This window comes from Streptomyces sp. NPDC052043 (genome assembly GCF_044548235.1).
GTDB lineage: Bacteria > Actinomycetota > Actinomycetes > Streptomycetales > Streptomycetaceae > Streptomyces.
The window spans coordinates 170,300-226,846 of the sequence record NZ_JBIUBT010000012.1 but is presented as its reverse complement, the minus strand read 5'-3'; the positions used below and the strand labels follow the sequence as shown (position 1 = coordinate 226,846).

Below are 56,547 nucleotides of genomic sequence, written 5' to 3'. Positions count from 1 at the left end.
GGCGAGGTGCGGCGGGCGGTCTTCAAGGACATCGCCGAGGAGATCGCGGTGCTGGACCCGGACGCCGCGCTGCCGCCCCAGGTGCGGCGGATCCGGGTGGAGGTCCCGGAGGACAAGAAGCTGCTGTCCCTGTTCACGGACGTCTTCGACTGCTTCTTCCGCTTCCTGGCCGCGGGCCTGGCCACCGAGGGAATCATGGAGGAGGACGACTTCTGGGGGACGGTCGCCGAGGTGGTCCGCGCCTACCAGGAGTCGGTGCCGGAACTCGCCGGGAAGTTCCGGCAGTACGACCTGTTCGCCCCGGAGTTCGCGCTGTCCTGCCTCAACCGGCTCCAGTTGCGCGACAACCGGCAGATGGTGGATCTCGCGGACCCCTCCGGGGCGCTCCAGCTGGTCGGGACCCTGCGCAACCCCCTCGCGGGGCGCTGAGCCCCGACCCGGACGGACGGGCACCCCGGAGTACGGTCCTCCGGGGTGCCCGTCGCCGTGTTCGGCCGTTCGGCCTACCGCGCGGGCCAGGGCACCTGCGGGGAGCGGTAGTACCCGATCCCGAGCGCGTCCCAGCGCGGCGCCTGGGCCGCCAGGCGCGTCCGGTAGGTGTTCCAGTCGTGCGTGGCCGCGGGCGACCAGCCGAGTTCGGCGACGCCGGGCAGTCGGGGGAAGGCCATGGCGTCGATGTCGGCGGAGGTCGACAGGGTCTCCGACCACAACGGGGCCTCGACACCGCGCACCGCGGAGGCGGGCGCGCCCGGCAGGTAGCTGCCCGGGTCCCAGTCGTAGGACCGCTGCACCTCGACGTAGCCGGCCCAGGCCAGTCCGAGCGGGGTGTCCTTGGTGTACTTCATGTCGAGGTACACCCGGTCGGCCGGGGACAGGATCAGCCCGGTGCCGTTCTGCGCCGCCTGGGCGACCTGCGCCTTCTCCGCGGCGCTGGTGGAGTCCAGGCCCCAGTACTGGGCGAGCGCACCCTTGGCCGGGGTGGCGGCGGTCAGCTGGTGCCAGCCGATCACCGTCTTGCCGTACTTGGCGACGATCGGCTGCACCCGGTCCATGAACCGCACGTAGTCGTCGTGGCTCGTGGAGTGCGCCTCGTCGCCGCCGATGTGCAGGTAGCGGCCGGGGGTGAGGGCGGCCAGCTCGCGGACGACGTCGTCCACGAAGGCGTACGTGATGTCCTTGGACACGCACAGGGAGCTGAAGCCGACGTCGGTGCCGGTGTACAGCGGGGGTGCCACGCCGTCGCAGTTCAGCTCCGCGTAGGAGGAGAGGGCCGCGTTGGTGTGGCTGGGCATGTCGATCTCGGGGACGACCTCCAGATGGCGGGAGGCGGCGTAGCGAACGATCTCCTGGTAGTCGGCCTTGGTGTAGTGGCCGCCCGTGCCGCCGCCGACCTGCGTGGAGCCGCCGTGGGTCGCCAGGCGCGGCCAGGAGTCGACGGCGATGCGCCAGCCCTGGTCGTCGCTCAGGTGCAGATGCAGCTTGTTGATCTTGTAGAGGGCGAGTTCGTCGATGTAGCGCTTGACCTGCGTGACGGTGAAGAAGTGCCGGGAGACGTCGAGCATGGCGCCCCGGTAGGCGTAGCGCGGGCTGTCCTGGATGGTGCCGCCGGCGACCAGCCACGGGCCCGGCTGCACGGACTTCCTCTCGACGGAAGGGGGCAGCAGCTGCCGCAGGGTCTGCACGCCGTGGAAGAGGCCGGCCGGCTCCCCCGCGGTGATCGTCACCCCGCTCGCCGCGCTGTCCAGCCGGTAGCCCTCGGCTCCGTACGACCCCTTGGCCAGCCGCAGCTGGATGCCGCCGCGACCCTGGGTGGTCAGCGGCAGGCGGTAGCCGGTGGAGGGCCGCAGGACGTCCGCGAGGTACTCGCCCACCTGGCGCGCCTCGCGGGAGTCGTCGACGCGGATGTGGGTGCCCGCCGTGATGCGATACGGGTTCCCGCCCGCATGGACGGAGGCGGGGGCCGGGACCACCTGGCCGAGCGGCGTCGCGGCCGCCGTGGGCGCCGCACCGCCGGCGGGCGCGGCGCCCACGGCGAAGGCCCCGGCCGCCGCCGCGAGCAGTAGCGCGCCCAGGGCTCGGCTCGTCCTGGGCATCCGGATTCCTCGGGGAGTCGTGCTGTGGTGCCGTCTCACATGCGCTCCCTTCGTTCGGCTCGGGACTCTGGGAGCCCCGACGGTATAGACCACTCTCTCGCAGATGCGGTGAAACAATCTCCCCATGACGGAAATCATCCAGAACGACGGCACGTGGGTGCTGGACGGCGACGCCCTGAGACTGACTCCGGGACGGGACAAGAACGTCGGTCTGCTGCGACGGACCCTGGGTGAGATCCGCGTACCGCTCGCCGCTCTGGCGGGCGTGTCGTTCGAGCAGGGCAAGCGGGCCGGGCGGCTCAGGCTGCGGCTGCGTGACGGCGCCGATCCGCTGCTGCACGCGACCGCGGGCCGGCTGCCCGAGCCGCACGACCCCTATCAGCTGCTGGTCGAGCCCGAGCGCTACGGCGTCGCCGAGTACCTCGTGGACGTGGTCCGTGACGCCCTGCGGCTGGAGCAGGTGCCCTCCAGCCCGGTGACGGAGTACCTGCTGCCCGGTCCCGCGCTGCCCCTGTCGGTGTCGGCCGGGGACGGCACGGCGAGCTTCGACGGCGAGCGGGTACGTCTGGAGTGGAACTGGAAGACGGAGGACGCCAAGGCCGCGGGCGGGGCCCGCACACTGGCGCTCGCCGACATCACCGCGGTGGAGTGGCTGCCCGCCGCCGGGCTGGAGAACGGCTTCCTGCGCCTCACCGTGCGGGGCGCGCCCGCCGACGTCCCGCCCAAGCACGACCCGAACGCCGTGGAGCTGTGGGGTTTCAAGAAGGACCCGCTGATGGCGCTGGTCGCGGCGGCCGTGCAGGCCCGGCTGCCGCATCCGGCCGCGCCCGTGGACGGCGCCGTGCCCGCGGACGGGGCCGTGCCCGGCGGGCCCGCGCCGGTGGAGGCCCCCGCCGACCGGGGTGCGGACGGGACCGAGGAGGACCACGACGTCCTGCTGCGGCGGCTGCGCGAGCTCGGCGAACTGCACCGCGCGGGGGTACTGACGGACGAGGAGTTCACCCTGGCCAAGCAGGCGGTCCTCAGACGCCTGTGAGAACCGTCCGGGCGACACCGCCCCCGCACCCCCGCACTCCGCACCCGGCACCCCTCACCACCTCCGCACCCGGCACCCCCACCACCCCATCGGCGCACCCCTGCCCGAAATCGGGCAGGTTTCTTGCGAAAGCCCGTCCCTTACTCCAGAATCCACCGGGTGCACGACGAACTTGTTGATCACCTGACACGGTCCACGCCCCTGAACCGGGGCGAGGCGCTGCGGGTGGTCCAGGACGTGCTCGCCTACTTCGACGAGACGACCGAGGAGTTCGTCCGTCGCCGCCACCGCGAGCTCCAGGCCCAGGGCCTGGTGAACGCGGAGATCTTCGAACGGATCGGGGCGGACCTGAAGTACCGCGCGGTGGCACCGCCGGAGCTCTCCCTCCGGCAGCTGCGCCGGATCGTCTACGGCTGAGGGATACCTGTACATGTGCGGAATCGTCGGATACATCGGCAAGCGTGACGTCGCCCCGCTGCTCCTGGAAGGCCTTCAGCGCCTGGAGTACCGCGGCTACGACTCGGCGGGCATCGCCGTCACCTCGCCGAAGGCGGCCGGCCTGAAGATGGTCAAGGCCAAGGGCCGGGTCCGCGACCTGGAGGCCAAGGTCCCGGCGCGCTTCAAGGGCACCACCGGCATCGCCCACACCCGCTGGGCCACCCACGGCGCCCCCTCCGACGCGAACGCCCACCCGCACATGTCGGCCGACAACAAGGTCGCCGTCGTGCACAACGGCATCATCGACAACGCCTCCGACCTGCGCCGCAAGCTTCAGGCGGACGGCGTGGAGTTCCTCTCCGAGACCGACACCGAGGTGCTCACCCACCTCATCGCCCGCTCCGAGGCGGAAACGCTGGAGGAGAAGGTCCGCGCCGCCGTCCGCCTGGTCGAGGGCACCTACGGCATCGCCGTCCTGCACGCCGACTTCCCCGACCGCATCGTGGTGGCCCGCAACGGCTCGCCGGTCGTGCTCGGCATCGGCGAGAAGGAGATGTTCGTCGCCTCCGACATCGCCGCGCTGGTCACCCACACCCGGCAGATCGTCACCCTCGACGACGGCGAGATGGCCACCCTCAAGGCCGACGACTTCCGCACGTACACCACCGAGGGCACCCGCACCACCGCCGAGCCGACCACCGTGGAGTGGGAGGCCGCCTCCTACGACATGGGCGGCCACGACACCTACATGCACAAGGAGATCCACGAGCAGGCCGAGGCCGTGGACCGGGTGCTGCGCGGCCGGATCGACGACCGGTTCGCCACCGTGCACCTCGGCGGCATCAACCTCGACGCCCGCGAGGCGCGCGCGGTGCGCCGGGTGAAGATCCTCGGCTGCGGCACCTCCTACCACGCGGGCATGATCGGCGCCCAGATGATCGAGGAGCTGGCCCGCATCCCCGCCGACGCCGAGCCGGCCTCCGAGTTCCGCTACCGCAACGCGGTGGTCGACCCCGACACGCTGTACGTCGCGGTCTCCCAGTCCGGTGAGACGTACGACGTGCTGGCCGCCGTGCAGGAGCTCAAGCGCAAGGGCGCGCGGGTGCTCGGCGTCGTCAACGTGGTGGGCTCCGCCATCGCCCGCGAGGCGGACGGCGGCATCTACGTCCACGCCGGCCCCGAGGTCTGCGTGGTGTCCACCAAGTGCTTCACCAACACCTGCGTCGCCTTCGCGCTGCTCGCCCTGCACCTGGGCCGCATCCGCGACCTGTCGGTGCGCGACGGCAAGCGGATCATCGAGGGCCTGCGCAAGCTGCCGTCCCAGATCTCCGAGATCATGAAGCAGGAGGAGGAGATCGAGCGGCTGGCCCGGGACTACGCCGACGCCCGTTCGATGCTCTTCATCGGCCGGGTCCGGGGCTACCCGGTGGCCCGTGAGGCCTCCCTGAAGCTCAAGGAGGTCTCCTACATCCACGCCGAGGCGTACCCGGCCTCCGAGCTCAAGCACGGTCCGCTGGCCCTGATCGAGCCCGCGCTGCCGACGGTGGCGATCGTGCCGGACGACGACCTGCTGGAGAAGAACCGCGCGGCCATGGAGGAGATCAAGGCCCGCAGCGGCAAGATCCTGGCCGTCGCCCACCAGGAGCAGGAGAAGGCCGACGAGACGATCGTCGTGCCCAAGAACGAGGACGAACTGGACCCGATCCTCATGGGCATCCCCCTCCAACTCCTCTCCTACCACACGGCGTTGACCCTGGGTCGAGACATCGACAAGCCCCGCAACCTGGCCAAGTCGGTAACGGTGGAGTAAGAGCAGGTAGTTAACGGTGCCCTGACAGATCGCCCCGAAGGGGCGCCCCAGGGGCGCGGGGCTGTATCGACATGCGGCTCCGCCGCGTGGGCGCGACCAGCCCCCACGCGCCCGCACGGGCCAACCCGTGAGAAACGGACCCCCACGTGTGCACCCATCACGCGGGGGTCCGTCTCCATCGCCGGGGAGCATCCCACCCCCCAGCCCGCGCAGCTACCCGGTGGCCGTCACCCCCCGGCCGGCAGCGCGTCGCGGAAGTTCCGTGGGCCAGTGGGCGAGCGCCGCCGTGGCCGCGTACCAGGCGACCGCTCCCGCCGCCACGGCGAACCAGCCGCCCACCTTCGCCAGGCCGCCGTTGTCGGCGAAGCGTGCGATGGCGAGCAGCACCAGGGAGACGAAGAACAGCCCGTAGGCGCCCTGGCCGAGCACGTCGCCGCCGGCGAGCGTCAACGTCAGGGCCACGAGGGCGAACAGAAGCAGGAAGAGCCCCGCGCCGTTGCCGGAGACCTGGTTGCCGGCCGAGACCGCCCAGGTGAACCAGAGGGCGCCGAGCGCGCAGTAGGCCGTACCGGTCGCGGTGTCGCGATCGCGGAAGGCCAGCAGTCCGGCGACGAACAGTGCGACGCCGCCCACATAGTGAGCGAGCGTCACCGAGTCGTTCGCCGTCACTCCGTTGATGACTTCGGTGTACCCGAGGCCGAAGGCCAGCAGGGTGACACCGAGGGCGAGTCGGCCGAGGATGGTGGTTGTGGTGCTTCCCGCAGAGACGTCGTTGGCCACGGCAAGCTCCCTTCATGCCTGCGCAGTTGTGCGGTGACCGGTATATGCCCTTCACAAGGGCACAAACACCTCTACGCGCGAGTAGCTTCACGGAAAGTGCGCGACGGGAAAAGGGAGTCGGCCGACGAGGGCCCGTCCAGGGCGCGATCGGCTAGTGCCGCGGCGGGCAACGTTTGCCCGTCAAGGAGCGGCGTCCGGTGCGTGCTCTGGGGGTCCCCCCTGCTCGAAGAGCTTGGGGGAGTGCCGGCCGGAAGTCCTCGTACTGGATGTACTCGGGCTTCCGGCCGGTGCGGCGAGAGGGCGTGCCGGGCGTCGCGACGGGGCAAACGTTGCCTGTCGCGGCACTAGGGGATGACGACGACCGGCCGCCGCGCGCGCTTGGCGAGCCGGCCCGCGACCGAGCCGAACAGGCGCCCCACGAGCCCGTGCGTGGAGCCGACGACGATCGCGTCCGCCTCGTACTCCCTGCCGACCTCTTCGAGTTCGTGGCAGATGTCGCCGCCGCGCTCGACGAGGATCCACGGCACCTCCGCCAGGTACTCCGCGCAGGCGAGTTCGAGGCCGAGGACCTCGGTGCGGTGGTCCGGCACGTCGACGAAGACGGGGGGCTCGCAGCCCGCCCACACCGTGGTGGGCAGCCGGTTGGCGACGTGCACGATGATCAGGCCCGCATGGGTGCGGTGCGCCATGCCGATCGCGTAGGCGAGGGCGCGCTCGCTGGAGGTGGATCCGTCGAAGCCGACGACGACGCCGTGCTTGAACGCCGGATCGCAGGGATGGCGTGGCTCTTCCGCCGCCAGGGGATCGGCCGCCGTGGGGTCGGCGACCGGTCGCTTGCGGTCCGCGGGTTCGAAGAATTCGTGACCGGCCATGGCTGTCTCGGCGTTGTGATCCTTTGTCGGGGACGACAGTCTGTGGCGAAGCTGTGTCCGGGAATGGTCTTCCCGTCCCCATACCCCCAAGGGTACGGCGGCACGCCTCCTTAGCCCAGATCCCGCGCACTCTCCGTGGCGGTTCACCGGAGCATGCACGAGCCACGCCCGTAACGCAATGGTTGCTGCCCCGTACAGGCGGTTTGTGCGGGATTCACTTTCCGCGACGGACGGGATCGCGGTAACAGCGGGGCACCCGGCGCACCGAGCGGCGCGCGGGACGCCGGACGGGACACCGGGCGGCGCGCCTTGGGCGACACCGTCGGCGAGGCGGCGCGTTGGGCCGCCTTCAGTTGCACACTCGTCTCCGCGACCCTGCTCCAGTACGGCACGTCGTTCGCCGGCGCGACCCGCACCGCCCCGGGCCTGGCGGCCGTCCGGCACCCGGGCGGAAGAGCACCGGTCGGTTGACCGGTTTTTACGCACGCAGCCGTAGCTTTTCAGCCAACTTCTCGTATCTGTGCATTCCCCGGCCGAAGTACCCCCCACTCCCCGTTCGACCTGCACGGAAAGGGTCCCCGCTGCCCCGCGCACCCTACGGGGATTGGCCACCGCGACGAGGCGCACTTCCCTGCACGCTCCCCGAGTGCAACGCTTCGTGATCGAATGCTTCACGCCAAGTTGCCATGTCGACAATGTGCCGGGTGACGAACTGGTCAACGCGGCACGGCGGGACGCAGTAGATTCGATCTTGACTGTCTTACGGCGGGGGACTCGTGCAGGACCGAGGGGAAACGTGCAGGAGCGACACAACCGAGGAGCCGCGACCACCGAGGGGGGCTTAGCAGTATGAGCCACGACTCCGCTGCCGCGCCGGAAACCGCGGCCCGGAAGCTTTCCGGGCGACGCCGCAAGGAGATCGTCGCGGTGCTGCTGTTCAGCGGCGGCCCCATCTTCGAGAGTTCCATACCGTTGTCGGTGTTCGGGGTTGACCGCCAGGACGCCGGCGTACCGCGCTACCGACTGCTGGTGTGCGGCGGCGAGGAAGGCCCGCTGCGGACCACCGGGGGCCTGGAACTCACCACACCGCACGGCCTGGAGGCGATCTCCCGCGCGGGCACGGTCGTCGTACCGGCCTGGCGCTCGATCACCTCGCCGCCGCCGGAGGAAGCGCTCGACGCGCTGCGCCGGGCGCACGAGGAGGGCGCCCGCATCGTGGGCCTGTGCACCGGGGCGTTCGTACTCGCCGCGGCCGGCCTGCTGGACGGCCGGCCGGCGACCACGCACTGGATGTACGCGCCGACGCTGGCCAAGCGCTATCCGTCGGTCCACGTGGATCCCAGAGAGCTGTTCGTCGACGACGGCGACGTGCTGACGTCGGCGGGCACGGCGGCCGGGATCGACCTGTGCCTGCACATCGTGCGCTCGGACCACGGCAACGAGGCCGCGGGCGCGCTGGCCCGGCGGCTGGTGGTCCCGCCTCGCAGGAGCGGAGGCCAGGAACGCTACCTGGACCGCTCTTTACCCGAGGAGATCGGCGCCGACCCGCTCGCCGAGGTCGTCGCCTGGGCGCTGGAGCACCTCCACGAGCAGTTCGACGTGGAGACGCTGGCGGCGCGCGCGTACATGAGCCGGCGTACGTTCGACCGCCGCTTCCGCTCCCTGACCGGGAGCGCGCCGCTCCAGTGGCTGATCACCCAGCGGGTGCTCCAGGCCCAGCGGCTGCTCGAGACGTCCGACTACTCCGTCGACGAGGTGGCGGGCCGCTGCGGCTTCCGCTCCCCCGTGGCACTGCGCGGCCACTTCCGGCGGCAGCTGGGCTCGTCCCCGGCGGCGTACCGGGCGGCCTACCGGGCACGGCGGCCGCAGAACGAGCGGCAGGGCGAGGGCGACCTCGGCTCGGGGACGGCCGGCGTGCCGGGCGTCCCGGGACCGCACTCCGCGGCGGCCGCCCAGGCCGGTCCCGCGTCGCCGCTGCCCTCCTTCCCACCGGAGAGCCAGGTGCCCCACCAGGCCCGCCGCACGGCGGCCCTGTCGGTGAGCGTTCCGGGCCAGCGCGGCGGCTCCTGATCCACGGCGGGCGGGCGGACGGGCCTCCTGGCACCGTCCGCCCGCCCGTCCCGGCGTGGGGGCCGCGTCGGCCCTTGCCCGACAAGGCGCCGCACGGTCGGTTCAGCTCGCGGCGGGGCGCCGTAAGGTGAGACACATGAACGATCGCATGGTGTGGATCGACTGCGAGATGACCGGCCTCTCGCTGTCCGACGACGCGCTCATCGAGGTGGCCGCCCTCGTCACCGACTCCGAGCTGAACGTACTCGGCGAGGGAGTCGACATCGTCATCCGGCCGCCGGACTCGGCGCTGGAGACGATGCCGGAGGTGGTGCGTGAGATGCACACCGCGTCCGGTCTGCTCGCCGAGCTGACCGGCGGCACGACGCTCAAGGACGCCGAGGAGCAGGTCCTGGCCTACGTGCGGGAGCACGTCAAGGAGCCCGGCAAGGCCCCGCTGTGCGGGAACTCGGTCGGCACCGACCGCGGCTTCCTGCTGCGCGACATGCCGACGCTGGAGGGCTACCTCCACTACCGGATCGTGGACGTGTCCTCGATCAAGGAGCTGGCCCGGCGCTGGTACCCGCGGGCGTACTTCAACAGCCCGGAGAAGAACGGCAACCACCGCGCCCTGGCCGATATCCGCGAGTCCATCGCGGAGTTGCGCTACTACCGCGAGGCCGTCTTCGTCCCCCAGCCCGGTCCCGACTCCGACACGGCCAGGACGATCGCGGCGAAGCACGTCCTGCCTGCTCAGCAGGTGTAGCGGGGTCCCGCGAAGGGGCGCCGCGAAACCTGTGCGCGAGCACCCCTTCGGACCCTGTAGACTTCTTCTCGGCCGGTCGGGGAAGCCACAGAATCCCTGTGACCGGTCATGGTGGGTGTAGCTCAGCTGGTAGAGCACCTGGTTGTGGTCCAGGATGCCGCGGGTTCGAGTCCCGTCACTCACCCTTCACCGAGAGGCCGGTGACCTGGTACCCAGGTCACCGGCCTCTCGCGTACCCGCCCGACTCCTTCAGGGCCGGTCCGGTGGGTTGCGCAGGGCCCTCGCGATCACGTCGTGGACGAGGTGTTCGCCGGGGCCTCGGTTCTCCTTGAGCCGGGGAAGATCGTGGGTGATCCCGAGCAGCCGCCGCACCGGCGCAGGCGCCGGCCGGTCTCCTCCTCGACTTCGCGGGCGAGGGCTCTGGGCGAAAGCCCGGCCATCACGGTCACGGTCCACGACCACCCTGTACCACTCGTCCGCCATGGCCTCACTGCGGGGCAGGCGCGCTGTCATCCTCCCTGGCGCTGGGGTCAGTTGACGTCCCCGGGGGATAACCGTTAGACATAGCCGCCGGCTGTGGAGGGACGGGGATGCAGGACGCGTTGCTGGCGATGCTGGTCAAGGAGCCGGCCCACGGGTACGCGCTGCGCGCTCGGCTGCGGGCGGCGCTCGGGCCGTTGGGGGCGGCGATGAACCCGGGGCAGGTGTACGTCACCCTGTCGCGGCTGGAGAAGGCGGGGCTGGTGGTGTGCCTCGACGCCGAAGGGGTCGCCGACCGCAAGGTGTACGAGGTGACCTCCGCGGGCCGGGAACGGGCGGCGCGCTGGCTCACGGGGGCGGCGTGGCCGAAGCCCGACCTGGCCGACTTCCATCTGCGGCTGGTCGCGGCCGCCGCCAGTGGACTGGCCGATCCGGTGGATCTGGTGGACCTCCAGCGCCGGGAGCTGATGCGCCGGCTGCGCGACGCCCAGCGGGCGGCACTGGACGAGCCCGGCGTCCCGACCGCCTCGCTGTTGCTGGAAGGCGTGGTGCTGCGGCTGGAGGCGGATCTGCGCTGGCTGGAGGCATGCGAGCGGGCATGGCTCGGAAAGAGGGAGGGTGCGTGACCGGCGTATCGAGCGGCACCGTGCTGCGGGCACACCGGGTGTCCAAGGAGCACGGCGAGGACCAGGGCCTGGTGCGGGCGGTCGACGAGGTCGACCTGGAGGTGCGCGCGGGCCAGAGCGTCGCGGTCATGGGACCGAGCGGCTGCGGCAAGTCCACGTTGCTCCACCTCCTCGGCGGCATGGACCGCCCGACCGGCGGGGAGGTCTGGCTGGCCGGCCACCGCCTGGACGTGCTCGGCGAACGGGCCCTGGCCCGGCTGCGCCGCCGGCACGTCGGCTTCGTCTTCCAGTCGTTCCATCTGATGGAGGAGCTGACGGCCGTGGAGAACGTGGAGTTCCCCGCGCTGCTGGCCGGCTGCGGGCGGCGCCGGGCCCGTCGACGCGCCCTGGAACTGCTGGAGCGGGTCGGACTCGCGGACCGGACGGGCCACCTGCCGTCGGCGCTGTCCGGAGGGCAGCGGCAACGGGTCGCCATCGCACGCGCGTTGGCCAACACGCCCTCGCTCATCCTGGCCGACGAGCCGACCGGCAACCTGGACAGCGCGGCGGCCCGCGAGGTGCTCCGCCTCTTCGAGGATCTGCGCGCCACCGGCCAGACGCTGGTACTGGTCACGCACGATCCGCGGATCGCCGCCACCGCCGACCGGTTGATCACCATGCGGGACGGAGCCTTCGTCGACGACACCGCCTTCCCGGCGGCCCGGGCGGACGTCCACTCCCTGATCGACCTGGAAGGGTGACCGATGGGCCGCCTTGCCCTGACAGCCCGTCTCGCCCTGAGCGGCCTGCGCCGCCACCTGCTCCAGTCGGCGATCCTCGTGCTGGCCGTGACCCTCGCGTGCACGGCCGTGACGCTGGGGACGACACTGCGCGACGCGGCGGGACAGTCCTACGCGCAGACCCGGGCCGCGACCGGCGGACCGGACGTGATGGCCATGCCGATCAGCACCGGTGACGAGGCGCTGCGGGACCTGGCCCCGCTGCTGGACCTGCCGGGGGTCAGCGAGCACGGCGGGCCGTATCCCGTGATCTCCCCGATGGTCCGGGCCCACGGGCTCACCGTGCAGGCCGTCGCGGAGGGGCGCGGCACGACACCGGACGCCCTCGACCACCCGCGGCTGACCCAGGGCGGCTGGGTGCGTCCCGGAGGCGCGGTGGTCGAACACGCCTTCGCCCTCGCGCTGGGTGTCCGCACCGGTGACCGTCTCACCGTCGCCGGGCGGACCTTCACGGTCACCGGCGTCGCGCTGACCGCCGCCCACAAGCCCTACCCCGGCGCCGAGTGGTCGCCGCAAGGAGGAGGCCTCTCGCACAATGCGGGCCTGCTCTGGCTCACCGAAGCCGACGTCCGCGGCCTCGCCACCCCCGAGCTGCCCCTGTCCTACGCCGCCACCCTGAGGCTGGACGACCCCGAAGACGCCCAGGCGTTCGTGGCCTCCCCGGCGGTACGGGCCGTCCAGGCGAACGTCCGCGCCTGGCAGGAGTTCGGCCTGAACGAAAGCCGCGGCCTGCGCACCGCGCACGAGGCCGTCGTCACCGGAGGCTGGCTCCTGGTCGCCCTCGCCCTCGCCGGCGCGAGCAGCCTGGTCGCCGGCCGCCTGGCCGAACAGACCCGCAGGGTCGGCCTGTTCAAGGCGGTCGGCGCCACCCCGGGGCTGGTGGCGGCGGTGCTGCTGGCCGAGTACCTGGCCATGGCGCTGACCGCGGGCACCGCCGGTCTGGCCCTCGGCTGCCTGCTCGCGCCCGCACTCACCGACCCCGGCGGCGGGCTGATCGGCACCGCACTGGCCGTCCCGTCCACCGGCACCGTCACGGCCGTGGCCGTCACCGCCCTGGCGATCTCCTGCGGCGCGGCCGCCGGCCCGGCCTGGCGTGCCGCCCGCACCACCACCGCCCGCGCGCTGGCTGATCCGGCCCGCGCGCCCCGGGAGCGGTCGGCGCTCGTCCGCGATGCCAGGTGGCTGCCCGTCCCCCTCATGCTGGGGCTGCGTCTGGCCGCCCGCCGCCCACGCCGTGCGCTCCTCACCGCGACCAGCACCTTCACGGTCGTCACCGGGCTCTCGGCGGCCCTCACCTACCAGGCCCAGCCGCCGTTCCGGCTCGATCTCGGGGCGTCCAGGCTGCCCGATCCGGGCGACGTGCTGACCAGCCACATCGTCCAGGGTGTCCTCGTCGCCCTCACCGTGTTGGCCGTCGTCAACACCGTCGCCGCCGCCTGGAACGCCGCCCTGGACGCCCAGCGTCCACTGGCCATCGCCCGCACCCTGGGCGCCACGCCCGGCCAGGCCACCGCCGGGCTCGTCCTGGCACAGCTGCTGCCCGCCCTGCCCGCGGCCGCCGTCGGCGTTCCCGCCGGAATCGGCCTGTGCGCGTTCCTCCAGGCCGGCCCCGATTCCCTGGTCGTGCCGTCCGCCGCCCAGACCGCGGGCACGGCCGCCGCGGCGCTGCTCGCCCTCGCGGCCCTGACCACCGCCCCGGCCCGCCTGAGCGCCCGCCACCCCGTCCACAAGGCCCTGCACAGCGAGGTGAGCTGATGTCCGGGCCGGCACCGGCTCCCCTGACCGGCAGCCGCTACCCTCGGCAGCCATGAACCGACGGCAGCGCAGGAAACCCTCCCGGCACCTCGCCGCGACAGCCATGCCGGGTGACCCCGCCGGCGCACAGGCGCTGCCCCGGGCCGGCACCGCCCCGGAGCGGACGATCACCGACGCCCCTGCCGAGCCCGCCGCGCTTCTCGTCACGGCCGGAGCCCCCAAGGTCGCGGGACCGGGGTCCGCCGGGCTGGGATCCACCAGGCCGGGGCCCGCCGTGCCGGGTTCCGCCGGGGCGGGATCCACCAGACCGGGTTCCGCCAGGGCAGGAGGATCCACCGGGACGGGGCTCGCTAGGACAGGGTCCGCCAGACCGTGGTCCACCAGGCCAGGGCCCGCCAGACCGTGGTCCACCGGGCCGGAGCCCGCCAGGACAGGTCCCGCCGGCACGACGTCCGCTAGGACGACGTCCGCACCACCAGTTCCGTAGGCAGCACGAGTTGCTTGCGCTCCAGTTCCCGGGACACCGCCGGGCGGCGGTCGGCGATCTCGTGCAGCAGGAGGTCGATCATCGCGCGGCCCATCTCCTCGATGGGCTGACGGACGCTGGTCAGGGGGGGATCCATGTGGCGGGCTATGGCGGAGTCGTCGTAGCCGACGAGGGCCACGTCGTCGGGGATGCGGAGGCCCGCCTCGCGCAGCACCTGGCGGGCACCGGCCGCCGTGACGTCGGAGGCGGCGAAGACGGCGTCCAGGTCGGGGCGGTGCTCCAGCAGACGCGCCATCGCCCGACGGCCGCCGCCCTCGGTGAAGTCTCCCTGAGCCACGAGGAGTTCGTCCACCTCCTGACCCGCGTCCCGCAGGGCCTCACGGTACCCGTCGACTCGGCGCTGGGCGCCGTAGACGTCCATGTGGCCGGTGATGTGGGCGATGGTGCGGCAGCCATGGGCCATCAGGTGCTCCACCGCGGAGCGGGCGCCGCCGTAGTTGTCGGAGTCCACCGAGGGCAGGGTCTCGCCCGCCGAGCGGGGGCCGCTGATCACCGCCGGGATCTCCAACTGGGCCAGCATGTCCGGCAGCGGGTCGTCGGCGTGCACCGAGACCAGCAGGACGCCGTCCACCCGGTGCGCGGCCAGGTACTGGGCCAGCCGCTGCCGCTTCTGGTCACTGCCGGCGAAGATCAGCAGCAACTGCATCTCCGTGTCCGACAGTCCGGCGCCGACACCCCGCAGCATGTCCGAGAAGTACGGCTCGGCGAAGAAGCGGGTCTCCGGCTCGGGCACGACCAGGGCGATCGCGTCGGTGCGGTTGGCGGCGAGGGCACGGGCGGCCGTGTTGGGGACGTAGCCGAGTTCGGCGACCGCGGCCTCGACGGCGGCCCGGGTGGCGTCGCTGACCCGGGGCGAGCCGTTGATCACCCGCGAGACGGTGCCGCGGCCGACGCCGGCCCGCGCGGCGACCTCTTCGAGGGTCGGCCGACCGCCGCTCCGGCCCCGCGCTCCGTGGCCTGTCATTGGCTCCGCCCTTTCGCCGTCGAAACCGCCTTGGCCTGGAATGTAACAGTCTCCCGAGTGCGGACACCGGGCCCGGGGGCCGCCGTGGCGGCCTGCGGGGACGGAGCGACTCCGCAGGCCCGGGGCGAGAACCTCCCCCCACCCGCGTTAGTTAACAGGCAGATAACCGAACGCATTTGTCCTCGCTCACACCCTTGACACCCCCGCTCGAACCCGCGACCCTTCAACACATCACTGGTGGGAGCGCTCCCACAGTACCTGACACATACACAACCCGCACGTTCCCCGCCCGAGCCGCAGCGAGTAAAAACGGGCCCAACATGCAGTTGGCCGGGGGGTCGGCACGTCAGGGCAACAGGAGGACGCAATGCGAGCACGTTTGCTCCCCCATTCTCGACTTCGTTCGAGCGGGGGGACCCCCATCGCCCGCAAGGCGGTGGTCCTGGCGGCAGCCGCGTCGCTGGGCGCCGGGCTGCTGGCCGGCTGCTCCAGCGACAGCGGAGACAAGTCCGGCTCGTCCGGCGGCGGCAACGGCGGTGGCAAGACCACGATCACGATGGGGCTCTTCGGCACCATGGGCTTCAAGGAGGCCGGCCTCTACACCGAGTACGAGAAGCTGCACCCCAACATCAAGATCCAGGAAAACTCGATCGAGCGGAACGAGAACTACTACCCGGCGCTCATCAACCACCTCACCACCAACAGCGGCCTGATGGACGTCCAGGCCGTCGAGGTCGGCAACATCGCCGAGGTCGTCGCCACCCAGGCGGACAAGTTCGAGGACCTCTCCAAGGCTTCGGGCGTGGACAAGAGCAACTGGCTGGACTGGAAGTGGGCGCAGGCCACGACCCAGGACGGACGGACCATCGGCCTCGGCACCGACATCGGCCCGATGGCGATCTGCTACCGCAAGGACCTCTTCGAGAAGGCCGGCCTGCCCACCGACCGCGACGAGGTCGGCAAGCTGTGGGCGGGCGACTGGAACAAGTTCATCCAGACGGGCGAGACGTTCAAGAAGAAGGCGCCCAGCGGCACCTACTTCATGGACTCCCCGGGTGGCCTGATCAATGCGGTCCTGAGCAGTGAGGAGGACAAGTTCTACGACTCCTCCGGCAAGGTCATCTACAAGACGAACCCTGCCGTCAAGGCCGCCTTCGACCTGACCTCCAAGGCCGCCCAGGAGGGTCTGCTCCAGTCGCAGGTCCAGTTCCAGCCGGGCTGGGACCAGACGATCGCGAACAGCAAGTTCGCCACCATGGCGTGCCCGCCGTGGATGCTCGGCTACATCAAGGGCAAGTCGAAGCCGGACGCGGCCGGCAAGTGGGACGTGGCCGTGCCGCCCAAGGGCGGCAACTGGGGCGGCAGCTTCCTGGGCGTGCCCAAGAGCGGCAAGCACGTGAAGGAGGCGGAGGCGTTCATCGCCTGGCTGACGGCTCCCGAGCAGCAGGCGAAGCTGTTCGGCGTCCAGGGCAGCTTCCCGAGCGCACCGGCCGCCTACACCATGCCGGCGGTGACCGACGCGAAGAACGACATGACCGGTGACGCGCCGATCGGCCCGATCTTCGCCGAGGCGGCCAAGGCCATCCCGACCCAGGTCATCGGCCCGAAGGACCAGATCATCCAGCAGGGTCTGACGGACAACGGCGTCATCCTCGTGACGAAGGGCAAGTCGCCCGCCGACGCCTGGAAGACGGCCACCAAGACCATCGACAACAACCTGGAGAAGTGACCGGTATGGCCACCCGGCACGACACCGCCGCGTCCCCCTCGCAGGAGGGGGGCGCGGCCCCGGGCCGCCCGGTGGGGGCGGAGCCCGCCGACGCGGAGCACCGGCGCCGGGCGCGGCTGTCGCGCCGCTGGCAGCGGGACATGCGATGGAGCCCGTACGCGTTCGTCTCGCCGTTCTTCCTGCTCTTCCTCGCCTTCGGCCTGTTCCCGCTGATCTACACGGCGTGGGCCTCGCTGCACACGGTGGAGCTGACCGCGCCGACCGACATGCAGTGGGCGGGGCTGTACAACTACACCCGGATCTTCGACGACGAGTTCTTCTGGAACGCGGCGAAGAACACCCTGACCATCGGCCTGATCTCCACGATCCCGCAGCTGCTGATGGCGATGGGCGTGGCGCACATCCTGAACTACAAGCTGCGCGCCTCGACCTTCTACCGGGTCGCGATGCTCGCGCCGTACGCCACCTCGATCGCCGCCGCCACGCTGGTCTTCGTGCTGCTCTTCGGCCGCGACTACGGCATGATCAACTGGGCGCTGCACTCGGTCGGCTTCCACCACATCGACTGGCAGAACGACAAGTGGCCCTCCCAGATCGCCGTCTCCACGATCATCATCTGGCGCTGGACGGGCTACAACGCGCTGATCTACCTTGCGGCGATGCAGGCCATCCCACAGGACCTGTACGAGTCGGCGGCACTGGACGGCGCCAACCGGTTCCGGCAGTTCTTCCACGTCACGCTGCCGCAGCTGCGTCCGACGATCCTGTTCACCGCCGTGGTGTCGACCATCGGCGCCAGCCAGGTCTTCGGCGAGCCGCTGATGTTCGACGCCACCAGCGGCGCCTCCGGCGGCGGCGAGCACCAGTTCCAGACCCTCGGCCTGTACCTGTACGAGCAGGGCTGGGTGAACCAGCACCTGGGCCGGGCCTCCGCGATCGCCTGGACGATGTTCCTGATCCTGATCGTGATCGGCATCGTCAACTACGTCATCTCGCGCCGGCTGCGCGCCAGTAGTTAAGGAGTCCGGCCGTGACGACGACCCTGACCGAACCCGAGACGCCGACCACCGGACCGCGCCGGACACGCCTGCCCAAGGCCGCCCGCGCGGGCGGGCAACTGCACGCCGGCCCGGTCGCGTACGTGATCCTGGCCCTGTTCACCATCGGCTCACTGTTCCCGCTGGTGTGGACGGCGATCGCCGCCTCCCGTGACAACAACCGGCTGGCGCAGACCCCGCCGCCCTTCTGGTTCGGCTCGAACCTGATGCACAACCTCCAGGTCGCCTGGACGGACGCCAATCTGGGCAAGGCGCTCGTCAACACCACGATCGTGGCGGGGGTCTCCGCGGCTACCGTCGTGTTCCTGTCCACGATCGCCGGCTTCGCCTTCGCCAAGCTGCGCTTCAAGGGCCGGGGCGCGCTGATGCTGATCGTGGTCGGCACGATGATGGTGCCGCCGCAGCTCAGTGTGATCCCGCTGTACATGATGGTGGCCAAGCTGAACTGGACCGACCAGTTGCAGGCAGTGATCTTTCCGTCGCTGGTCAGCGCGTTCGGCGTGTTCTTCATTCGGCAGTACCTGCTGCAGGCACTGCCGGACGAGATCATCGAGGCCGCCCGGGTGGACGGCGCGAGCAGCTGGCGCGTGGTGTGGCACGTGGTGTTCCCGGCGGCGCGGCCGGCGATGGCCGTGCTGGGGATGCTGATCTTCGTGCAGACCTGGAACGACTTCCTGTGGCCGTTCCTGGTGCTGACCCAGACCGGCAACCCGACCGTGCAGGTCGCCCTCGCGGGCCTGGGCCGCGGCTACAACCCCGACCAGTCCCTGATCATGGCGGGCGCGCTGCTCGGCACGCTGCCGCTGCTGCTGGTCTTCGCGATCTTCGGCAAGCAGATCGTGGGCGGCATCATGCAGGGCGCGGTCAAGGGCTGACGCCCGCACCCCGTCCTCGTCCGCGCGGCGGCCCGGCCGCCGCGCACCCCCCGCCTTTCCGGGGGCCGGATCACCGTGGTCCCGGCCCCTGGTCCACTCTGTCCATCCTCCCCTTTCGAACCGTAGGTCTTTCACGACCATCTATGGGAGCGCTTCCATGCCTGAGTCCGCACAGCCGGTGACCCCGGTGACCTTTCCGCCCGCCTTCCTCTGGGGCGCCGCGACCTCCGCGTACCAGATCGAGGGGGCGGTGCGGGAGGACGGCCGCACGCCCTCGATCTGGGACACCTTCAGCCATACCCCGGGCAAGACCGCCGGTGGCGAAACCGGTGACATCGCCGTCGACCACTACCACCGCTACCGCGACGACGTGGCCCTGATGGCCGACCTGGGCCTGAACGCCTACCGCTTCTCCGTCTCCTGGCCGCGTGTGCAGCCGACCGGCCGGGGTCCCGCCGTCCAGGTGGGCCTGGACTTCTACCGCCGTCTCGTGGACGAGCTGCTGGCCCACGGGATCAAGCCCGCGGTCACCCTCTACCACTGGGACCTGCCGCAGGAACTGGAGGACGCCGGCGGCTGGCCGGAGCGGGAGACCGCGCTGCGCTTCGCGGAGTACGCGCAGATCGTCGGTGAGGCGCTCGGCGACCGCGTGGAGCAGTGGATCACCCTCAACGAGCCGTGGTGCAGCGCCTTCCTCGGCTACGGCTCCGGGGTGCACGCACCGGGCCGCACCGAGCCCGCGGCCACGCTGCGCGCGGCCCACCACCTGAACCTGGCCCACGGTCTGGGCACACAGGCGCTGCGCTCGGTGATGCCGTCCCGCAACTCGGTCGCGGTCAGCCTCAACTCCTCGGTGGTCCGCACGGTCTCGCAGGACCCCGCGGACCTGGCGGCGGCCCGGAAGATCGACGACCTGGCCAACGGGATCTTCCACGGCCCGATGCTGCAGGGGGCGTACCCGGCCACGCTGCTGGAGGCCACCTCCTCGCTCACGGACTGGTCCTTCGTCCTGGACGGCGATCTGGCCACCGCGCACCAGCCGTTGGACGCGCTCGGCCTCAACTACTACACGCCGGCCCTGGTGTCGGCGGCGGACCCGACGCTGGAGAGCCCGCGGGCCGACGGTCACGGGGCGAGCTCGCACTCGCCGTGGCCCGGCGCGGACGACGTGGCGTTCCATCAGACGCCGGGCGACCGCACCGAGATGGGCTGGACGATCGACCCGACCGGCCTGCACGAGCTGATCATGCGCTACTCCCGGGAGGCGCCGGGGCTGGCGCTGTACGTCACCGAGAACGGCGCCGCCTACGACGACAAGGTGGGCCCCGACGGCCGGGTGCACGACCCGGAGCGCATCGCCTACCTGCACTCCCACCTGGCGGCGGTGCGCCGGGCCATCACGGACGGCGCGGACGTCCGCGGGTACTACCTGTGGTCCCTGATGGACAACTTCGAGTGGGCCTACGGGTACGAGAAGCGGTTCGGCGCCGTCTACGTCGACTACAACACCCTCGCCCGGACCCCGAAGTCCAGCGCCCACTGGTACGGAAAGGCGGCCCGCACCGGAGAGCTGCCGTCGCCGGACGCCGCCTGACGGCCTGCCCGGTCCACCGTGCGCCCCGGCCGGTTCGAGCGTGAACCGGCCGGGGCGTTCTGCCCGGCCTGCGGCGGCGCAGATGGAGATCGGCGACCACCGGAGGGATACGCCCGGTTCAGCGGAAGGCGGAGGCCGGCGGGGCCGGTGAGGCGACCGCCGCGGAGTCGGTGACCGGTGCGGCTCCTCCGGTGAAGTCGGTGAGGGCGCGGCCGTGTTCGACGCGGCCGGGGTGCGGGTCGGTGGCGGCCCTTCGGGTCAGCTCGGCGACCGGCAGCGGGAGGTCGGAGGCCACGAGCACGGCGTTGCCGAAGCGCTTGCCGCGCAGCACCGTCGGGTCGGCGACCAGCGCGAGCCGGGCGAACCGGGCGGCCGCGGTGGCGATCTGGGCGCGCAGATGGGCCAGCGGAGGGCCGTCGGCGAGGTTGGCGGCGTAGAGACCGCCCGGCTTGAGGACCCTGCGCACCCCGTCGAGGAACTCCGTCGAGGTGAGGTGGGCGGGCGTGCGGGCGCCGCTGAACACGTCCGCGATGACCAGGTCGGCCCAGCCGTCGGGCACTTTGGCGAGGCCCTCGCGGGCGTCCGCCGACCGCACCCGAAGACGAGCCCCGGAATCCAACGGCAGCTCCCGGCGCACCAGTTGGACGAGGGCCCCGTCGCGCTCGACCACCTGCTGGGTGGAGCGGGGCCGGGTGGCCGCGACGTACCGGGCGAGGGTGAACGCCCCTCCGCCGAGGTGCACGGCGTGGACGGGCCGCCCGGCGGGAGCGGCGAGGTCGATCACGTGCCCGAGCCGCCGCTGGTACTCGAAGGAGAGGTACGCCGGGTCGTCGAGGTCGACGTAGGACTGCGGGGCGCCGTCGATCAGCAGCGTCCAGCCCCGGGCCCGCTCCCGGTCGGGTATGAGCTGCGCGAGTCCGCCGTCGACCTGTTCGGCGACGGCTTCGACGGCTCCTCGCCCGCGGCGGGGACTCCTGGACCTTCCCATGGGCCCATTGTCGCAAGCGGTGCGGTGTGCCACCCACAGGTGGCGGGAGCCGTGGGCGGGCGTTCCGGCAGGCGGGGCGCCGGCGTCAGCAGCAGCCGTCCGCCGCCTTGATCGTCCGGGCCGCCTCCCCCAGCGCCCGCCGCAGCACCGCGGGGTCCGTCGCGAGGTCGGCCTCGTCGGGCGGGACCAGCCAGTCCGAGCCCTCCACGGGCGGCTCCGGGGCCAGCCGCAGGCCCCCTCCGTCGGTCTCGGTGCAGGTGCTCCCGGGCACGTCCCAGGCCGCGGCCGTGCCCGCCGGCACCACGAAGCCGAGCGTGCCGCCCCCGTCGTCGTGCAGTACGGGGCCCACCGCGTCACCCGGCCCGCGGCGCAGGATGTCGACCGCCTCAAGGCCCTGCCGGGCCGGCACGGTGACCACGTCGCACGGGGACTGCGCACGGGGATCGACACTGCGCGGGGTTTCCATCCCGGCCTCCATCACGAAAATCCCTCCTCGTGAACGAGCGGGTCGGGAGTCTGGCGGCTCCCGGTCCACGGGGTTCAACGCGACAGGTGCGTCAACGGCTACGGGCGAAGTCCGCCAGGAAGGGTGGCACTTCATGGCAGATCACGGATGGGATATCCGGTTTGTAGCCAAACACTGCGTACCCGGGCGGACACAGCGGGTACTTTCTTGCTCGCCGGAAACAGGGGCTCACCCGGACGACCGGGGCGACTCGGGCGATTCCCCTGCGTCCGGCATGGTTCGACGGTTCGCACGAGAGGGCCCGGCCATGACGTCGTCGACAGTGACCTCGTCCCAGTTCCCCCACCCACCACGGCCGAATCTCGCCTTCCGGCGGCTGCGCGGACAGCGCTCGCCGGCCGAGTTCGCCGCGGCGGTACGACGGGCCGCCACCGAGGTCGGTGAGCGGGTCAGCTGTGACGCGCGCTACATCGGCCGGGTGGAGGCAGGTGAGATCCGTTGCCCCAACTACGCCTATGAACGTGTGTTCTTGCACATGTTCCCCGGCCGCACGCTGACCGATCTGGGGTTCGCGCCCCGGTCGGCCGTTCGAGGACGCGCCTCCCGTGCCCCGCACGAGGCGCGCGAGGCGGGCGACCCGTACCCCCCGGATCGCCCGTCCCCGGATCACCACTCGCCGGACCCGCAGGACCCTTACGACCCGTACTGCCCCCACGACCCGTACCACCCGCACGATGACCACGAGAACCACGAGGAGAGCGACGTGCTGCGTCGCGCATTCATGACCCGCGGAGGCGCCACGGTGGCCGCCGCCTCGCTGAGCCCCCTGGGCCCCGCCTTCGACGCCGCGGCCGCGGACCGCCCCACGCGCCGCGCCGGCACGGGCGACGCCGGGGCCGTCGAAGAGACCGTCCGCCGGATCCGGTTGCTGGACGACCGGCACGGAGCGGACGGCCTCTACCGCAGGGCGGCCGCACCGCTGCGCGCCGCCTACGCCCTGCTCGACGCCGGCACGACCCGGCAGACGACCGCCGACCGGCTCCACTCGGGCGCCGGTGAACTGGCCATCTCGGTCGGCTGGCTGGCCCACGACTCCGGGCGTTTCGACGACGCGCGCTCGCACTACGCCGAGGCACTGGCCACCGCGCGCATGACCGGGGACCGGCCCCTGGAGACGCACGCCTTCTGCAACACCGCGTTCCTCGCACGGGACGCGGGACGGCCCCGCGAGGCGGTGCGGGCCGCACAGGCCGCGCAGCGCGTGGGGCGCGGACTGGGCTCGGCGCGCCTGATGTCGCTGCTCGCGCTGCGCGAGGCGGGTGGCTGGGCCGGGCTCGCCGACCGCACGGGCTGCGAGCGGGCGCTCGCGCGGGCGCGGGCCCTGTACGAGCGGGGCGCCTCGGACGCCGACCCCGAGTGGATGAGCTTCTACGGCGAGGCCGAGCTGGCGGGGCTCGAGGCGCAGTGCTGGTCCACGCTGGGCGACTGGCCGCGGGCGGCCCGGCACGCGCGGCGCGCGGCGCAGCTCCAGGATCCCCACTTCACGCGGAACATCGCGCTCTACTCGGCCGAGCTGGCCGACGACCTCGCGCGCGGGGGGCTGCCGGACGAGGCGGCCGCCGCCGGAATGCGGGTGCTGGACCTGCTGAACCAGGTCCAGTCGTCCCGGATCCAGGCGATGCTGGCGGGTACGGCACGGGTGCTGCTGCCGCACCGCAGGTCGAGCGAGGTGTCCGCGTTCCTGGAACGGCACGCGAGCGCCCCTCGGCCGGTGTGACGCGCCCCCGGGCCGGCCGGACGCACGGGCGCCCCGTGGGGGTCGGGTTCACCCGGCCCCACCACGGGGTCCCTCCCCCGGCTCCTCCGGGACCTCCGCCGGCCGGGCGGCACAGGTCCGGCGATCACACGAGGTGGCCCACGTCGTTCCAGCTTTCGAGGGCCGGCTCTCCATAGGCCCAGCCCAGTACCGACAGCGACGTGGGGTTGAGGCGGATGCGCGCCGCGAAGTCGAGCGGCAGGCCCAGCCACCGGGCGCCGATCGACCGCAGTACGTGCCCATGCGCGAAGACCAGCACGTCGCGGTCCTCGCCGCGCGCCCAGGCCACCACCTCGTCGGCACGGGAGGTCACCTCGGCGAGCGTCTCCCCGCGCGGGACGCCGTCGCGCCAGATCAGCCAGCCGGGCCGCTCGGCCTGGATCTCCCGCGGCGTCAGGCCCTCGTACGCGCCGTAGTCCCACTCCATCAGCGTGTCCCAGCACATCGCGCGGTCGCCGAACCCGGCGAGCTCGCACGTCTCACGCGCGCGTGCCAGCGGGCTGGTGCGGACCTCGACCCCGGGCAGGCCGTCGAACGGCGCCCGCTGGAGCCGCTCCCCGAGCAGCTTGGCGCCGTGCCGGCCCTCGTCCAGGAGGGGAATGTCGGTCCTGCCGGTGTGCCTGCCGGACAACGACCACTCGGTCTGTCCGTGCCGGGCCAACAGGATGCGCGGTGCCATGGAGAACCTTCCGGAAAAAGTCGGATCTTCGGACGGAATCACTCCATCATCGCGCACGCCGTCCGGTGGCAACCCGGGGGGCGGTGCCCGCGTCTATCAGGGCCGGGGGCACCCCGAGGTGATCGGGTCGGGCACCGTAAAGTGGCACAACTGTCCGGGTACCGCCGGGCGGAGCAGCACGGGGAAACGCCATGACGCGATGAACCGCGATGAATGTGATGAACGGGGAGGGGCATCGGATGCCGCAGACCGAGGCACCGGCACGGCGCACCGAGACGGCCCCGCGCACCCGGCTGCGCTGGTGGACCGAGCTGCCGCTGATCCTGCTGGTGTACGGCTGCTACTCGGCGGGCCGGCTGCTGGCCCGGGGCGACGTCTCCGCGGCCGTCGACCACGGCCTGGCGCTCCTGCGCGTCGAGAAGCTGCTCCACCTCAACGCGGAGCACCCCCTCAACCGCCTGTTCACCCGGGAGCCGTGGCTGGGCGTCCCCGCCGACTTCTGGTACGCGTCGCTGCACTACCTGGTGACCCCGCTCATCCTGGTGTGGCTGTTCAGGGCGCGCACCACGCACTACCGGATGGCCCGCACCTGGCTGATGACGTCCACGTTCATCGGCCTGATCGGCTTCACCCTGCTGCCCACCTGCCCGCCCCGCCTGCTCTCCCCGGACCACGGCTTCGTGGACACGATGGCCCAGTACAGCTCGTACGGCTGGTGGGGCGGCGAGGCCAGCGCGCCACGGGGGCTGGGCGGTATGACCAACCAGTACGCGGCCATGCCGAGCCTGCACGTGGGCTGGGCCCTGTGGTGCGGAGTGATGCTGTGGCGGCACGGCGGCACGCGCACGGCGAAGGCGGCGGGCGTCGCCTATCCGCTGCTGACCGCGCTGGTCGTGATGGGCACCGCGAACCACTACCTCCTGGACGCGGTCGCGGGCGTGGCCGTCATGGGGCTCGGGATGCTGCTCGCGCCGTTCGTGATGCGGGGCGCGGACCGGGCCAAGGCGCTGCTGGCCCCCCGGGCCACGGCCGTCGCGGGGGACCCGGGCGCCGCGGGTTCCCCGATTGTCAGTGGCGAATGCCAGACTTCGGCGGGTGAGCACATTCCACGGCAGCGCGAAGCAGGGTCCGGCCCCGGAGCCGAACCGGGTGCCGTCCCCGAGGATGCCGGAGACGACGCCCCGGCCTGGGGTCCTGCCCGCCCGAGCGAAGTCGAGAGCCTCGGGAAGGCTCGCTGAGCTGCGCGGGCCCGGCGTACCGGCCCGGGCCCTTGACGCCCGAGCCCTGGCCGCGCTGGCCGCGAACCCCGGCTGCGGACGGCGCGCCGTCCTGGACGGCGCGTGCGTGGACAAGGCGGTGCTGGCCGAGGCGCTGGGCGCGCCCGCCGTGTTCGGGCAGTCGCAGTTCGCCTTCATGCGGGGCAACGCGTTCGAGGCGCGGGTCAAGGCCGACGGCGGCGCCGAGCTGCTGAGGCTCGCGCACACCAGGCTGGACCCGGGCGCCGAGCCGCCGCGGGAGGGCCGGGTGCCCGACCTGAGCGCCGTCGGCCCCGAAGGGCGTACGGCGCGTACGGCGCTGGCGCTGCGCGAGGCGACGCGGGCGGGCGCCTGGACGCTCCTCGACCATCCGATGCTCGCCCTGGAGGTGGCGGGCTCGCCCGCCTATCTGGAGCCGGACGCGGTGGTGGTGCACCCGGACGGCAGCTGGACGGTCGTGGAGATCAAGTCCTTCCCGATGCTGGACGGCTCCGCCGACCCGGCCAAGGTGGGCGCGGCCGCCCGGCAGGCGGCGGTGTACGTGCTGGCGCTGGAGGACGTCGCCGCGCGCCTCGACCCGGTCCCGCGCGTACGGCACCGGGTGCTCCTGGTGTGCCCCAAGGACTTCTCCAACCTGCCGACCGCGTCCGCCGTCGACGTCCGCAAGCAGCGCGCGGTGACCTCCCGCCAGCTGACCCGGCTGACCCGTGTCGAGGACATCGCCGCCGCCCTGCCCGAGGGCGTGTCCTTCTCCCCCGAGCAGTCCCCGCGGGAGCTGACGGCCGCGGTGGAAGCGGTCCCGGCGACGTACGCGCCCGAGTGCCTGGCCACGTGCGAGCTGGCGTTCCACTGCCGTGCGCGGTCCCGCGCACAGGGCGCGGTGACGACGCTGGGCCGCTCGGTCCGCGCCGAACTGGGCGGCCTGTCGACGGTCGAGGACGTGCTGGCGGCCGCCCACGGCGCGGCGGGCGACCCGGACGACCCGGCGGTGGCGGCCCTGCGCCGGGCCGCCGTGCTGCGGGCCGAGGCCCTGGAGCCGGCCGGGCGGGAGGCGCTGTGTCGCTGATCGCCACCCTGGGCCGTCTGGAGGCCGTGCGGACCGGGCGGGCCCAGCCCGCCGCGACCGTCCGGCACCGACGTCTGTCCACGCGGCCGCTGGTGTTCGTGCCGCTCACCACCGCCGGTGAGGCGGGCGCCCCGCTCGGCGCGCTGGTCGGCACGGACCGTGACGCGCCGCGGCTGCTGGCCGTGCCGCAGCCCCGCGACCGCGACCTGCGGTTCGCGTTCCTCGCCGAACTGGCCGACGTGATCCTGCCGTACATCGACTCCTGCGCCGACGCCGTCGAGGCCGCCGAGCGCAGCGAGACCGACCCGGAGAGCGGCAAGCGGGTCAAGGTCGAGGTGGAGCTGTGCGCGGACGCGCCCCAGCTGATCGTGCCGAGCCGCGCGGGCATCGACTTCGTACGGCTGCTCGGGCGCTCCATGCGTTTCCGGCGCACCGCGGAGCAGGACCCGCAGACGCCGCACCCGGCGCCGCCCAGGGTGCCGTTGCTGGGGCGGTGGCTGACCCACTTCGGGGAGCGGGCCCGGGTGCCCGGCTCCTCGCTGCTGCCGGCGATGACCGACCTGCTGGCCCGGCACTGGACGACCGGCCAGTCCAGCCTGGAGGACCAGCACCTGGCGGCGCTGCTCGCGTGGATCGACCCGCCGGACGGCGGGTCGGGCGCCGAGGCCGCGCTGCGGGCCGAGCTGGCGCGCACCGCCGACGGCCAGCTGGAGTGCCCGCCCGCGGGCCCCGCCACCGATCCGGCCTTCGACAACAAGCTGCTGGCACCCGCGATCGAGCGCTACGACCGCGCCCGGACCGCCCTCGCCGCCGCCGAGGACGGCCTTCAGGCCGACGCGCGGCTGGGCGCCCTCACCGCGGCCGAGCAGGGGATCCGCGACCTGGTCGCGCGGTGCGCCCTGCCCACCTGGGAGAACGTCTGGCGCGGCCTGGACCTGCTGCGGGCGCTGCCCGAGGGCGCGCACGTCGAGGAGCGCTGGACGCGCGACCGCTGGTCGTTCACCGGCCATCGCGACCGCGTCCGGGCCGGCGAGCCGCCGCAGCCGCGCCGCGACGACGCGGTCACCGCGGCGAACAAGCTGGCCACGCGCGAGCGCGAGCAGGCCCGCCTGGAAGCCCAGGAGGCGCTGGACGACCCGCTGGTCATGGCGGGGCGGCGGCTGGCGGGGGAGGCGTTCGCGGGCGAGGTCACGGACGTCGTCGCGGCGTACAGCGAGGGGAAGCGGCCCAGTCCGCGCCCGCTGGTCACCGTGCGCACCGACGACCGGCCGCACCTGGGCGAGCGGGCCAGGGCGTACCGCTCGCTGGACGGCAAGCCGCAGTCGGCGGAGGTCGTCGCCGTCGAGGAGGACGACGCCCAGGGCGCGCTGGTTGTCCTGCGAATCCTGGACCGGATGGGCCGCGGCAGGGAACCCGCGGCCGGTTCCGTGCCGGAGAAGGGTGACCGCCTGTGCTTCACCCTCTTCGAACACGAGCAGCGCGGCGGCGCGAAGCTGCCCGACCCGGAGCAGACCCCGTGGACGCACGGTGGCCCGCCGGGCGAGGAGAGCACGCCTCAGGCCCCGGACCCGGTGACCGAGGAGGATCTGCTGTGACCGCCCCCGCCCAGGACCCCGCGGTCGGCCCCGCCGGCCTCCGGACGCCTTTCGACCCCGGGGCGGCGGCCGCCCGCGCGACCGACGCGATCCTCCGCGACACCCTGCACGGCGCGCACCGCGGGGTCGTCGTCGACTCCCCGCCCGGCGCCGGGAAGTCGACGCTGGTGGTGCGCGCGGCGCTGGAGCTGGCCGCCGCGGGACGGCCGCTGATGGTGGTCGCGCAGACCAACGCCCAGGTCGACGACCTGGTGCTGCGGCTGGCGGAGAAGAATCCCGACCTGCCCGTGGGCCGGCTGCACAGCAGCGACACCGACCCCTACGACAAGGCGCTCGACGGCCTGCCGAACGTGCGGAAGTCGGCGAAGGCCGCCGACCTCGCCGGACTCGACGTAGTCGTGTCGACCGCCGCGAAGTGGGCGCATGTGAAGGTCGACGAGCCGTGGCGGCACGCGATCGTCGACGAGGCGTACCAGATGCGCTCGGACGCCCTGCTCGCGGTGGCCGGGCTGTTCGAACGGGCGTTGTTCGTGGGCGATCCGGGCCAGCTGGACCCGTTCGCGATCGTCGGCAGCGAGCAGTGGGCGGGCCTGTCCTACGACCCGTCGGCGTCCGCGGTGACGACCCTGCTGGCCCACAACCCGCAGCTGCCCCAGCACCGGCTGCCGGTGTCCTGGCGGCTTCCGGCGTCGGCGGCGCCGCTGGTCTCCGACGCGTTCTACCCGTACACGCCGTTCCGCAGCGGCACGTCGGCCGGGGACCGTCGGCTGACGTTCGCCGTCCCCTCGGACGGCTCGGGTCCCGACCGGGTGCTCGACGAGGCCGCCGAGTCCGGCTGGGGCCTGCTGGAGCTGCCCGCGCGGCACACCCCGCGCACCGATCCGGAGGCGGTGCGGGCGGTGGCGGCGGTCGTACGGCGACTGCTGGAGCGGGGCGGTGCGGCCGTCTCGGAGCGGTCTTCGGACCCGGCGCCGCTGACCGCCGACCGGATCGCGGTCGGCACGGCGCACCGGGACCAGGCGGCCGCCGTGCGCGCGGCGCTGGCGGAACTGGGCGTGACGGATGTCGCCGTGGACACGGCGAATCGGCTCCAGGGCCGTGAGTTCGACGTCACGGTCGTCCTGCACCCGCTCTCCGGCCGCCCCGACGCCACCGCCTTCCACCTGGAGACGGGCCGCCTGTGCGTCCTCGCCTCCCGCCACCGGCACGCCTGCGTCGTGGTGTGCCGCGCGGGGGTGACCGACCTCCTGGACAACCACCCGTCGACGGACCCGGTCCAGCTGGGGGTGACGGTGAAGTTCCCGGACGGCTGGGAAGCCAACCACGCGGTCCTGGCCCACCTGCGGGAACACCGGGTGGCGTGGCGGCCGTGAGGACGCCGCCGGAGGCGGCCGATGGTTACAGCCCCCGACGGCTGGGAAGCCAACCACGCGGTCCTTCCTGGCCCATCTGCGGGAACACCGGGTGGCCTGGCGGCCGTGAGGAGTTGACGGGGGGAAGCCGGCCGCACCCTTGCGTTCGCGGGAGACAATGAAGGGTGGCCCTTTCACAGGGCGGTGTCATCCGAACCGTACGAGGAGGTCCAGACATGGCGGAGCCAACGCCGCGTCGTGACGAACCGCGGCTACGCCCCGCGCCCCTGCTCTTCGAGCCCGCCGAGGCGGCCGCCGACCCCGAGCACTTCTTCGACCTGGAGTCGATCGACGATCCGCGGGCACTGCTCGCACGGGCGACGGAGCTGACGCTCGCGTTCCGCGCGGCGGCCGACCGGGCGGTGGAGTTCCAGGCGATCGCGGCGGCGCAGCTCGCCGACCCGCGGCGGTTCGACCGGCTGACCCCGGCGGCCATCGCCGAGCGGGCGGACTGGACCGAGGACTACGCCAAGAGGATGGTGGAGTTCGGGCGGGATCTGCTCAGCGGAGCCGAGGGCGGCGTGCACGCCAACCCGGCCGACCCCGTCTGATCCCCCGATCCCCTCCCCTGATCCCCGATCCCGTCCCCCACTCCTCCCGCTTCCCCCGGCTCTGGCATATGCCGAGCGCGCAAGATACCCCGATCCCCACCTTGTCGTCCCGGTTTCCCGCAACCCTGTGGAATCACCTGCTCACAACAGGTAGATATATCCGCCATGAGCCGCACCGGGAACGAACCCTTCGTCGCCCACCTCGACCCGTGGGCAGCACAGCGCTCCAACGCCTCGGGCGTCACCGCGGACGGCGCCGCCTGGCTGGCCTCGGCGGGCGCGTATCCCCGCAGCACGCTCGCCCTCTGGCGGGAACGGCCGGACGCGCCGGTCGTCCTGCCCTGCGGCACCGCCTTCGACGTCGTAAACGTGCCCGCGATCTTCGGCCGCCGGATGCTGGACCGGCTGTGGGACGAGGGCCCGGGGTCGGGCCCGGTCGCCGTCCACCGGGGCCGGATGCTGCTCTTCGCCGCGCCGGGCACCGCGCACCGGCTGCCCTCGCTGCTGGAGTGGGAGGAGTGGGGGTCCCGGGGCCGGGAGGCCGGCCGCGGGGAGGGCATCCCGCCCCTGCTGTGCCACGGCAACGGCGACGCGGTGACCCTCCCCGCCCCGTCCGGCGACGCCCTGTCCGACGACACCCTCGCCGCACGGCCGGCCTCCCGCTGGCTCGTCGCCCCGGACACCCGTCACCCCTGGCTGCCGGGCCCGGAGATCATGCTCTGGGCGGCCGTACGGGCCGCCCGCGCGGCGGTGCGGATATCGATTTTTCCTCCCAGCGACCAGGATGCTAAGGTCTACGACGTCAGCAGGCGCCGCTAGCTCAGTTGGTTAGAGCAGCTGACTCTTAATCAGCGGGTCCGGGGTTCGAGTCCCTGGCGGCGCACGACGACGATGGCGAGACAGGGTCGCGGACAGCGAACCGGTCTCGCCATCGCTGTGTCGTCTTCACCGCGCCGCTTTCACCGTGCCGTCATCGCCACGTGTGCGACAGATGCTCCCCCTGTGCACGCCAGGCGTCACACCGAGCTGATCTTGACGGTGTACGCACCGGACGCCGTACGGTTCTCCACCTCCACCCGGACCCCATCGCCCGGCACGGTGAAGCTCTCCCCCACGTCGATCGGGGCGTCGGCGAGCGCGGGCTGGACCGAGGTCTCCTCGCAGGCCCCGGTGTGCGGATGGGCGTCGATCACCTCGATCGGGCCGCCACCGGACTCCGCCCCGCTGCGCACCCGGTACACCAGCACCCCCTGCCGGCACCCGCGCACGTCGTTGCCCACCGACGCCCGCGCCTCGATGGCCAGCACACTGTCGCTCCCGGTGCGCACCACCACCAGCTTCGTTCCGCTGCCGAGCCCGAACAGCGGCGATCCGGCGGCGGACGTCCCCGAAGAGCCCGCGCTCGCCGGACCCACCTCCACCGGCTCCAGGGTCACCCGGGTCGGCCCCCTTCCCCACACGCAGGTCACCTGGCGGGGGTCCAGCCACCCGAGCTTCCACTTGTGCCAGGCGAACAGGTCGGGCGAAAGACCGAACTGGCTGCCCATCAGGTCCCAGTCCCCGACGTAGGTGTCCCAGTCGCCCTTGCCGTCGGCGGGCCGGTGGTAAAGGTCGGGCAGGTCGAAGACGTGCCCCGACTCGTGGGCGAGCACCAGCCGGTCCGGCGGATGCCGTTCGAAGACGGTCACCACCTGCCGGAACTCCTTGCCGTCGGCCCGCAGCGGAGTGTCCAGGTTGACGACCTTCGTCGCGTCCGAGTCGACGCCGGGCGCGTCCGGGTCGGCGACGAAGTAGACGATGTCGTAGCGCGAGAAGTCGACCTGGGGGTCGGCCACGGCGAGCGCGTCCCGCAGATACGCCGTGCGGTCCCGGGCGTTCCAGTCACGGCGCACGGCGTACGCGGTGGACGGGCGCGGCATCCGGAGCCAGCGCCGCAGCGGGTGGGCGCGCAGGGTGAACCTGCCGAAGGACGCCTGTTCGTAGTACCGGCTGGTGGCCGGGAAGTGGTCGGCGGCGAGTTCGGCCGGGGTGGTGCGCGGGGTGGAGTCCGGGAACGACAGGAACACCATGACGGCGTCCCGCGTACCGACCGGCTGTACGTAGGAGGGGTTCCAGGTGTCCAGCCCCTCCGAGTGGTGGGCGTCCGTGCGTTGCAGGGCGCAGGGCGCGGTGGAGTACGGCCCGGCGGCCGACGCCCCGCCCAGGATCGAGGTGGCGGCGACCGCCGACATGGTGGTGAACACGGCTGTGGTGCTCCGCAGCCGGGGACGCGCCCCGGCCCGGTTCAGCGCCCCGAGGACGCCACGGCCGAGCGCCTTCGGGGGCAGCTGACACGGCACGGGGACCTCCGGGGCGGTTCGCGGGACACCGAACCCAGCCTGTGCGAGTTTGGAGGGGTACGCCCTGTTTGTCTGCACCGGAAGGGTGAGGGACGCGAGTTCACGGCAGGACGGCCCGGCGTGGGACCGGGGGAACGACATCCCCGAGCTGCTCACGGAACGTCACAAACGGTCAGCGACAAAAGGAACCGATGCGGGTGTGATCGGAAACGATCCGGGCGAGCGGCCGGTCGCCGCGCGGGAGCGGCGCGCGGCTGGAAGGGGTTCGCCGACGGCATCTATGATCGACATACTTTCCCTGCACTTTCCTGCGCGGACACGGGCCGGGCCGCCGTCCTCCAGCCGGCCGGCCACCCCGACCAGACCGATAAGAAGACCGAGTGCACTGTGGGAGCGAGCGGTGAGCGGAACGTCCGAAGGGCCGACGCCCGCGGCAGCCTTCATGCGACCTACTGTCACGGACAGTGACACGACCGGGGCTCCGGGTGCGGACCCGGTCGCGGCCGCCGCCGCCGAGCGGGCCGTCGCTCCGGCCGCGCCCGCGCCCTGCGGCACCGGTCCCGCGGGGTTCCTCCCCGTCCGCGGCCTCACCCCGATGGCGCAACCGGCTCCCGCCATCCATGGATTCACCGTCCTGGCCGAATCCGCGCCCGCGGTCGTGGACCTGCTCGGGTCCACACCCCCACCGGTCCGCACCACCCCGGAACCCATCCCGGAGTCAGCGCCGGAGCCGGCCCCGGAATCCGTCCTTGAACCGGCCCCGGTCTCCGCCCTGGAACCGGTCCCGAACCCCTCCCCCCTGAGCGCCGCCCCGCACGCCGTCCCGGAATCCGGCCCGGCCACCGGGGCGGAGCGCCCCTTCCGGTCCGCCTTCCGCGCGGCGCCGCTGGCGATGGCCGTCGTCGACCACGAGGGCCTGGTCGTCAGCGCCAACGAGACCTTCGGCGCGCTCTTCGGCGCCGGCCCCGACGAACTGGCCGGGCAGCCCGCCGCCGATCTGGTGGACCTGGCCTCCGACACCCGCACCCGGCACGCCTACGCCGAGGTGCTGCGCGGCCGGCAGGCCCGGCTGCGCTGCGCCCGCCGGCTCAAGCACCCCGACGGCCACCCGCTGTGGGTCCAGGTCACGGTCGCGCCCCTGACCCCCAATTCCCCGGGCGTGCTGCTGTCCGTGGCCGACATCAGCGCCCGGCGCGAACTCCAGGCCCGGCTGCGGCACGTGAAGGGCCACGACCCGGTGACCCTGCTGCCCAACCGCACCCTGTTCTTCGAGCGCCTGTCGGCCGCGCTGGAGTCGGAGTCGTACGAGCGCGGCGGGAGCGGCCGGGTCGGCCTGTGCTACCTGGACCTCGACGGCTTCAAGGCGGTCAACGACACCCTCGGCCACCGCGTCGGCGACCGGCTGCTCGCCGGGGTGGCGGAACGGCTGACCCGGTGCGCGGACGAGGCCGGCCACGGCCGGACGAGCACGCCGCTGGTGGCCAGGCTCGGCGGCGACGAGTTCGCGCTGCTCGTCGAGGACTCGACCGGCACCGAGCAGCTCGCGGAGCTGGCCGAGTCGGTGCTCTCGGCGCTCCAGGAGCCCTTCGAGGTCGCCGGCCGGCGCCTGTCGGTGTCGGCGTCCATCGGCGTGGTCGAGCGGCACGCGGCCGGTTCGTCGGCCACCGCGCTGATGCAGGCCGCCGACACGACGCTGTACTGGGCGAAGGCGGACGGCAGGGCCCGCTGGACCCTGTTCGACCCGGAGCGCAACGCGCACCGCATGACCCGTCAGGCCCTGGTCTCCACGCTGCGCGCGGCCGTCGAACGCGGCGAGTTCGCCCTGGAGTACCAGCCGCTGGTCGGCATGGAGGACGGACGGCTGCGCGGGGTCGAGGCCCTCGTCCGCTGGCGCCACCCGCAGTTCGGCACGCTCACGCCGAATCGGTTCATCGCGCTGGCGGAGGAGGACGGCTCGATCGTGCCGCTCGGCCGCTGGATCCTGGCCACCGCCTGCGGCCAGGCCCGCCGCTGGCAGCTGGACCATCCGGACGAGCCGCCGATCTTCGTCAGCGTCAACGTGGCCGTCCGCCAGGTGTGGGACTCCGACCTGGTCGCGGACGTGGCCGGGGTACTCGCCGAGACCGGTCTGGCGCCGCACCTGCTCCAGCTGGAGCTGACCGAGTCGGCCGTGATGGGCTCGGCCGGCCGGCCGCTCGAAGCGCTGCGGTCCCTGAACGACATGGGCGTGCACATCGCCATCGACGACTTCGGCACCGGGTACTCCAACCTCGCCTATCTCAGCCGCCTGCCGGTGTCGGCGCTGAAGCTGGACGGCTCCTTCGTACGGGGGTTCCAGCACGAGGAGCCGGAGGGCGCGGCGAGCCGGCCGAGCCCCGCGGACGAGGTCATCGTCGAGGCGATGATCCAGCTCGCCCACCGGTTGGGGCTGACCGTCACGGCGGAGTGCGTGGAGACGTCCGACCAGGCGAGCAGGCTGCGCCGGATCGGCTGCGACACCGGGCAGGGGTGGCTGTACTCCCGCCCGGTGCCGCCCGACCGCATCTCCGAGCTGCTGGGCGACCGGGCCTGAGGCTGCTCAGGCGGCCGGCAGTCCGTAGGCGTCCGCGATGAGTTCGTAGCTGCGCAGGCGTACGGCGCCGCTGTGCGCGTTGCTCGTGATCATCAACTCGTCGGCGCCGGTGCGCTTGTGCAGGTCGTCGAGGCCGGAGCGGACCTCGTCGGGGGTGCCGTGGACGACGTTGGCGTTCCAGGACTCGACGAACTCCCGCTCCATCGAGCTGAACGCGTACGCCTCCGCCTCCTCGGGGGTGGGCACGAGGCCGGGGCGGCCGGTGCGCAGCCGGACCATGTTCAGGGCGGCGGCCAGCACCTGGCGGCGTGCCTCGCGCTCGTCCTCGGTGGCGAGGGCCGCGACGCCGATGAGGGCGTACGGGGTGTCGAGCACCGCGCTGGGACGGAACGACTCGCGGTAGAGGTCGAGGGCCGGGACGGTGTTCTGCGCGGAGAAGTGGTGGGCGAAGGCGAACGGGAGGCCGAGGGTGCCGGCCAGGCGGGCGCTGAAGCCGGAGGAGCCGAGCAGCCAGACCGGCGGGCGGTGCCGGGACTGCACGCCACCCGGAGAGGTGGCCTGGACCGGGCCGGGCACGGCGTGGATACGGCGGTAGGGGTGGCCGTCGGGGAAGTCGTCGTCGAGGAAGCGGATCAGCTCGGCGAGCTGCTGGGGGAAGTCGTCGGCGCTCCGATCGATGGGGTCGGTGCGGCGCAGGGCGGCGGCGGTGGCGCCGTCCGTGCCGGGGGCGCGGCCGAGGCCCAGGTCGACACGGCCCGGGGCCATGGCCTCCAGGGTGCCGAACTGCTCCGCGATGACCAGCGGGGCGTGGTTGGGCAGCATGACGCCGCCGGAGCCGAGGCGGATCCGGTCGGTGTGGGCGGCGAGGTGGGCGAGGATCACCGCCGGTGAGGAGGAGGCGACACCCGGCATCGAGTGGTGCTCGGCGACCCAGTAGCGGTGGTAGCCGCGACTTTCCGTGGTTTTCGACAGAGCGACACTGGTGCGCAGCGCGTCGGTGGCGGTGTGCCCCGCGCCCACGGTCACCAGGTCCAGTACGGACAGGGGTACCGGGGCGGTCCCGTGTGCCGTGCCCCTGATCTCGTCTACCGCCACGGGTGCCTCCAGCTGGTTGACCGTTCACTTTCCTGACCGGGGTCAACAGGGCACCGCTGTCGTTTGTTCCTTCGTCCCCCGCCCGCCCACCGGCCCGTCTCGCTTGCACGCGGAGGAACCGCCACGAGGCTCCGCCCCGGACCCCGACGGGTCCAGGGCGGAGGTTCCCTGTGACGGCTCCCTCAGTCCGCGTTCACGCCGCGAGCGCGTGGCCCGGGTGCAGGACCACCTTGGTGTAGCCCTCGATCCGCTTGTCGAACTTCTGGTACGCCTCGGGTGCCTGGTCCAGCGGCAGCTCGTGGGAGACCACGAAGCTGGGCTTGGCGCGCCCGGCCATGATCAGATCGCGCAGCTGGCGGTTGTACTGCTTCACGTTGCACTGACCGGTGCCCATCTGCTGACCCTTCTCGAACATCTTGCCGATGGAGACCAGCAGCTGGCCGTGCTTGGCGTGCTCGTCGGGTCCGCCCGGGTCGGAGGGTACGTAGAGCCCCGGTATGCCGAGCAGGCCGGTGGGCCGTACCGTCTCGACGAGCGTGTTGAGGACGACGGCGGGCTCCTCGTGGCTGACGTCCTTGTGCGACTGGGCCTGGTAGCCGACGGCGTCCACACCCTTGTCGGTGCCCTCGCCGTTGGTCTGCTCCATGATCTGCTCGGTCGGGTCGCCCCTGGTGAAGTCGATGGGGATGGCCCCGATCTCCTCCGCCTTGGCGAGCCGCTCGGGCACCCGGTCGACCGTGAACACCTTCGACGCGCCGCGCAGCAGGGCCGAGTAGGCGGCCATCAGGCCCACCGGTCCGGCGCCGAAGACGGCGACGGACTCACCGGGCGACACCTTGGCGAGTTCGCAGCCGTGGTAGCCGGTCGGGAAGATGTCGGCGAGCAGCACGAAGTCGGTCTCGAACTCGTCGCCCGGCGGCAGCTTCAGGCAGTTGAAGTCGGCGAACGGCACACGCAGCCGCTCGGCCTGGCCGCCGGTGTAGGGGCCCATCGCCACGTATCCGTAGGCGCCTCCGGCGAAGCCGGGGTTCACCGTCAGGCAGAACCCGGTCTTCCCGGCGAGGCAGTTCTTGCAGAACCCGCAGGCCACGTTGAACGGCATCACGACCCGGTCGCCCGGGGACAGCGACGTCACGCCGTCACCGATCTCCTCGACGATGCCGAGGTTCTCGTGGCCGAAGACGATGCCCGCCTCGGCGGCCGTGCGGCCCTCGTACATGTGCAGGTCGGACCCGCAGATCGCGGTGGACGTGACCCGTACGATCACATCGTTGGGGTGCTGGATCTGGGGATCGTCGACGTCCCTCACCATGACGTTGAAGGGCTTTTCGTAGACGACGGCTTTCACCTGGGTCACCTCCGCGTCGAACGCTGGACGACGGCGGCGACCACGGGTCGGTGCCGGGGGACACCCACTGCGAGGATGACACGCGAAGGCGGGGGCGTCGGTCCTCCCGGGCCCCGGGCGTTCTCGCTGCACCGCCGGACACTTCCAGCGTCCGCCCGTGCGACGGGGACCGCAACCGCGCCGGTGTCACACCTGGACGATCGGCTCCCGGGTGAACAGCGCACCCAGAGCGGGCGCGTTGACGCGGCGGTCGGCGAGCCGCAGCGCCTCCCAGACGCTCACCTGGTTCGCCGTGAGGACCGGCTTGCCGAGGTGCTTCTCCAGGGCGGGCAGGTGGGACGCCGTGTGCAGGGCGGTGGCGGGCAGCAGGACCGCGTCCGCCTCGGGGACGTCCGCCTCCCGCGCCAGGGCCAGGATCTCCGCCTCGCCCCAGGTGGCCACCTCGGCCGCGGTGCCGATCCCGGCGCTGCGGGCGGCGGCCACCTCGATCTGCCCGGCGTGCAGGAAGTCCGTGAACAGGGCGGTGACGTCCTTGGGATAGGTGGCCGCGACCGCGACCCGGCGGACGCCGAGCTCGGTTGCCGCGTGCACGAAGGCGAAGGAGGTGGAGGAGGCCGGCATGCCCGCCGTCCGGGCCAGCGCGCGGACCTGTTCGTGCGCGCCCTGCCAGCCGCGTACGAAGCTGCCGCCGGTGCACGCCCACACCACCGTCTCCGCGCCGGACAGCCGCAGCCCCTGCACGCCCCGCGCGAGCCGCTCGGGGGCGCCCGTCTCGTACAGCGCGTCGACCCGGTGCGCGTCCTCACCGATGTCGGTGTGGACCAGGTCCACCCGGATGTCGCTGCCCAGGAGCTGCTCGATGCGCGGATAGTCGTCCTCTGCGGAGTGGCCCGGGTAGAGGAATCCGAGTGCGGTCATGGCCTGCCTTCCTGCTGTTCGTCGGACCGTACGGGCCGGGCGCCGCCGACACCCGGTCGCGGCGCGGGCCGCGCGGGCGGCACACCGGCCGGCAGCGCCCGGTACGGCCCCACGGGCTCGGGTACCCAGCCGGCGCGGCACAGCCCACATCGTGACCTGGTTGGCGGAGATCACCGGGGTGCGCGGTTCCGCCTCCGGCCACGGGACCTGCCTCACGCGGGGGAGACGGGAGGGCGGCACTGACGGCGGGTGAACGACACGGTGGGGCCACGGAGAGCAACCGTCCGTACGGGCGGCCGTGTTGACGAGGGGGGATTCGGGTGCGAGCGTGGTCCATCCGTGCACGTCGGACGGCCGCCCCTTACGAGAAACGGCTCGCCATGAGTGTCCCCGTCCTTCTCGTCCTGCTCGTCCTGGACGCCGATCCGCCGCCACGTCTGGGCCGGCTCACCGGCCGCGCCAGGATCGTGCGCACGGACGCGGCCGGGCTGGCCGCGCGCCTGCCCGGGGCGGATGTGCTGCTCGTGTGGGACTTCACCTCCACCGCGGTGCGGGAGGCCTGGCCGGGCGGGGGACCGCGGCCGCGCTGGGTGCACACGGCGAGCGCGGGCGTGGACCATCTGATGTGCCCCGAGCTGGCGGCGTCCGCCACGGTGGTGACCAACGCGCGGGGCGTGTTCGACGAGCCGATCGCCGAGTACGTCGCCGCGCTCGTCCTCGCCCTGGCCAAGGACCTGCCGCGAACCCTGGAGTTCCAGCGCGAGGGGCGGTGGCGGCACCGCGAGTCGCGGCGGCTGGCCGGTACGCGCGCGTGTGTCGTGGGCTCCGGGCCGATCGGCCGGGCGATCGCCCGCACGCTGGGCGCGCTGGGGGTGCGGGCGGCGGTCGTCGGCCGCGCCGCGCGCACCGGAGTGCACGGCCCCAAGGACCTGGACCGGCTCGTCGCCCGCGCCGACTGGGTGATCGCGGCGGCCCCGCTGACCGAGGAGACCCGCGGCATGTTCGACGCCCGCAGGTTCGGCCTCATGCAGCCCTCGGCGTGCTTCGTCAACGTCGGCCGGGGGCAGCTCGTCGACGAGGAGGCGCTCGTCCGGGCGCTCACGGACGGCTGGATCGCGGGCGCCGCCCTGGACGTCTTCAGGGACGAACCCCTCACCCCCGACAGCCCGTTGTGGCGGGTGCCCGGTCTGGTCGTGTCCCCGCACATGAGCGGTGACACGGTCGGCTGGAGGGACGAGCTGGCGGCCCAGTTCGTCGATCTGTACGGCCGCTGGGAGGCGGGCGAGCCGCTGCCGAACGTCGTCGACAAACGGCGCGGGTACGTACCGGGACACTGACCCCTGTCTGGAGGCGCGATGACCGAGCTCACCGAGCTGACCGCGGGAGAACTGCTCGACGGCTACAGGAAGGGCGAGTTCAGCCCCGTGGAGGCCACCCGGGCGGCGCTGGAACGGGCCGAGCGGATCCAGCCGGAGGTGAACGCGTTCGTCCGGATCACCGCCGAGGACGCCCTGGCGCGGGCCCGCGAGTCGGAGGACCGGTGGCGGCGCGGAAGGCCCGCGGGACGGCTGGACGGGGTGCCGGTCACCGTCAAGGACATCCTGCTGCTGCGCGGCCACCCGACCCTGCGCGGTTCCAGGACCGTGCCGGAGGAGGGGCGTTGGGACGAGGACGCCCCCTCGGTGGCCCGGCTGCGCGAGCACGGCGCGGTCTTCCTCGGCAAGACCACGACGCCCGAGTTCGGCTGGAAGGGCGTCACGGACTCCCCGCTGACCGGCGTCACCCGCAACCCCCACGACCCGGCCCGCACCGCCGGCGGCTCCAGCGGTGGCAGCGCGGCGGCCGTGGCGCTCGGCGCGGGCCCGCTGTCCCTGGGCACGGACGGCGGCGGCAGTGTGCGCATCCCGGCCGCGCTGTGCGGGATCTTCGGGCTGAAGCCGACGTACGGCCGGGTCCCGCTGTATCCGCCGAGCGCCTTCGGCACGCTGTCGCACGTGGGTCCGATGGCCCGGGACGCGGCGGACGCGGCGCTGCTGCTCGACGTGATCGGGGTGCCCGACGCGCGGGACTGGTCGGCGCTGGGCCCGGCCCCCGGCTCGTTCACGGAGGGCCTGGCCGGCGGGGTGCGGGGGCTGCGGGTCGCCTACTCGCCGTCCCTGGGCGGCCAGGTGCCGGTGCGCCCGGCGGTCGCCACGGCGGTGCGCCGGGCGGTGGCGGGTCTTGCGGACCTCGGCGCGTACGTCACCGAGAACGACCCGGACTTCGCCGATCCGGTGGACGCCTTCCACACCCTGTGGTTCAGCGGCGCGGCCCGTGCCGTCCAGCATCTGGGGCCCAGCCGACGGGAGTTGCTCGACCCCGGGCTGCGGGAGATCTGCGCGGCCGGCGCCCGGCTGTCGGCGCTCGACTACCTGGCCGCCGTAAACGTCCGCGCCGAACTCGGCCGCGTCATGGGCCACTTCCACGAGAGCTTCGACCTGCTGGTCACGCCGACCCTGCCGATCACGGCGTTCGAGGCGGGCGCGGAGGTGCCGAAGGGCTCGGGGCACCGGCGCTGGACCGGGTGGACGCCGTTCACGTACCCGTTCAACATGACCCAGCAGCCGGCGGCGTCCGTGCCGGTGGGCGGGGACGAGGACGGGCTGCCGGTCGGCCTCCAGATCGTGGCCGCGCGGCACCGCGACGACCTGGTGCTGCGGGCGGCCCACGCGCTGTACGAAGCAGGGGTGGCGACCCGGCTCACGCCCGCCGGAACGTGAGGATCTCCCCCGCCGCGCCACGCTCGTGGAGCAGGGCGAGGTCCACGACCCGTCGGCCCGGAGGCACCGGAGTTCACACCCGCCCCGCGTCTCGCCGGCCGGACACGGAACGGTCTCCGCCCGGACACCGTTGGATCACATCCCCCAGTCCACCCGCATAGACCACGGAGATCGGGCAGGCGCCACCACTATCCGCGAAGGGCCCGAGCCGACGAGGCTCTCTTGGAGGGTGAGTGTCCATGTCCGAGTTCCCCAACCTGTCCCGCCGGGGCTTTCTGACCAGAGCCGCGACCGTGGGCGGCATGCTCGCCGTCCCCGGGCTGCTGGCCGCGTGCAGCAAGACGGACAGCGGCGACGGCAAGGGCTCGAAGCTGGAACAGCTGAGGAAGCAGGGCTATGTGAAGGTGGCCTACGCCAACGAGGCCCCGTACGGCTTCGAGGAGGGCGGGCAGCTCAAGGGCGAGGCGCCGACGCTGCACCGGGAGATCTTCAAGGCCCTGGGCGTGGACGAGCTGAAGCCGACCTTCTCCGAGTGGGACGGTCTGATCCCCGGGCTCCAGGCCGGCAAGTACGACGTGATCAGCGCGGGCATGGCCATCATCCCGGAGCGCTGCCAGAAGGCTCTGTTCTCCGAGCCGGAGTTCGTCTCGCCCACCGCGATGATGGTGAAGAAGGGCAACCCGAAGAAGCTGACGGACCTCGCCTCCGCCAAGGCGGCCGGGGCCACCGTGGGCGTGATGTCGGGCGCGGTGGAGAAGGGCTACGTCACCGCCGCCGGCATCTCCGAGAGCGGCATCCGCACGCTCCAGAAGCCGCAGGACGGCGCGGACGCGGTCGCCCAGGGCAGGGTCGACGCCTTCGTGCTGACGGGCATCTCACTGCGCTGGCTGGCCAGGACCAACCCGAAGGTGGAGGTCACCGAGTCCTTCGTGCCGGTGGTCGACGGCGTGCGGCAGTACAGCCCGGGCGGCGCCGTCTTCCGCAAGAACGACGAGGAACTCCGGGACGCCTTCAACGAGCAGCTGAAGAAGATCACCTCGGATCCGGACCGGTACGTGCAGCTCGTCGGGGAGTACGGGTTCGGCAAGGACACCATCCCGCCGGCGGACCTGAAGACCGTCGACCTGTGCAAGGGCTGACGGGGACGCCTGTCCATGGGTGACTTCTACACGTACTTCTTCGACCACATCTCCACCGTGTGGTCGGGGCTCCTGGTGACGGTCGAGGCCACGGTCTTCGGCTCGGCCGTCGCGCTCGCCCTGTCCTTCGTGTTCGGCTTCGCGGCGGGCAGCAGGTTCCTGCTCGCGCGCGGCGCCTCACGGGTGGTCGTGGAATTCCTCCGCGGCACCTCGCTGTACGTTCAGCTGTTCTGGCTGTACTACGCCTTCCCGCTGCTGTCCGGGTACGAGCTGTCGCCGCTGTTCTGCGGTGTGGTGGCGTTCGGCATGAACTACGGCGCCTACGGCTCCGAGGTGGTGCGCGGCGCGCTGAACGCCGTGCCCAGGGCGCAGTGGGAGGCCGCCGTCGCGTTGAACATGACGCCCCTGCAACGCATGCGCCGGGTGATACTGCCGCAGGCGTGGGTGCAGATGATCCCCTCGTTCACGAACCTGCTGATCCAGTTGCTGAAGTGCACCCCGCTGCTGTGGCTGATCTCCGCGGCGGACCTGACGACGGTGGTCCAGCAGATGCGTGACCGCACCGGTGCGACCACCTGGGCCTATCTGACCCTGCTGGTGATCTACTTCGTCCTCGCCTACGCGCTGACCCTGCTGATGAACGCCCTGGAGCGGCACGCCAAGTCCCGGCTCGGCCTGCGCACGGACCGCCGCTCGCTGCTGCGCCGCCGCGGATCCGAACCGGCGCGCGAACCCGAGATGGCGGGAGGTGCCTCGTGAGCTACGACTGGGACTGGGGCGCGGTCCGCGACTCGCTGCCGCTGCTGTGGCACGGCTTTCTGACCACGCTGCTGGCCACGGTCCTGGGCACGGCGGTGGCCGCCGTCCTCGGCCTGCTGGTGGCCGTGGCCGGGCGGGTGCCGAGCCGGCTGGTCACCGTGCCGGTGCGGGTGGTCACCGAGTTCGTGCGGTCCACCCCGCTGCTGGTGCAGCTGGTCGGTGCCTACGCGGTCTTCAACACGGTGGACCCGCTGACCATCGGCGTCGCGGTGCTCGGTATCCACTACGCCTCCTACCTGTCGGAGGTGTACCGGGCGGGCATCGACGCCGTGTCGAAGGGCCAGTGGGAGGCCTGCCGGGCGCTGTCCCTGTCGCCGCGCCGCACCTGGCAGGCGGTGATCCTGCCGCAGGCGGTGCGCAAGGTGCTGCCGGCGCTGGGCAACTACGGCGTCTCGATGTTCAAGGAGACCCCGTTCCTGGCCGTCATCACGGTCCAGGAGATGGTCGCCAAGGCCCGCGAGTACGGCGCGGACCACTTCACCTACGCCGAGACGTTCACCCTCGCAGGCCTGTTCTTCCTGGCGGCAAGCTATCCGACCTCGCTTCTGATGAGAAAGCTGGAGAAGCGCCTTGGCCACTGACCCTTTGCAGAAGACGCCGCCGCAGGCGCCCGAGAACGTGACGCCCGACGCGCCGCCCGCGGACCTGGTGCGCTTCGACCGGGTGGTCAAGCGCTTCGGTGATCATGTCGTGCTCGACCAGCTGGACTTCGCCGTCCAGCGCGGGGAGCACGTGACGCTGATCGGACCGAGCGGCTCGGGGAAGACGACCATCCTGCGGCTGCTGATGACGCTGGAGCGCGTCAGCGACGGCGTGATCCACGTGGACGGCGAGCCGCTGTCCCACATGCCAGGACCGGACGGGACCCTGCGCCCGGCGAACGAGAAGCACCTGCGCCGGATCCGCAGGAAGATCGGGATGGTCTTCCAGCAGTTCAACCTGTTCCCGAACATGAAGGTGCTCCAGAACATCACGGAGGCGCCCGTCAACGTGCTCGGGCTCGGCCGCGAGGAGGCGGAGCAGCGGGCACGGGAGCTCCTCGACCTCGTCGGACTCGCGGACAAGATCGACGCCCATCCGTCGCAGCTGTCCGGCGGCCAGCAGCAGCGGGTGGCGATCGCCCGGGCGCTCGCGATGCGGCCGGAGATCCTGCTCCTCGACGAGGTGACCTCGGCCCTGGACCCGGAGCTGGTGGCCGGTGTGCTCGACCTGCTGCGGGAGATCGCGCGCACCACCGACATCACGCTGCTGTGCGTGACCCACGAGATGAGCTTCGCCCGGGACATCTCCGACCAGGTGATGATGTTCGACTCGGGCCGGGTCATCGAGTCCGGACCGCCCCAGAAGCTCTTCGGCGATCCCGACCACGAGCGCACCCGGGAGTTCCTGAGCGCCGTTCTGTAGGGGGCCTCCGGGGGCGCCGGCGGCCTTCCGGGCCACCCCGGCGACCCCGGCCCCACCGGGGTGGTCGAAGCACCCCCGAGGACCGGGTAGTATTTTCTTCGTCGCCGACCGCGGGAAGCGGACGGCGGGAGTCATGCGCCGCTAGCTCAGTTGGTTAGAGCAGCTGACTCTTAATCAGCGGGTCCGGGGTTCGAGTCCCTGGCGGCGCACAGATGAAGGGCCCCTCGTGATCACGAGGGGCCCTTCGGCGTGTTCCGGTGGCTCCGGGGAGGCCCGGAGCCGCGCTCAGAACGTGACGTCGGAGCAGGCGTAGAACGCGTTGCCCGTGTCGGCGACCGTCCAGACCGCGAGGATGACGTGGTGGCCGCTCAGCCCGGTGGGCAGGGTGCCGCTGTGACTGAGGGTGGCCGGCGGCTGCTTTCCGCCGTAGGGCACGGTCAGGAACGGGGTCGTGTTGAGGTCGGAGCGGGTCAGGGCGTGGTTCTCGTTCCAGCCCTGCTTGGTCACGTAGTACGAGAAGTCCGACGTGGCGTGCATGGCCGTGAACTGCCAGCGGAAGGTGTAGCTCTGGCCGCCGACGACCTTGGTGGTCGGCCAGGCGCCGCCCGAGGGGGTCTTGGGGCTGTCGAGCTGGCTGAACCGGGTGTTGTTCCCGGAGCAGAGCCGCCCGTCGGCCGGCCCGGAGGCCGGGAAGCCCTTCGGGCCCTCGACGCTCTGCGGCTCCCACTGGATGTCGCCGCAGTTGGCGACGGTCCCGTTGGCGCAGAGTTTCTGCCGGCTGATGGGCAGGTCGGTGTAGCCGTGGCTGCTCGCGCCGCCGGTGGAGAGCACGAAGGCTCCGGCGGTCGTGAGGCCGAGCACGGCTGCGGAGATCTTTGCCTTGGTGCGCATACTGCCGCTCCTGGAGACGTGGGGGAGATTCAGTGAGCTGTGCAGGTCTAGACCAAGCTCAGGCTAGGGCCGCCACTTGAACATGTCCAGACCAAAGACACGCCCTCCCCCACCCCCCGTCACGGCCCCGGTTCCCGGCCTCCCGCGCAGAAGGCCACCGTCAAGTCCCGTACCAGCAGCTTGCGTTCGTAGTCGTCGAGGTCGACAAGACCCCGCGCGGTCAACCGGGTCACCGTGTCCTCCACCGAGTCCACCACCGAGGTCAGCCGGCTCGCCCGGTGCCGCGCGTCCAGGGCGTCGAGGCTGCGCCGGTGCACGGCGGCGGCGACCTCCGGCGGGTACTCGGCCCGGACCGGCTGGACCGAGAACACCTCGAGACCGACCGGCGCCACCTCCCGCGCCACCAGGCGGGTCAGCGTCTCCGCGGCGGCCGTCGCCCCCTGCGCGTCGTCCGGCGGGTCCACCGGCACCCGGGCCAGCGCCGCCTCGACGCACTCGCGCAGGTACGTCTCGTGGTCGTCGATCCCGAGCGTGGCCCGCGCGACGTCCCGCACCCGCCACACCACCAGCACCACCACCCGCAGCGCGACCCCGCCCGCGTCGGCGGCCGGCATCGGCTCGCTGCGCCAGTGCCGCAGCCTGACGTCGATCCGGCGGCGCGGCATCAGCGGGTTGAGCCACAGCAGCCCGGTGCGCCGGACGGTCCCGCGGTAGCGGCCGAACAGGCCGAGCACCCAGGCCCGCCCGGTCCGGCCGCGGGCCAGCCCGCCGAAGCCGAACAGGGCGAGCGCCCCCGCCCCGGCGTACGCGGCCCACTGCGGCCCGCCGAGTCCGGCGCCCGCGGACGCCGGCAGCCCCAGCAGCCGTGCGGCGAGGTCCGGCAGCGCCCCGGCCCACCACGAGGTGAGCACACAGCCCGCCGTCCCGCAGGCCCCGGCCAGCAGCCCGGCCGCCCCGGGCAGCGCCCGCACCGGGCGCTCCAGCAGGTCGGGGTCCATCTCCGGTACCGGGCCGGCCGGCGCGGGCACCCGGTGACCGCTCACCGGCCCCGGCTGCTCGCCGGCACCTCTCCCGCCACCCTCCACCGCGGGCACCACCGGCAGCGGGATCGTGTCGGGGCCGTCGCGGAACAGCAGATGGACGGGGATCTCGGTGGTGGCCTCGTTCTGGATGAGCCGGGGGACGCTGCGGGCCGCCCGGACGTCCGGGGCGATCACCGCCTCGCGGCCCTCGGATTCGGGTGTGGAAAACGTGGTCGTACTCATACCTGCCTCCAGCCTCCGCGCCAGATGGTTCAGACGTTCGTACGGTGGGTCGGCGGCCCCGGCGGGGCCGCTCTCATGCGAAGAGCCGGCGCCAGGTCTCGGGCCCCGGCAGCCCGTCCGCCGCGCCGCCCCGCCAGCCCTGGGCGCGCTGGAAGGCCTCGACGGCCCGCCGGTCCGCGTCCGACCAGCGCGACCCCGGCCCGTTCGGGTAGAACCGGCCGTACCCCTTCTTCACCAGCTGCCGGCCCAGCTCGGTGACGTACCGGTTGTCGGCGCCGGGCCGGAACATCCCCCGGCCCGGATAGCCGGGCACCCCGTGCGAGGCGGGGGCCGCGGCCTTGATGTCCTTGCCCTTCCCGGTCACCAGGAGCTGCCACGTCCGGGGCCCGGGCAGCCCGTCCGCGGCCGCCCCGGTCCAGCCCTGGGCCCGCTGGAAGGCCTGGGTGGCCCGCCGGTCCGCGTCCGTCCACCGCGGGCCGGGCCCCTTGGCGTAGTAGGAGGCGCCGCCACGGGCGACGAGCATCCGGCCCAGCCGGGTGACATGGGGGTTGTTGGCGCCGGGGCCGAAGTACGTCGCTCCCGGGTACGGCGCGGGCGACGCCGCGAGGGGACCGACCGCGCCCCGGGTCAGGCCCTTGTAGCGGTAGGGGACGTACCGCTTGGAGTTGGTCCAGTAGGCGTACGGAGTGGCCCTGCGGCGGGTGTGCGGCGGTGCCTGCTCGTAGGCGATGTAGGTGGTGTGCCGGTTGTCGGTCCAGCCGCCGAAGAGCACCACGTGCGAGCCCCTCTGAGGGTTGACGGGGTTGTGGAAGAGCAGGATGTCGCCGGGTTGGAGCTGCCCCTTGGTGATCCGCACCGCGTACCGGCCCAGGCTGCCGGTCCACTCGTTGCGCGGCAGGTCCCAGGCCATCGAGACGAAGCCCGAGCAGTCCTGGCGGTATCCGTCGCGCCAGTAGCGGCTCATGCTGTACGGCACCCGGGCGTCCAGCCACTTCTTGGCCCGGCTGACGATCTTCGACCGCGTGGCGGCAACGATCGCGGCGTGCTCCCCCACCTTGGTCGGGCCGCCGTGCCCGAACAGCGCGCCCACGTCGCCCTGCGGCGTCTCGGACTCGCCGACCCGGGGCTGGTCGGCCGGCGCCCCGGGCGGCCGTCCGGCGGTGCGGGTGGCCGCCGCCGCCGGTACCGCCTGACCCGCGCCGAGGACCGCGGCGGTGACGGCCGCCACGACCAGCGCGCGGTGCGCGGCGGCCGCACGGGCCGGGGGGCGGGCGGCCGGGGAGCAGGACGGGCCACACCCGCGCACGCACCCGGGGCAGTCGCAGTCGCTCGCGGGATCGATTTCCTCGAACACCGGAGACTCCATGCGATCTTCCTCACACTTGATAGTACATATCCGGATCTGTGCACGTTGATCATTGCCACAACTGTCCACCCGACGCGAATATTGACGGTCCGAATGATGTACGGGACGCCTCCACCGCCCCCGCGCCCACGCACGGTGGGCCGGGAGAGCCCCGGAGATCATGTAAAGTGAGCGATGTCAGTAGGCGCCGCTAGCTCAGTTGGTTAGAGCAGCTGACTCTTAATCAGCGGGTCCGGGGTTCGAGTCCCTGGCGGCGCACCACGACGAAGGCGAGCCCGGTCCACAGGACCGGGCTCGCCTTCTTTGTTCGGGGGTTTCCTCCCGCCCCGACTGAACACCCCCGCCGCCCCGGCCGTACAGAAGAGCAGGGCGGCGCACCCCTTGGGCGCCCATTTCCGCAATACGCACACATGACCGGTAAACTCCGGCTTTCGCGTCTTGCGATCATGCTGGACGCCGTAGAACCCTGGAGGCCAAACTGCCGCCCTTTGGCGGCACTTGGGGGGAGTAGGGGATCTTGGGGGGTGTTGGGGGGTTGTAGCAGCCGGTTGCCCGGCCGCGCGGGGAGTCGCAGATCCCCCGCGTCGACGGCCGCCACGGGGGGCAGCCATGCAACCGGCGGGCCGCGATGCCATGTCTTCGAGGTGGGACCGACCTGGAGGCGCGCGGCCGGCACGCAGACGTCTGCGCAGGGGCCGAGGGGGCCTCGAACAGACGAAGGAACCGACGAACGCGCGCTCGCATGCGTGTGGGGGGGATGAGTCATGACGTCGACGCCGACGGGCGCCCGGCACGAATCCGATCCTTCTGAGACGACCCGGCTACGGGTTCCGGGACACCGCACCAGCACCACGGGGACGTTCCGCAGAATCAGGAAGTCCCTGCCGAAATACGACTACGAGCACTACAGCCGGCTCGCCGGCCCCCTCACCGAACCCGACCCGGACCAGCCGTACACGGTGCGGTACCGCTCGCTGATCTCGCAGGAGCCGCACCGCGTCCGGGTCGCGCTGATGCTCGCGGCCGCGCCGCTGCTGTCGCTGGTCCTGCTGGCCTGGCTGCTCCAGCCCAAGCACTGGACCGAACGCGACTACCCGGCCTACGACTTCCTGCCGGCCCTCGACATCGTGATGCTGGTCTCGATCGGCCTGATCGAGTTCTTCCGCTGCATGAACGTATTGTCCAACGCGCACGCCACCCTCGTCGCCCGGGACCCGGTCCCGGTGGTGCCGCAGACCGGCAGGCGGGTCGCGTTCCTGACCTCCTTCGTGCCCGGCAAGGAGCCGCTGGAGATGGTGACCAGGACCCTGGAGGCCGCCGTACGGCTGCGCCACCGGGGCCTGCTGCACGTCTGGCTGCTCGACGAAGGCGACGACCCCGAGGTGAAGGCGGTCTGCGCGCGCCTGGGCGTGCACCACTTCAGCCGCAAGGGCGTCGCACGCTGGAACCAGGCCAAGGGCCCGCACCGCGCCAGGACCAAGCACGGCAACTACAACGCCTGGCTCCAGGCGCACGGCGACGAGTACGACTTCTTCGCCTCCGTCGACACCGACCACGTGCCGCTGCCCAACTACCTGGAGCGGATGCTCGGGTACTTCCGCGACCCCGATGTCGGCTTCGTGATCGGCCCGCAGGTCTACGGCAACTACGACACGTTCGTCACCAAGGCGGCCGAGTCGCAGCAGTTCCTCTTCCACGCGCTGATCCAGCGGGCCGGCAACCGCTACGGCGCGCCCATGTTCGTCGGCACCTCCAACGCCGTGCGGATCAAGGCGCTGAAGCAGATCGGCGGCCTGTACGACTCGATCACCGAGGACATGGCCACCGGCTTCGAGATGCACCGCGCCAAGAACCCGGCGACCGGCCGCAAGTGGAAGTCGGTGTACACCCCGGACGTGCTCGCGGTCGGCGAGGGCCCGAACGCCTGGACGGACTTCTTCACCCAGCAGCTGCGCTGGTCGCGGGGGACCTACGAGACGATCCTCAAGCAGTACTGGAAGGGCTTCGGCACCCTGCCGCCGGGCCGGCTCTTCAACTACACGATGATGATCATCTTCTATCCGATGTCCGCCCTCAACTGGATCCTGGCGGCGCTGAGCTGCGCGCTGTTCCTGGGTCTTGGCGCCTCGGGCGTCAACATCGACCCGACCGTGTGGCTGATGCTGTACGGCAACGCCTCGGCGCTCCAGATCGGCCTGTACGTGTGGAACCGCCGGCACAACGTCTCCCCGCACGAGCCGGAGGGCTCCGGAGGGGTGGCCGGCATGGTGATGTCGGCGCTGTCGGCGCCGGTCTACGCACGCTCGCTGATGGACGCCGTGCTGCGGCGCGGGAGCAGCTTCGTGGTGACCCCGAAGGGCCAGTCGGCCAGCCCCGACACGCTGTTCGGGACGTTCCGCATCCACTGGTTCTTCATCCTGGTCTTCGGCGGCTCGCTCGTCGCGGGGTTCGCCCTGGGGCACTCCCACCCGGCGATGATCACCTGGGCCACGTTCGCCATGCTCGTCACCGCCGCGCCGATCCTCGCCTGGCGGTGGTCGCTGCGCCGGGAGCGGAAGCAGCGGGCGTCCGCGGCCGCCGCGCCGGAGCCGCGGGACACGGTCCCGGCGCATCCGCACCGGGCGCACACACCGGCCCGGGGGACGCCGGTCGGAACGGACGGAGCACACGGCGCACACGGCGCAGAAGGAACGACGGGCGAGCACACCATGCAGATCGCCCTCGGTGGACTGGGGGGACGTAAGGAATGAGGGAGCAGGCCGGCCTCCGCCGCGCCCGACGGCTCGGGATCGGCGCGGTGGTGGTACTCGCCCTGGCCGGGATGAACGGGCCGTGGCTCTACCGCTTCGGCACGGAGCGCTATCACGAGTACAAGATCAACAGACCCGAGTACAAGGCCGAGAACGGCCACTGGGAGATCGTCGAGTTCCCGACGGAGTACCGGCAGAACACCATCCACGCCGTGCTGCTGCACACGGGCAAGGTGCTGATGGTCGCCGGCTCGGGCAACAACAAGGAGAACTTCGACGCCCGGCGGTTCGACAGCCGCATCTGGGACCCTGTCAAGGGCACCGTCAAGAAGGTGCCCACGCCCGAGGACCTGTTCTGCACGGGCCACACCCAGCTCGCCGACGGCAACATCCTGATCGCCGGCGGCACCAAGCGGTACGAGAAGCTCAGGGGCGACGTCACCAAGGCCGGCGGCCTGATGATCGTCCACAACGAGAACCCGGACAAGCCGATCACGCTGCCCGCGGGAACGAGGTTCACCGGCAGGGAGAACGACAAGACGTTCGTCTCCAAGGACCCGGTGCTGGTGCCGCGCGCCAGGAAGAACTTCGACAAGGCCGGCAGGTTCCTGGGCAACACCCCGGGCCTGGGCCGCATCTACGTCGAGGCGCAGAAGAGCGGCGCCCGGCACGAGACCGGCGCCCAGGACAACTACCGGATCCAGGGCCTGTCCGGCGTCGACACCCGCAACACCTACGGCATCGCGGAGAAGCTCGCCCTGGACAAGAAGGACTTCCAGGGGATCCGGGACGCCTACGAGTTCGACCCGGTCGCCGAGAAGTACATCAAGGTCGACCCGATGAACGAGGCGCGCTGGTACCCGACGCTCGCCACCCTGAGCGACGGGAGGATCCTCAGCGTCTCCGGGCTCGACGACATCGGCCAGCTCGTCCCGGGCAAGAACGAGGTCTTCGACCCCGCGACCAGGAAGTGGACGTACACGCCGAAGATCCGTCAGTTCCCGACCTATCCGGCGCTGTTCCTGCTCCAGAGCGGCAGGCTGTTCTACTCCGGCTCCAACGCGGGCTACGGACCGGCCGACGTGGGCCGCGACCCGGGCCTCTGGGACGTGGACAGCAACGCGTTCACGAAGCTGCCCGGCCTGAGCGACGCGCGGATGATGGAGACCTCCGGCACGGTCCTGCTGCCGCCCGCGCAGGACGAGCGGTTCATGGTGATCGGCGGCGGCGGGGTCGGCGAGTCCCCGCTGGCCAGCGTCAAGACCCGCGTCATCGACCTGAAGGCGAAGAACCCGCGCTTCACGGACGGTCCGACGCTGGAGAAGGGCACCCGCTACCCGCAGTCCTCGATCCTGCCCGACGACTCCGTCCTGGTCTCGGGCGGCTCCGAGGACTACCGGGGCCGCGGCGACTCCAACATCCTCCAGGCCCGGCTCTACGCGCCGGGGACCAACACCTTCAAACGGGTGGCCGACCCGCTGGTGGGCCGCAACTACCACGCCGGCTCGATCCTGCTGCCGGACGGCCGGGTGATGTTCTTCGGCTCCGACTCGCTGTACGGCGACAAGGCCAACACCAAGCCCGGCACGTTCGAGCAGCGCGTCGAGATCTACACACCGCCGTACCTGTTCCGGGACGCGCGGCCCTCCCTGTCGAGCGGCCCGCGGACCATCGCCCGGGGCGGCTCCGGCACGTTCACCTCGCAGCACGCGGGCACGGTCAAGAAGGTCCGGCTGATCCGCCCGAGCGCCTCCACGCACGTCACGGACGTCGACCAGCGCTCGATCGCGCTGGACTTCACCAGGTCCGGGGACACGATCACGGTGACGGTTCCCAAGAACCGGAACCTGGTGCAGTCGGGGTGGTACATGCTGTTCGTCGACGACGACCAGGGGACGCCGAGCAAGGCGCAGTGGGTGAAGGTCCCTTAGCGGGGGACGGGTCCCAGGAGCGGGCTCGGGACCTCGTGTACGTGGGGGCGCCCTCCTTCAGGGGGCGCCCCCACGTCACGTCCCGCCGCCTCTACCTGCCGGCCTTGGCCAGCTTCAGCGCGTAGTCGGCCCACCAGTCCCCCGCCTTCGGGCCGCCCTTGCAGGTGCCGTCGGACTCGCCGGGCCGCTTGACCCACAGGTAGGCGTCGGCCAGCGGGTCGGCCGTCGTGGTCGTGGGGGTCTCGCCCAGGGCCCGGCCGGGCGGGTTGCACCAGCGCTCGCCCGGATCCCCGCCGTCGTAGGGGCCGTTGCCGTTGCGGCTGGTGTCGACGACGAAGTGCGTGCCGCCGAGCCTGGCGGACAACTGCCTGCCGTAGGCGAGGGAGTCCTGGGTGGAGTAGAAGTTGGAGACGTTGACCGCGAAGCCGTCGGCGCGGTCCGCGCCCGCGCGCCGCAGCGGCTCGAAGATCTGGTCGGGGTGGCCCCAGCCCGCGTTGCCCGCGTCCACGTACACCTTGGTGTGCTTCAGGGACTTGAGCCGTTCGACCGCGCCCTCGAGCAGGTCGTAGCGCTCCTCGCGGAGCTCCTCCGGGGTGCAGCCGTCCACCAGGTGCAGCAGGGCGTCCGGTTCCAGGACCACCGTGGCCGGGCGGTCGCCGATGCCCCGGGCCACGCCGTCCACCCAGGCGCGGTAGGCGTCCCCGTCGGCGGCGCCGCCCTGCGAGTACTGGCCGCAGTCGCGGTGCGGGATGTTGTAGAGGACGAGCAGCGCGGTGCGGCCCGCCTTGTCGGCGGCCTCGGTGAAGCCGCGGGCCTCCTGCTCGGGGTTCTCCGGGCCGATCCACTCGCCGGTCGGCTGCCCGGCGATCTTCCGGATCTGCTCGGCGTCGGCCTTCCGCCCGGCCTTGAGGTAGGCGGCGACCTGCCGGGCCGCCCTGCTGTCCGGGTTGACCCAGAACGGGTCCGCCTCCTTGGGCTGTTGGGTGAGCCCGGCGCCGTCGTCCTTCCCACCGTCCCCGGTGGTGCACCCGGCGGCCAGCAGTGCCGCCCCCAGCACCACCGCGGACGCCCGGACCCCCGCCGCACGGGCACGCGAGAGGGTCCCTCTCCTGCCGTACATGCCTTCCCCCCTGGTGCACTTGGCCAGATCCCATGCTGTCACAGGTCACCGGTCGCCCGAGGCCGCAAAGTCCCATGAGGAGCGGTTTGTCGAGGGGGCGGGAGGAGGCGGAGGAACGGGCGATGCCGACGGGTCGGTGGACTCACGGGCCAGTGCCGGTGCCCGTGAGGTGTGCCGACACGATCACGTTCGCGGTGCAGACGCGGCTCGCCGGGGCGGTGGTGCCGCCGCAGCCGATCAGCCGCAGTTCGGCGCGGCCCTGCTGCCGTGCCCCGGACGCCTGCCGGACGTCGAGGCGGTCGTGGGGCAGGACCTCGACGCCGTCGACGGTGAAGTCGGCGACGCTGCCGTCGTCCCGGACCACCCGGACCGCCTGACCTGGCCGCAGCGAACCGATCCGGTCGAACGCTCCTGGCCGGCTCCCGGCGCCTGGGTCACCCACCAGGAGCGCGGTCCCGGGCGCCCCCGGCTTCACCCCGGCGCCGTACCAGCCGACCGCGCCGGCCTGGTCCGCGGGCGGTGGTTGGACCGCGCCCCGCGCGTCCAGGCCGCGGGGCACCACCTGCGCCCGCACCCCCAGGTCGGGGATGTCCAGGCGCCGCGGCGAGGCGTCGGCCGACGGCTCGGCCGCGGAGGGCCGGCCGGCCGCGGCCATGTCCCCGGTGGCCGACGGGGCCAGGGACTCCCGTACGTCGGTCAGGTCGCGCCCCCACAGCCACAGCCCGAGCAGCAGCACCACCCAGGCCAGGCCGGCCAGGAGGCGGCCGGTGCAGCGGGAGCGGGTGCCGTCGTGGTCGGACATGCCGATCCCGCCCTCAGCTCGGTCCGCGGCCGCGGCGGCCGGGCCGGTCGTCCTCGCAGCCGGTCGCACCGCGCGCCCGGGGAAGGAGGACGACGGCCGCCCCGGCGGCACCCGCGAGCATCAGCTCGGTCACCGCGTGCGCCGCGCCGGGCGCGGGTGGACGAGCGGGCGCGGAGGCGGGGGCCGCGTCCTCCCGGGGGGCCCGGGTGGCCGGCACGAAAAGTGTGGGCGGCGTGGGTGGCGGACTGGCGGAAGCGGACGCCGTGGGCGGCTTCGACGGCGCCGCGGGGGCGAGGGTGCCCGGGGCCGCCGGCGTACCGGGCACGACCGGACCGCCCGAGCCCGTTCCGTCCACCCTGTCGGCCGCGGGGACGAGGGCGGCGGCCGCCAGAAGTCCCGTGCAGAGTGTGAGGCGCCAAGGACCCATCGTGAAACCTCCACCCTCAGGAGACTCCCGGCGGTCCCGGGCCGCATCCGCTGCGGAAGCGCGCTGCTCCGAACGGGTGAGAAGAGGGTGGAGGAAGAGGTCCGCGGACGGTGACGGGTGTCAGATCCGCTCGACGAGGTCCGCGATCGAGTCGACGACGTGGGACGGCCGGAACGGGTAGCGGTCGATCTCGTTCGCCTGCGTGACACCGGTGAGCACCAGGAACGTCCGCATCCCGGCCTCCAGGCCCGCGAGCACGTCGGTGTCCATACGGTCGCCGATCATGGCGGAGGTCTCCGAGTGGGCGCCGATCGCGTTCAGCCCGGCGCGCATCATCAGCGGGTTGGGCTTGCCGATGAAGTACGGCTTCCTGCCGGTCGCGGCGGTGATCAGGGCGGCGACCGACCCGGTGGCCGGCAGGGCGCCCTCGGCGGACGGGCCCACGTTGTCCGGGTTGGTGGCGATGAACCGCGCGCCGTCGTTGATCAGCCGTACGGCCTTGGTCATGGCCTCGAACGAGTACGTCCGGGTCTCCCCGAGGATCACAAAGTCGGGGTCGTGGTCGGTCAGGATGTAGCCGACGTCGTGCAGCGCGGTGGTCAGACCGGCCTCGCCGATGACGTAGGCGCTGCCGCCGGGCCGCTGGTCGTCGAGGAACTGGGCGGTGGCCAGCGCGGACGTCCAGATGTTCTCCATCGGCACGTCCAGGCCCATGCGCTGCAACCGGGCGTGCAGGTCGCGCTGGGTGTAGATGGAGTTGTTGGTCAGCACCAGGAACGGCCGGCCGGACTCACGCAGTTTCTTCAGGAAGGCGTCGGCACCGGGGATCGGAACACCCTCGTGGATCAGGACACCGTCCATGTCGGTGAGCCACGACTCGATGGGCTTGCGGTCTGCCATGCTTCGGCCTCCTGCCGTACGCGTGCCTGCGTGAGTCCAGCCTAGTGCCGAGGCAGGCAACGTTTGCCCGTCAAGGAGCGGCGTCCGGTGCGTGCTCTCGGTGTGCCGGCCGGAAGTCCTCGTACTGGATGTACTCGGGCTTTCGGCCGGTGCGGCGAGAGGGCGTGCCGGGCGTCGCGACGGGGCAAACGTTGCCTGTCGCGGCACTGGCCAGCGGCCGGATCGTGCCGGAGGCCGGTTCAGCTTCCGGTAGCCTGCTTCCACGCCTCCACGTACGCGGTGAGGTTCTTGTCGATGTCGTTCCAGTCCGGCGTGAACACCTCGACGCCCTCCATCAGCTTCTTCAGGGCCGTCGCGTTGGCGTCGTCGGCCGTGACGTCCTGGCGGACGCTGAAGCCGCCGCCGATCTCGCTGACCTGCTGCTGCGCCTGCTTGCCGAGCATGAAGTCCAGGAGCTTCCTGCCGTTGGCGTCGTGCGGGGCGTGGCTGACCAGTCCGGCGGCGTACGGCAGGGCGAAGGTGGTCGGCTTCCCGCCCTCCCGGGCCGGGAACCAGATGCCGAGGTTGGGCATGGTCTTGGACTGGGCGTAGTTCATCTGGACGTCGCCGTTGGCGACGAGCA

General features: G+C 72.4%; 49 protein-coding genes and 4 tRNA genes (2 of these 53 only partly in view). 34 read left to right on the top strand and 19 right to left on the bottom strand.

Annotated features, from left to right (window positions below):
* Positions 1-429, top strand: partial view of an IucA/IucC family protein gene (locus ACIHCX_RS28385; RefSeq protein WP_400034329.1) — the 3' end only. It extends 1,341 nt beyond the left edge of the window; only the last 429 of its 1,770 coding nucleotides appear in the window; its start codon lies off the left edge, out of view; the stop codon is at positions 427-429.
* 74 nt (positions 430-503) lie between these two features.
* Here the strand turns inward: ACIHCX_RS28385 and ACIHCX_RS28380 are convergent, their stop codons facing one another.
* The gene (locus tag ACIHCX_RS28380) at positions 504-2,093 is read right to left on the bottom strand and encodes a beta-N-acetylhexosaminidase (RefSeq protein ID WP_400034327.1); all 1,590 of its coding nucleotides are present in this window, start codon (positions 2,091-2,093) and stop codon (positions 504-506) included.
* A 124-nt stretch (positions 2,094-2,217) separates the two neighbouring features.
* On the opposite strand from ACIHCX_RS28380, the gene ACIHCX_RS28375 reads away from it, so the two are divergent.
* The 3 genes from ACIHCX_RS28375 (at position 2,218) to glmS (ending at position 5,377) form a co-directional block, all read left to right on the top strand.
* The gene (locus ACIHCX_RS28375; RefSeq protein ID WP_400034325.1) at positions 2,218-3,129 is read left to right on the top strand and encodes a DUF4429 domain-containing protein; all 912 of its coding nucleotides are present in this window, start codon (positions 2,218-2,220) and stop codon (positions 3,127-3,129) included.
* A gap of 159 nt (positions 3,130-3,288) precedes the next feature.
* A complete protein-coding gene (locus ACIHCX_RS28370) occupies positions 3,289-3,546 on the top strand; it encodes a hypothetical protein (RefSeq protein ID WP_189705630.1) in 258 nt (85 codons plus the stop codon).
* A 13-nt stretch (positions 3,547-3,559) separates the two neighbouring features.
* The gene (gene glmS, locus ACIHCX_RS28365; protein ID WP_400034323.1) at positions 3,560-5,377 is read left to right on the top strand and encodes a glutamine--fructose-6-phosphate transaminase (isomerizing); all 1,818 of its coding nucleotides are present in this window, start codon (positions 3,560-3,562) and stop codon (positions 5,375-5,377) included.
* 213 nt (positions 5,378-5,590) lie between these two features.
* Here the strand turns inward: glmS and ACIHCX_RS28360 are convergent, their stop codons facing one another.
* Both ACIHCX_RS28360 and ACIHCX_RS28355 read right to left on the bottom strand, forming a co-directional pair.
* The gene (locus ACIHCX_RS28360; RefSeq protein WP_376396109.1) at positions 5,591-6,157 is read right to left on the bottom strand and encodes a GPR1/FUN34/YaaH family transporter; all 567 of its coding nucleotides are present in this window, start codon (positions 6,155-6,157) and stop codon (positions 5,591-5,593) included.
* Between the two features lie 344 nt (positions 6,158-6,501).
* Entirely contained in the window at positions 6,502-7,029 is a 528-nt protein-coding gene (locus tag ACIHCX_RS28355) for a universal stress protein (protein WP_400034320.1), read from the bottom strand.
* A gap of 309 nt (positions 7,030-7,338) precedes the next feature.
* Here ACIHCX_RS28355 and ACIHCX_RS28350 point away from each other — a divergent pair, with 309 nt between their 5' ends.
* From ACIHCX_RS28350 to ACIHCX_RS28320, 7 genes are all read left to right on the top strand, one after another.
* Entirely contained in the window at positions 7,339-7,500 is a 162-nt protein-coding gene (locus ACIHCX_RS28350; RefSeq protein WP_400034318.1) for a hypothetical protein, read from the top strand.
* Between the two features lie 378 nt (positions 7,501-7,878).
* A complete protein-coding gene (locus tag ACIHCX_RS28345) occupies positions 7,879-9,099 on the top strand; it encodes a GlxA family transcriptional regulator (RefSeq protein WP_400034316.1) in 1,221 nt (406 codons plus the stop codon).
* Between the two features lie 136 nt (positions 9,100-9,235).
* Positions 9,236-9,844 (top strand): oligoribonuclease, encoded by a 609-nt coding sequence (gene orn / locus ACIHCX_RS28340; RefSeq protein ID WP_400034314.1) that lies wholly within the window; start codon positions 9,236-9,238, stop codon positions 9,842-9,844.
* Between the two features lie 111 nt (positions 9,845-9,955).
* Positions 9,956-10,028, top strand: a tRNA-His gene (locus tag ACIHCX_RS28335).
* 406 nt (positions 10,029-10,434) lie between these two features.
* On the top strand, positions 10,435-10,950 hold the full coding sequence (locus ACIHCX_RS28330) for a PadR family transcriptional regulator (RefSeq protein ID WP_400034312.1): 516 nt from the start codon (positions 10,435-10,437) through the stop codon (positions 10,948-10,950).
* Positions 10,947-11,690, top strand: a complete 744-nt coding sequence (locus tag ACIHCX_RS28325; RefSeq protein WP_400034310.1) for an ABC transporter ATP-binding protein — start codon at positions 10,947-10,949, stop codon at positions 11,688-11,690. The genes ACIHCX_RS28330 and ACIHCX_RS28325 overlap by 4 nt, the downstream gene beginning before the upstream one ends.
* Positions 11,691-11,693: 3 nt before the next feature.
* Positions 11,694-13,484 (top strand): ABC transporter permease, encoded by a 1,791-nt coding sequence (locus ACIHCX_RS28320; protein ID WP_400034308.1) that lies wholly within the window; start codon positions 11,694-11,696, stop codon positions 13,482-13,484.
* A gap of 455 nt (positions 13,485-13,939) precedes the next feature.
* Here ACIHCX_RS28320 and ACIHCX_RS28315 read toward each other — a convergent pair whose 3' ends face one another.
* Positions 13,940-14,995, bottom strand: coding sequence for a LacI family DNA-binding transcriptional regulator (locus ACIHCX_RS28315; RefSeq protein ID WP_400034306.1), 1,056 nt, complete (start codon positions 14,993-14,995; stop codon positions 13,940-13,942).
* A gap of 367 nt (positions 14,996-15,362) precedes the next feature.
* Here ACIHCX_RS28315 and ACIHCX_RS28310 point away from each other — a divergent pair, with 367 nt between their 5' ends.
* From ACIHCX_RS28310 to ACIHCX_RS28295, 4 genes are all read left to right on the top strand, one after another.
* Entirely contained in the window at positions 15,363-16,724 is a 1,362-nt protein-coding gene (locus ACIHCX_RS28310; RefSeq protein WP_400034303.1) for an ABC transporter substrate-binding protein, read from the top strand.
* Positions 16,725-16,729: 5 nt separating this feature from the next.
* Positions 16,730-17,743, top strand: coding sequence for a carbohydrate ABC transporter permease (locus tag ACIHCX_RS28305; RefSeq protein WP_400034301.1), 1,014 nt, complete (start codon positions 16,730-16,732; stop codon positions 17,741-17,743).
* 11 nt (positions 17,744-17,754) lie between these two features.
* The gene (locus ACIHCX_RS28300; RefSeq protein ID WP_400034299.1) at positions 17,755-18,657 is read left to right on the top strand and encodes a carbohydrate ABC transporter permease; all 903 of its coding nucleotides are present in this window, start codon (positions 17,755-17,757) and stop codon (positions 18,655-18,657) included.
* A 157-nt stretch (positions 18,658-18,814) separates the two neighbouring features.
* A complete protein-coding gene (locus ACIHCX_RS28295; RefSeq protein WP_400034297.1) occupies positions 18,815-20,251 on the top strand; it encodes a GH1 family beta-glucosidase in 1,437 nt (478 codons plus the stop codon).
* A gap of 118 nt (positions 20,252-20,369) precedes the next feature.
* On the opposite strand, the gene ACIHCX_RS28290 is transcribed toward ACIHCX_RS28295, so the two are convergent.
* Both ACIHCX_RS28290 and ACIHCX_RS28285 read right to left on the bottom strand, forming a co-directional pair.
* A complete protein-coding gene (locus ACIHCX_RS28290) occupies positions 20,370-21,239 on the bottom strand; it encodes a spermidine synthase (RefSeq protein ID WP_400034295.1) in 870 nt (289 codons plus the stop codon).
* An 85-nt stretch (positions 21,240-21,324) separates the two neighbouring features.
* A complete protein-coding gene (locus ACIHCX_RS28285) occupies positions 21,325-21,705 on the bottom strand; it encodes a hypothetical protein (RefSeq protein ID WP_400034293.1) in 381 nt (126 codons plus the stop codon).
* Between the two features lie 307 nt (positions 21,706-22,012).
* Here ACIHCX_RS28285 and ACIHCX_RS28280 point away from each other — a divergent pair, with 307 nt between their 5' ends.
* Positions 22,013-23,482: a hypothetical protein gene (locus ACIHCX_RS28280; RefSeq protein ID WP_400034291.1), complete on the top strand. Its 1,470-nt coding sequence runs from the start codon at positions 22,013-22,015 to the stop codon at positions 23,480-23,482.
* 124 nt (positions 23,483-23,606) lie between these two features.
* Here ACIHCX_RS28280 and ACIHCX_RS28275 read toward each other — a convergent pair whose 3' ends face one another.
* Positions 23,607-24,200, bottom strand: a complete 594-nt coding sequence (locus ACIHCX_RS28275) for a histidine phosphatase family protein (RefSeq protein ID WP_400034289.1) — start codon at positions 24,198-24,200, stop codon at positions 23,607-23,609.
* Between the two features lie 239 nt (positions 24,201-24,439).
* On the opposite strand from ACIHCX_RS28275, the gene ACIHCX_RS28270 reads away from it, so the two are divergent.
* The 7 genes from ACIHCX_RS28270 (at position 24,440) to ACIHCX_RS28240 (ending at position 30,963) form a co-directional block, all read left to right on the top strand.
* Entirely contained in the window at positions 24,440-25,438 is a 999-nt protein-coding gene (locus ACIHCX_RS28270; protein ID WP_400034287.1) for a phosphatase PAP2 family protein, read from the top strand.
* Positions 25,365-26,522: a hypothetical protein gene (locus ACIHCX_RS28265; protein ID WP_400034285.1), complete on the top strand. Its 1,158-nt coding sequence runs from the start codon at positions 25,365-25,367 to the stop codon at positions 26,520-26,522. The genes ACIHCX_RS28270 and ACIHCX_RS28265 overlap by 74 nt, the downstream gene beginning before the upstream one ends.
* On the top strand, positions 26,513-28,117 hold the full coding sequence (locus ACIHCX_RS28260; protein WP_400034283.1) for a hypothetical protein: 1,605 nt from the start codon (positions 26,513-26,515) through the stop codon (positions 28,115-28,117). The genes ACIHCX_RS28265 and ACIHCX_RS28260 overlap by 10 nt, the downstream gene beginning before the upstream one ends.
* A complete protein-coding gene (locus ACIHCX_RS28255) occupies positions 28,114-29,490 on the top strand; it encodes an AAA domain-containing protein (RefSeq protein ID WP_400034281.1) in 1,377 nt (458 codons plus the stop codon). The genes ACIHCX_RS28260 and ACIHCX_RS28255 overlap by 4 nt, the downstream gene beginning before the upstream one ends.
* Positions 29,491-29,705: 215 nt before the next feature.
* A complete protein-coding gene (locus ACIHCX_RS28250; RefSeq protein ID WP_376396164.1) occupies positions 29,706-30,080 on the top strand; it encodes a hypothetical protein in 375 nt (124 codons plus the stop codon).
* 165 nt (positions 30,081-30,245) lie between these two features.
* The gene (locus ACIHCX_RS28245) at positions 30,246-30,899 is read left to right on the top strand and encodes a bifunctional DNA primase/polymerase (protein WP_400034279.1); all 654 of its coding nucleotides are present in this window, start codon (positions 30,246-30,248) and stop codon (positions 30,897-30,899) included.
* Positions 30,890-30,963, top strand: a tRNA-Lys gene (locus ACIHCX_RS28240). Before ACIHCX_RS28245 ends, ACIHCX_RS28240 begins: the two co-directional genes overlap by 10 nt.
* 133 nt (positions 30,964-31,096) lie before the next feature.
* On the opposite strand, the gene ACIHCX_RS28235 is transcribed toward ACIHCX_RS28240, so the two are convergent.
* Positions 31,097-32,419, bottom strand: coding sequence for a M6 family metalloprotease domain-containing protein (locus ACIHCX_RS28235; RefSeq protein ID WP_400034277.1), 1,323 nt, complete (start codon positions 32,417-32,419; stop codon positions 31,097-31,099).
* A 442-nt stretch (positions 32,420-32,861) separates the two neighbouring features.
* On the opposite strand from ACIHCX_RS28235, the gene ACIHCX_RS28230 reads away from it, so the two are divergent.
* On the top strand, positions 32,862-34,991 hold the full coding sequence (locus ACIHCX_RS28230; protein ID WP_400034275.1) for an EAL domain-containing protein: 2,130 nt from the start codon (positions 32,862-32,864) through the stop codon (positions 34,989-34,991).
* A 6-nt stretch (positions 34,992-34,997) separates the two neighbouring features.
* Here the strand turns inward: ACIHCX_RS28230 and ACIHCX_RS28225 are convergent, their stop codons facing one another.
* From ACIHCX_RS28225 to ACIHCX_RS28215, 3 genes are all read right to left on the bottom strand, one after another.
* The gene (locus ACIHCX_RS28225) at positions 34,998-36,086 is read right to left on the bottom strand and encodes an LLM class flavin-dependent oxidoreductase (protein WP_400034273.1); all 1,089 of its coding nucleotides are present in this window, start codon (positions 36,084-36,086) and stop codon (positions 34,998-35,000) included.
* 193 nt (positions 36,087-36,279) lie between these two features.
* Positions 36,280-37,434: a glutathione-independent formaldehyde dehydrogenase gene (locus ACIHCX_RS28220; RefSeq protein ID WP_400034271.1), complete on the bottom strand. Its 1,155-nt coding sequence runs from the start codon at positions 37,432-37,434 to the stop codon at positions 36,280-36,282.
* A gap of 186 nt (positions 37,435-37,620) precedes the next feature.
* Positions 37,621-38,352, bottom strand: a complete 732-nt coding sequence (locus tag ACIHCX_RS28215) for a decarboxylase (RefSeq protein ID WP_400034269.1) — start codon at positions 38,350-38,352, stop codon at positions 37,621-37,623.
* 380 nt (positions 38,353-38,732) lie between these two features.
* Here ACIHCX_RS28215 and ACIHCX_RS28210 point away from each other — a divergent pair, with 380 nt between their 5' ends.
* From ACIHCX_RS28210 to ACIHCX_RS28180, 7 genes are all read left to right on the top strand, one after another.
* Positions 38,733-39,689 (top strand): D-2-hydroxyacid dehydrogenase, encoded by a 957-nt coding sequence (locus ACIHCX_RS28210; protein ID WP_400034267.1) that lies wholly within the window; start codon positions 38,733-38,735, stop codon positions 39,687-39,689.
* An 18-nt stretch (positions 39,690-39,707) separates the two neighbouring features.
* Complete coding sequence (locus ACIHCX_RS28205) at positions 39,708-41,111, top strand: amidase (RefSeq protein ID WP_400034265.1); 1,404 nt, start codon at positions 39,708-39,710, stop codon at positions 41,109-41,111.
* 239 nt (positions 41,112-41,350) lie between these two features.
* Entirely contained in the window at positions 41,351-42,250 is a 900-nt protein-coding gene (ehuB, locus tag ACIHCX_RS28200; RefSeq protein ID WP_400034263.1) for an ectoine/hydroxyectoine ABC transporter substrate-binding protein EhuB, read from the top strand.
* A gap of 15 nt (positions 42,251-42,265) precedes the next feature.
* Complete coding sequence (gene ehuC / locus ACIHCX_RS28195) at positions 42,266-43,009, top strand: ectoine/hydroxyectoine ABC transporter permease subunit EhuC (protein WP_400034261.1); 744 nt, start codon at positions 42,266-42,268, stop codon at positions 43,007-43,009.
* Positions 43,006-43,650, top strand: coding sequence for an ectoine/hydroxyectoine ABC transporter permease subunit EhuD (gene ehuD, locus ACIHCX_RS28190; RefSeq protein ID WP_400034259.1), 645 nt, complete (start codon positions 43,006-43,008; stop codon positions 43,648-43,650). The genes ehuC and ehuD overlap by 4 nt, the downstream gene beginning before the upstream one ends.
* Positions 43,640-44,473: an ectoine/hydroxyectoine ABC transporter ATP-binding protein EhuA gene (ehuA, locus tag ACIHCX_RS28185; protein ID WP_400034257.1), complete on the top strand. Its 834-nt coding sequence runs from the start codon at positions 43,640-43,642 to the stop codon at positions 44,471-44,473. The genes ehuD and ehuA overlap by 11 nt, the downstream gene beginning before the upstream one ends.
* A gap of 135 nt (positions 44,474-44,608) precedes the next feature.
* Positions 44,609-44,682, top strand: a tRNA-Lys gene (locus ACIHCX_RS28180).
* A gap of 76 nt (positions 44,683-44,758) precedes the next feature.
* Here the strand turns inward: ACIHCX_RS28180 and ACIHCX_RS28175 are convergent.
* The 3 genes from ACIHCX_RS28175 to ACIHCX_RS28165 form a co-directional block, all read right to left on the bottom strand.
* On the bottom strand, positions 44,759-45,364 hold the full coding sequence (locus tag ACIHCX_RS28175; protein ID WP_400034255.1) for a lytic polysaccharide monooxygenase: 606 nt from the start codon (positions 45,362-45,364) through the stop codon (positions 44,759-44,761).
* A gap of 119 nt (positions 45,365-45,483) precedes the next feature.
* Positions 45,484-46,629, bottom strand: coding sequence for an SPFH domain-containing protein (locus ACIHCX_RS28170; RefSeq protein WP_400034253.1), 1,146 nt, complete (start codon positions 46,627-46,629; stop codon positions 45,484-45,486).
* A 73-nt stretch (positions 46,630-46,702) separates the two neighbouring features.
* Entirely contained in the window at positions 46,703-47,995 is a 1,293-nt protein-coding gene (locus ACIHCX_RS28165) for a peptidoglycan-binding protein (RefSeq protein WP_400034251.1), read from the bottom strand.
* Positions 47,996-48,179: 184 nt separating this feature from the next.
* On the opposite strand from ACIHCX_RS28165, the gene ACIHCX_RS28160 reads away from it, so the two are divergent.
* The 3 genes from ACIHCX_RS28160 to ACIHCX_RS28150 all read left to right on the top strand — a co-directional run bounded on the left by ACIHCX_RS28160 (position 48,180) and on the right by ACIHCX_RS28150 (position 52,676).
* A tRNA-Lys gene (locus ACIHCX_RS28160) sits at positions 48,180-48,256 on the top strand.
* Between the two features lie 503 nt (positions 48,257-48,759).
* Positions 48,760-50,745 carry a glycosyltransferase family 2 protein gene (locus tag ACIHCX_RS28155; protein ID WP_400034249.1) on the top strand — a complete coding sequence of 662 codons (1,986 nt, stop codon included), beginning with the start codon at positions 48,760-48,762 and terminating at the stop codon, positions 50,743-50,745.
* On the top strand, positions 50,742-52,676 hold the full coding sequence (locus ACIHCX_RS28150) for a galactose oxidase-like domain-containing protein (RefSeq protein WP_400034247.1): 1,935 nt from the start codon (positions 50,742-50,744) through the stop codon (positions 52,674-52,676). The genes ACIHCX_RS28155 and ACIHCX_RS28150 overlap by 4 nt, the downstream gene beginning before the upstream one ends.
* Positions 52,677-52,767: 91 nt before the next feature.
* On the opposite strand, the gene ACIHCX_RS28145 is transcribed toward ACIHCX_RS28150, so the two are convergent.
* The 5 genes from ACIHCX_RS28145 to ACIHCX_RS28125 all read right to left on the bottom strand — a co-directional run.
* Positions 52,768-53,796, bottom strand: a complete 1,029-nt coding sequence (locus ACIHCX_RS28145) for a glycoside hydrolase family 6 protein (protein ID WP_400034245.1) — start codon at positions 53,794-53,796, stop codon at positions 52,768-52,770.
* A 142-nt stretch (positions 53,797-53,938) separates the two neighbouring features.
* Positions 53,939-54,598: a sortase domain-bontaining protein gene (locus ACIHCX_RS28140; RefSeq protein ID WP_400034243.1), complete on the bottom strand. Its 660-nt coding sequence runs from the start codon at positions 54,596-54,598 to the stop codon at positions 53,939-53,941.
* 13 nt (positions 54,599-54,611) lie between these two features.
* Positions 54,612-54,815 carry a hypothetical protein gene (locus ACIHCX_RS28135; RefSeq protein WP_400034241.1) on the bottom strand — a complete coding sequence of 68 codons (204 nt, stop codon included), beginning with the start codon at positions 54,813-54,815 and terminating at the stop codon, positions 54,612-54,614.
* Positions 54,816-55,145: 330 nt separating this feature from the next.
* The gene (locus ACIHCX_RS28130; protein ID WP_400034239.1) at positions 55,146-55,925 is read right to left on the bottom strand and encodes an HAD-IIA family hydrolase; all 780 of its coding nucleotides are present in this window, start codon (positions 55,923-55,925) and stop codon (positions 55,146-55,148) included.
* 239 nt (positions 55,926-56,164) lie between these two features.
* A protein-coding gene (locus tag ACIHCX_RS28125) for a 2-aminoethylphosphonate ABC transporter substrate-binding protein (RefSeq protein ID WP_400034237.1) crosses the window boundary here: on the bottom strand, positions 56,165-56,547 show its 3' end. 670 nt of this gene lie beyond the right edge of the window; the window shows 383 of its 1,053 coding nt (coding positions 671-1,053); the start codon falls outside the window, past its right edge; the stop codon is at positions 56,165-56,167.

What these genes read in the sequence shown, in the direction of transcription:
- ACIHCX_RS28380 (WP_400034327.1), bottom strand. Translation starts at nt 2,093, where the DNA reads ATGCCCAGGACGAGCCGAGCCCTGGGCGCGCTACTGCTCGCGGCGGCG.
- ACIHCX_RS28375 (WP_400034325.1), top strand. Translation starts at nt 2,218, where the DNA reads ATGACGGAAATCATCCAGAACGACGGCACGTGGGTGCTGGACGGCGAC.
- glmS (WP_400034323.1), top strand. Translation starts at nt 3,560, where the DNA reads ATGTGCGGAATCGTCGGATACATCGGCAAGCGTGACGTCGCCCCGCTG.
- ACIHCX_RS28355 (WP_400034320.1), bottom strand. Translation starts at nt 7,029, where the DNA reads ATGGCCGGTCACGAATTCTTCGAACCCGCGGACCGCAAGCGACCGGTC.
- ACIHCX_RS28345 (WP_400034316.1), top strand. Translation starts at nt 7,879, where the DNA reads ATGAGCCACGACTCCGCTGCCGCGCCGGAAACCGCGGCCCGGAAGCTT.
- orn (WP_400034314.1), top strand. Translation starts at nt 9,236, where the DNA reads ATGAACGATCGCATGGTGTGGATCGACTGCGAGATGACCGGCCTCTCG.
- ACIHCX_RS28330 (WP_400034312.1), top strand. Translation starts at nt 10,435, where the DNA reads ATGCAGGACGCGTTGCTGGCGATGCTGGTCAAGGAGCCGGCCCACGGG.
- ACIHCX_RS28320 (WP_400034308.1), top strand. Translation starts at nt 11,694, where the DNA reads ATGGGCCGCCTTGCCCTGACAGCCCGTCTCGCCCTGAGCGGCCTGCGC.
- ACIHCX_RS28315 (WP_400034306.1), bottom strand. Translation starts at nt 14,995, where the DNA reads ATGACAGGCCACGGAGCGCGGGGCCGGAGCGGCGGTCGGCCGACCCTC.
- ACIHCX_RS28310 (WP_400034303.1), top strand. Translation starts at nt 15,363, where the DNA reads ATGCGAGCACGTTTGCTCCCCCATTCTCGACTTCGTTCGAGCGGGGGG.
- ACIHCX_RS28305 (WP_400034301.1), top strand. Translation starts at nt 16,730, where the DNA reads ATGGCCACCCGGCACGACACCGCCGCGTCCCCCTCGCAGGAGGGGGGC.
- ACIHCX_RS28295 (WP_400034297.1), top strand. Translation starts at nt 18,815, where the DNA reads ATGCCTGAGTCCGCACAGCCGGTGACCCCGGTGACCTTTCCGCCCGCC.
- ACIHCX_RS28290 (WP_400034295.1), bottom strand. Translation starts at nt 21,239, where the DNA reads ATGGGAAGGTCCAGGAGTCCCCGCCGCGGGCGAGGAGCCGTCGAAGCC.
- ACIHCX_RS28285 (WP_400034293.1), bottom strand. Translation starts at nt 21,705, where the DNA reads ATGGAAACCCCGCGCAGTGTCGATCCCCGTGCGCAGTCCCCGTGCGAC.
- ACIHCX_RS28280 (WP_400034291.1), top strand. Translation starts at nt 22,013, where the DNA reads ATGACGTCGTCGACAGTGACCTCGTCCCAGTTCCCCCACCCACCACGG.
- ACIHCX_RS28275 (WP_400034289.1), bottom strand. Translation starts at nt 24,200, where the DNA reads ATGGCACCGCGCATCCTGTTGGCCCGGCACGGACAGACCGAGTGGTCG.
- ACIHCX_RS28270 (WP_400034287.1), top strand. Translation starts at nt 24,440, where the DNA reads ATGCCGCAGACCGAGGCACCGGCACGGCGCACCGAGACGGCCCCGCGC.
- ACIHCX_RS28265 (WP_400034285.1), top strand. Translation starts at nt 25,365, where the DNA reads ATGCCGGAGACGACGCCCCGGCCTGGGGTCCTGCCCGCCCGAGCGAAG.
- ACIHCX_RS28250 (WP_376396164.1), top strand. Translation starts at nt 29,706, where the DNA reads ATGGCGGAGCCAACGCCGCGTCGTGACGAACCGCGGCTACGCCCCGCG.
- ACIHCX_RS28245 (WP_400034279.1), top strand. Translation starts at nt 30,246, where the DNA reads ATGAGCCGCACCGGGAACGAACCCTTCGTCGCCCACCTCGACCCGTGG.
- ACIHCX_RS28230 (WP_400034275.1), top strand. Translation starts at nt 32,862, where the DNA reads ATGCGACCTACTGTCACGGACAGTGACACGACCGGGGCTCCGGGTGCG.
- ACIHCX_RS28215 (WP_400034269.1), bottom strand. Translation starts at nt 38,352, where the DNA reads ATGACCGCACTCGGATTCCTCTACCCGGGCCACTCCGCAGAGGACGAC.
- ACIHCX_RS28210 (WP_400034267.1), top strand. Translation starts at nt 38,733, where the DNA reads ATGAGTGTCCCCGTCCTTCTCGTCCTGCTCGTCCTGGACGCCGATCCG.
- ACIHCX_RS28205 (WP_400034265.1), top strand. Translation starts at nt 39,708, where the DNA reads ATGACCGAGCTCACCGAGCTGACCGCGGGAGAACTGCTCGACGGCTAC.
- ehuB (WP_400034263.1), top strand. Translation starts at nt 41,351, where the DNA reads ATGTCCGAGTTCCCCAACCTGTCCCGCCGGGGCTTTCTGACCAGAGCC.
- ehuC (WP_400034261.1), top strand. Translation starts at nt 42,266, where the DNA reads ATGGGTGACTTCTACACGTACTTCTTCGACCACATCTCCACCGTGTGG.
- ACIHCX_RS28175 (WP_400034255.1), bottom strand. Translation starts at nt 45,364, where the DNA reads ATGCGCACCAAGGCAAAGATCTCCGCAGCCGTGCTCGGCCTCACGACC.
- ACIHCX_RS28170 (WP_400034253.1), bottom strand. Translation starts at nt 46,629, where the DNA reads ATGAGTACGACCACGTTTTCCACACCCGAATCCGAGGGCCGCGAGGCG.
- ACIHCX_RS28165 (WP_400034251.1), bottom strand. Translation starts at nt 47,995, where the DNA reads ATGGAGTCTCCGGTGTTCGAGGAAATCGATCCCGCGAGCGACTGCGAC.
- ACIHCX_RS28155 (WP_400034249.1), top strand. Translation starts at nt 48,760, where the DNA reads ATGACGTCGACGCCGACGGGCGCCCGGCACGAATCCGATCCTTCTGAG.
- ACIHCX_RS28150 (WP_400034247.1), top strand. Translation starts at nt 50,742, where the DNA reads ATGAGGGAGCAGGCCGGCCTCCGCCGCGCCCGACGGCTCGGGATCGGC.
- ACIHCX_RS28145 (WP_400034245.1), bottom strand. Translation starts at nt 53,796, where the DNA reads ATGTACGGCAGGAGAGGGACCCTCTCGCGTGCCCGTGCGGCGGGGGTC.
- ACIHCX_RS28140 (WP_400034243.1), bottom strand. Translation starts at nt 54,598, where the DNA reads ATGTCCGACCACGACGGCACCCGCTCCCGCTGCACCGGCCGCCTCCTG.
- ACIHCX_RS28130 (WP_400034239.1), bottom strand. Translation starts at nt 55,925, where the DNA reads ATGGCAGACCGCAAGCCCATCGAGTCGTGGCTCACCGACATGGACGGT.